Source organism: Phenylobacterium immobile (ATCC 35973) (assembly GCF_001375595.1).
Taxonomy (GTDB): domain Bacteria; phylum Pseudomonadota; class Alphaproteobacteria; order Caulobacterales; family Caulobacteraceae; genus Phenylobacterium; species Phenylobacterium immobile.
The window spans coordinates 1-43,536 of the sequence record NZ_CVJQ01000004.1 but is presented as its reverse complement, the minus strand read 5'-3'; the positions used below and the strand labels follow the sequence as shown (position 1 = coordinate 43,536).

The following is a 43,536-nucleotide window of genomic DNA, read 5'->3' as shown; positions in this document are numbered from 1 at the left end:
GGCGTGCTCGGTCCCGCCGCGTGCCGCGGCTCCTACGGGTCCGCCCCTGACGGGCGCCTTCAGGCGCCGCCGGCCGCTCGACGGCGCGTCCCGCCTGGCCTGTGTCCAGGCTCCTTGCAGCCTTCATTTTGATCGGCGCGGCCGAGCGACTGGCGGTCGCGTTATAGCTTGGGCGACCACTTGGCGATTTCGGCCAGAATCTCGTCGAAGGCTGGTTGGCCGCGGAAATAGAGCGCGCTCGACGCGGCGTAGGCCTTCTGCAGCGTGGCGCGGGTCTCGGGGTCGCTCAGTACGAAGGCTTCGTTCTCGGCGATGACCGGATTGTCGGCCTTCGGGAACCGCTTGGCCTTGTGGTCGAGATAGTTTTGCGTGCCGACAAACGCCTGCACGCTCGGATCCTGGAGCAGCGAATAGACGTCGTAGTAGTGGCGCATGAAGTTGGGTGGGAACGCGCCGGTATCCTGCTGCTGGCGGAACTTGGTGGAGATCGCCTGCAGCTTTTCGACCAGCGTATGGCCCGGGTGATAGCAGGCGACGCCCAGGGCGCGGTTGTCGATGATCTCGACCTGGCTGGCGGCGAAGTCATAGGCCCACGAGCTGATATCGCGGGCTTCGTTGGGCGCGACATCGTCGAAGCCGACTTCCAGCAGCACGCCGTCTTTCAGGCCTTCGACCGATCCATTGATGCTGGCGTAGGTCAGGCGAATGCCGGCGCTGCGATATTGGCGAGGGTCATCAAACGGCGTGTCGCGCTCGACCGAGGTGATGCCGTCGATGACGATGGTCTGCGCCAGCCGATCATAGAAGTCCTTGCGGCCTTGGACGTGAGCCGCCTTGTCGTGGTTGCGGCCGATCATCACCGGCGGATCGGCCGGCGGCTCGATGCGGATGTCGATGTCTTCCGAGAAACGACTGATCAGTCCGTAGCCCTTGGAGAGCGATGTGCCGCCCTTCAGCTCGAAGGTCAGGCCCAGCTGCTGCAGGCCGTAGAGGCTCTGCATGATCCAATAGTCCTTCTCGACCAAGGCGGGCGCAATGCCCTGCGCCTGAGCGACGATCCGGATCAGATCGGCAAACTGACGATGGTTGTGCAGGAAATCACGCGGCATCCTGGGTTCCAACCTCGGCCAGGGCGCGGGCGAAGAACTTCTTGGCCCGCTCGGAGCCGTAGGACTGGGCGGCCTTTTTCACGCGCGCCCGGTCACTGGCGGCCAGCCGCGCCTTGACGCGCTCGAGCACGTCTTCGGCGCTTTCGCCGAGCTGATCCAGGTTGTTGACCAGGTCGACCATCAGAAACTCAGCCGTGAGCTTCTTCGGGAAGGCGGGCTTCATCCGAAAATCGTAGGTGCGGCCGCCGAGCGCGAATTTGCCGTGGCGCTTGTGGTTATAGACCACGGTCTTGTTGTGCAGCTGGGTCGTGCCGACCCCAAGGGCATTGTAGGCGTTGGGCGACGCCAGCAGGAACGGGCCGCCCTTGAGGAAGGTCGACACCAGGGTATCGTCCTCAGGCGGGGCCTTCCCGAAGGCGGTTTGTTTAGGCGCATAGTAGAGGCCGCCAGCCAGCTTGGTCAGCACGCCGGCCTGCACCGCCTCCTTGAGGTGACGATCGACCGCCGTCGACCATTGGGCCAGGTCCGCCCGGCGATAGGTCTGCCCCGGGCGGAGCTTGGCCTTGAACTGGTCGAACTTGCTCATGGCTCCAACTTAGGCCTCCGCAGTCAGTTTGCAAGGAATGTCATTAAGAATCCATGCAAAGCGGAGCGCCTGGGTGGGCCAACGCGAGGGGAGGGGGCTCTCTTGGCGCCTCCAGCCCTTTGGCGTTTAATTACCGCATGATCCAGTCGACAACTCGTCTTAACCGGGGCGCGCGCCTTCGGCGCCCCCGGCCCGTGTGGGTCTATGGCGTGATTGTTCTGGCTGGCATTGTCATGGTCGGCTTGGGACTGCTGATCTTCAAACACTAGGGTGCATTGGGGAAAGCCTTCCCCTGCGGCCGAGCCCGAAGTCTCGGCCGACCCCTTCTGCGGGGACACCCCGCAACACCCCGGAAACGGAGAGCGGCCGGCGGGCGTGCTCGGTCCCGCCGCGTGCCGCGGCTCCTACGGGTCCGCCCCTGACGGGCGCCTTCAGGCGCCGCCGGCCGCTCGACGGCGCGTCCCGCCGTGGCCTGCGNGCTTTGGCACATCACCGCCGATCACCGGAAAACGTTCAGCCACGTCTTCTACTTCGCCCCGACCGACCCCAACACGGTGCGCTGGAATCCGCTGTTCGAGGTGCGCAAGGGACCGATGGAGATCGCCGACATCCAGAACGTGGTCGGCATCCTGGTCGACCCGCTGGGCCGCAAGGCGGGGGACCTGAACTTCTGGGACCAGAGCGCCACTGACTTCTTCACGGCGGTGAGGCGCCGGTGACCTTCTACCTGATCACACCCCAGGCCCATGCCGACCGACTGGCCTTCCTGGTGCGGGTGTTCATCCGCCAGAGCGTGAACAGCCTGATGGAGCATGAGCACTATGACAGCCGGCGGCGGCGCAAGCGCCATCGGCTGCTGCTGCTGCTCGACGAGTTTCCGAAGCTCGGCAGCCTGCCGTTCCTGGAGAACGCGATGGGGGAGATGGCCGGCTACGGGATCACCGCCCACCTGGTCTGCCAGAGCTTCAACGACGTGTTCTCCAAGTACGGTGACAAAACACCGTTATTCGACAACATGCACATCACCGCGACGTTCGCGACGTCGGAGCCGACGAGCATCGAGAAGGTCACGCGCCGCGCCGGCAAGGCGCTGGAGATGCGGGAGAGCTACAGCGACCCGCGCAGCCTGTTCGGGCGGGCGCACCGGTCGACCTCGCAGTCGGAGCAGCAGCGCTACATCCTGTCGGAGGAGGACGTGCGGGGCCTGGACGACCGCAAGCAGTTCCTGTTCGTCAACAACACCAAACCGATCCTGGCCGACAAGATCCGCTACTACGAAGAGCCGTTCTTCAAGGCGCGCACCGGCGACTACTTCCACGGCGTGCCGGCCGCGTATGAGCAGCGGCCCGGGGCCGCGGACCTGCCGGGGCCCGCCAGCATTGATTGGCGGGGCGTCAGGGCCGTCTGCGCGTCGCCTGAGCCCTTCGCCGGCGTCCGCGTGCCCAAGCCCCGCTACAGCGGCGCTGAGGGGCCTGCAGAGGCCCCAGGCGCGCCCGAGGCGGTGCTGGCCGCCGACTACCTGACCATGGCCCCTGTCGCGGCTCTACGGGCCGATGACGACGATGGCAGCCTTTGACCCCTCCGTTTGCGTGAGCCCACCATGACCGAACGCCATCCTGATGTTCTCGACCGCAAGGTCGCCGCCCTGCGCCAAGCCATGGGGCCGGTGATCGCGCAGGCCTTGGCCGACCGCCTGGTAGTCGAGGTGATGGTCAATCCGGACGGCAAGATCTGGATCGACCGCATCGGGGAGGGCCGCTCGTGGACGGGGCAGCTGCTAGCGGCGGCCGACGCCGACCGGATCCTACGACTGCTCGCCGACCATGCGGGCGAGGTGGTCACCCGCGACCGGCCCCGGGTGAGCGCAACCCTGCCGGAGACCGGGGAGCGGTTCCAGGGCGCCTTCATGCCGGTCGTGGCGCGACCGGCCTTTGCGATCCGCAAGCGGCCTGAGGTGGTGTTCACCCTGGACGACTATGTCGAGGGCGGCATGATGAGCGCCGCCCAGGCCGAGATCATCCGGGCCGCGGCTGAGGCGCGCGAGAACCTGCTGATCGTCGGTGGCACGGGGTCGGGCAAGACCACGCTGGCCAACGCCATCCTGGCGGAGCCGGCTTTCGCCGCGGACCGGGTGGTGTTGATCGAGGATACGGCCGAGCTGCAATGCTCGGCGGCCGACCAGATCCAGATGCTGACCAAGCGCACCGAGCCTGCGGTGACCCGGTCCGGCTGAATGCGTCTGGGGTGACGCTCGGCGAGGTGCAGCGTGCGGCCGGCGACGCCGCCGTGATCGCCAGCGGCGGCTTCGTCGATAACCCGAACCAAAGATTGGCCGTTCGACACCTGTCGCCGGTCGAGACCGCCGCTGACCTCTCGCGCACGGTGATCAAGCTGTCGAACAACGCGCCCGTGCGGCTTGGAGACGTGGCGACCGTCACCGAGGGCTTCGCCGCCCCTATCGGCAGCGCCATCATCAACGACGGACCGGGCCTGCTCCTGATCGTCGAGAAGCAGCAGGGCGGCAATACGCTCGACGTCAGCAAGGGTGTCGAGGCTGCCTTGGCCGAGCTGAAGCCGGGCCTGACCGGTGTAGAAGTCGATCCGACCATTTTCCGCCCAGCCACATTCATCGAGCGCTCGCTCGGCAATCTGACCAACGCCATGTGGCTGGGCTGCGCCCTCGTAGCGCTGGTGCTGATCGTCTTCACCCGCGACTGGCGCGCGGCGACCATCAGCCTGACCGCCATTCCCCTGTCCCTCCTGGGCGCCGCCCTAGCCCTCTCCTGGATGGGCGCCAGCATCAACACCATGGTCATCGCCGGTCTGGTCATCGCGCTCGGCGAGATCGTCGACGACGCCATCATCGACGTGGAGAACATCGGCCGGCGCCTGCGGCTGAACCGCCAGTCGGACACGCCACGGCCGGCGCTGGAGGTGGTGCTCGCCGCCTCGCTGGAGGTGCGCAGCGCCGTGGTCTTCGCCAGCCTGATCGTGATGCTGGTCTTCCTGCCGGTCTTCTTCCTCAGCGGTGTCGCCGGCAGCTTCTTCCGGCCCCTTGCCATCGCCTACATCCTCTCCATCGCCGCATCGCTTCTGGTGGCGCTGACGGTGACCCCGGCCCTGTGCCTGATGCTCCTGCCCAAGGCGCCGCTCGCGCCGCGGGAGCCGGGCTTGGTCCGCTACCTTAAAGGCCGCTACGCCGCCGTCCTGCCCCGCATCGTCGGCCGCCCCAACCTCGCCATGGGGATCGTCGCCGTCGGCTTGGTCGTCGCCGGGGTCGGCTACCTTTCAGCCAAGAGCCAGTTCCTTCCCAACTTCCGCGAGACCGACTTCCTGATGCATTTCGTCGAGAAGCCGGGGGCGTCGGTCGAGGCGATGGAGCGGATCACCATCCTGGCCTCCAAGGAGTTGCGCGCCATTCCCGGCGTGCGCAATTTCGGCTCGCACATCGGCCGCGCCGAGCAGGGCGACGAGGTCTATGGCCCAAACTTCACCGAGCTCTGGATCAGCCTCGACGAGAAGGCCGACTATGACGCCAGTGTGAAAAAGATCCAGGAGGCCATCGACGGCTATCCCGGCCTGACCCGCGACGTGCTGACCTATCTGCGCGAGCGGATCAAGGAGGTGCTGACCGGCGCCGGCGCCACCATCGTCGTCCGCATCTACGGCCCCGAGCTCGACGGCCTGCGCTCCACCGCCGCCCAGGTCGAGGCCGCGATCAGAGACGTGCCGGGCGTGGCCGATCTCAAAGTCGAGCAGCAGGTCCTGGCGCCGCAAATCCAGATCGCGCCCAGGCCCGACGCCTTGGCTGCCTACGGCCTGACACCCGGCGAAGTGCGCCGCGCCGCCGCCACCTTGATCGCCGGGGCCAAGGTCGGAGAAATCTACCGCAACCAGATGAGCTTCGACGTCACAGTCTGGGGCGAACCCTCGGTGAGGAGCGATCTGCACGCCATCCAGAATCTGCTCATTTCCAGCGCGTCAGGGGCTCAGGTGCGTCTGTCCGATGTCGCCGACGTTCGTATCGCTCCGGCCGCCAACGAGATTCGCCGCGAGAACGGCTCCCGCCGGATCGATGTGACCATGAACATCAAGGGCTCCAACCTCTCGGATGTCGCCCGCGCGGTTGAGCAGCGGGTAACCGGGCTGCAGTTCGAGCGAGGCTACCACCCTGAATTTCTCGGCGAATACGCCGCGCTGCAGGCCTCCCAGCGTCAGCTCCTGGCCCTCGGCGGCCTCTGCCTGATAGGCATCCTGCTTCTCGTCTGGCTCGAGTTCCGCTCCCTTAGAATTACCGCCCTCGTGGCCGTCAGCTTGCCCTTCGCCCTCCTCGGCGGGGTGATCGCCGTCCTGCTGTCCGGCGGCACCATGTCGCTCGGCTCACTCGTCGGCTTCGTCACGGTCATCGGCATTTCGGCCCGCAACGGCATCATGCTGCTCAGCCACTACCAGCACCTGGAAGATCGGGAAGGCGAGGCATTCGGTCCCGGCCTGATCCTACGCGGGGCGGAGGAGCGATTGGTCCCGATCTTGATGACCGCCTCGTGCGCCGCTTTGGCCCTCCTGCCTCTGGTCGTGCGCGGGGACGCGCCCGGCCACGAGATCGAGCATCCGATGGCCCTGGTTATTTTGGGGGGACTGGTCAGCTCCACTGCCCTGAACCTCCTCCTGATGCCCGCCCTCTATGCCCGGTTCGGTAAGGCCCGCCCCGCTGCGGCGCGCGGCGCCCCCGAAGGAGCCCCCGCATGAGACTGACCTTCGCCGGCTCCGCCTTGCTGCTGTTCCTGACCGGCTGCGCTAGTGTTCCGTCGATCCCGTCACCCGTAGCGCCGTCGACCGCGGTTGGGGCATTCGCCGGAGCAAGGCTGGAAGGCGTGACTGGCTCTGCTCTGCCTGCGAACTGGTGGCGCCTGTTCGAAGACCCGGTGCTCGACGGCCATGTGCAACGCGCACTCGCAGCAAACGCCGACCTTCGCGTCGCCATCGCCAATCTGGAGATCGCCCGCGCCCAGGCCCGCCAGGCCGAAGCTAGCCGCCTGCCGCAGACCGTCGTGGAAAGCGGCGCCGGGCCTGACCGAGCCGACCAGCAACCCTCGACCTCCAGCCTCCCCAAGACCAGCTACGAACTCGGCGCCACCGTCGCCTATGAGATCGACCTGTTCGGACGTTTGCGCTCCGCCGCCTTGGCCGCCGGAGCCGACGCCGAAGCTGTGCAGGCGGCGTTGGAGAGCGCCCGCGTCGCGGTCGTGGCTGACACAGTCGCCGCCTATGTCGACCTCTGCGCCGCAAACGCCAATGCCGCCCTGGCCGCCCGCCAGGTCGCAGCCCAGCAGAAGAGCCTCGACCTCGTCGCCGACCAGTTAGCCGCAGGCGAGGTCTCGCCGCTGGAGGTGTCTCAGGCCCGGCTGCTGCGCGAGCAGGTGGCGGCCACCGCCGCGCCTTTTGAGGCCGACCGCAAGCGCGCGCTGTTCCGCCTCGCCGTGCTGCAAGGCCGTCCCGCCGCTGAAGCCGAGACCTTCCCCGCTGGATGCGCCGCCGCTCCCCGCATCGGCCTGCCGCTGCCCGTTGGTGACGGCGCCGCCCTGATCGCGCGCCGCCCAGATATCCGCGAAGCCGACCGCCGCCTGGCCGCCGCCGGCGCGCGTGTGGGTGTGGCCACCGCCGACCTCTATCCTCGTATCCAGCTCGGCGGCTCGGCAGGGTTGATCGCGGGCGGCTTCGACGGCTTCCTGACGCCATTGATCACCTGGGCCTTCCCCAATCAGGGTCCGGCCCGCGCCCGCCTGGCCGCCGCCAAGGGAAGCGCCGAGGCCGCCCTGGCCAACTGGGACCGGGTGATGCTGCGCGCTCTTGGCGAGGTCGAGACGGCTTTAGCTGACTATCAGGCGGAAGGCTCAAGGCGCGCGAGTTTGACCCTGGCCCTGGCCGAGGCCGAGCAGGTGCTGAAGCGAGCCAATGCACGGCAGAGGCTCGGGGCCGATAACTACCTCCTGGTGCTCGACGCCGAACGCTCGCGCAATACCGCGGCAAGCCAGCTTGTCCTGTCGGAAGCCCGCATCGCGCAGACACAGGTTGCGATCTTCCGCGCGCTCGGCGGTGGCTGGGAGGCTCAGCCGGTCGTCGCGATCGCTCGGGAGGACGGGGGCCGCGTCGTCGGTCTAAACTGACCCTAATGAAAGTCCTCGTCGCCGAAGATGACCCTGAGACTGCCGACTATGTGCGGCAGGGCCTTGCGCAGGAGGGCCATGTCGTCACCGTCGTGGGCTCGGGCGCTGACGCCTTATTCCGCGCGACCCATGAACCGTTCGACGCCCTCGTGTTGGACCGCATGCTGCCAGGTCTCGACGGCCTGAAGGTGCTGAAGATGCTGCGCGCCGGCGGCATCCATACTCCCGCTATCCTCCTCACCGCCATGAGCAAGATCGCCGATCGAGTCGAGGGCTTGGAGAGCGGAGCTGACGACTACCTCGTCAAGCCCTTCGCCTTCTCGGAACTAAACGCCCGTCTGAATGTGGTGGTCCGCAGGCCGGCAACGACGCAGGTCGAGCAATGCATTAAAGTTGGCGACATCGAACTTGATCTTCAAAGACGCATTGTTCGACGTGATGGGCGCAGGATTGAGCTGCAGCCGCGCGAGATATTGATGCTCGAGCAGCTGCTACGAAATCCGCACCGCGTCATGACAAAGACCATGCTGCTGGAGCGCGTATGGGATTTCGACTTTGATCCTCAGACGAACATTGTAGAAACCCACATCAGCCGTCTGCGCGCCAAGCTGAACGCCGGCTTTGACCAAGACGCCATCCAGACAATCCGCGGCGCCGGCTACATGATCCGAAGCGAATGAGGCTGCCCCTACCGAGGACCACCTTCGGTCTTGTCGCTTTGGTCAGCCTTAGCCTCGCGGCCGCCGCATTGCTGCTCGGGCGCTTTGTCCACTACGTCGCGCATGAGGCGCTGGAGGTTCAGCTCGACCGCCGCATCGACGGGGAAACCCGCAGCCTAATCGGAGCCTTCGATCAGGGTGGGCGGCCGGCCCTTGTCGTCGCCGTGACGGCGCGGGAGAACAGTAGCGGTGCGTCGGACATGGGCTACCTTCTGGTCGATCACGCCAATCGGCGGCTCGCCGGTAGGCTGCGCTCCGAGGTGCCAAGTCCCGGTTGGCGCGAGTTCCTGCCGATCGGTGACGAAGCGCATGAGGTCGCCCAGGCGCTGACCACCAGGCTGACCGACGGCTCAACGCTGGTCGTCGCCGCCAATCGCACGCCAATCCAGGAGATCGACGCCGCCATCAGCCGCATGCTGTTCGTCATTGTCGGCATAATGATGGTGATCGGTATTGGTGGAGCATGGGGGCTCGGCGCAGTGGTGCGCCGCCGACTCAACCGGATCAACGCCACGGCCCAGGCCATCATCGCGGGGGACCACACCAGTCGGGTCCCGCACGGCGTCACCGACGGCGAGTTCGACCGCCTAGCCCAGAACCTGAACCGGATGCTGGACCGGAACGCCGAGCTTTTGGAAAACCTCCGCCAGGTCTCTAGCGATATCGCCCACGATCTGCGGACGCCGCTAGCGCGACAGCAACAGGTCCTTGAGAGCGCGTTGGCAGGTGCGCACGATCCCATCGAATACCGAAGGGCGATCGAAACCGCCGCCGGCAACGGTCGGGAGATTTTAGACCTCTTCGCGGCTCTTCTGCGCATCTCCGAGATCGAGACGTTGGATATCCGATCCACGTTTGTGGATGTTGACCTCTCCGAGGTGATCGAGCGGGTCACAGACGCTTTCCGACCGGACGTGGAAGTCGCCGAGCACAGACTTGAGATCGACATCAGCCCGGATGTGCGGGTTTATGGCGATGCCAGACTTCTCGCCCAGCTTCTCGTCAATCTCATCGAGAACGGCGTCCGTCACACGTCACGTGGGACGACGATCCTGGTCCGGCTGAAGCCAACCGAGGACAACGTCATTCTGCTGGTTGCGGATAACGGCCCTGGCATACCTTCTGAAGACCGCGACAAAGTCCTGCGCCGCTTCGCCCGCCTAGAGCACAGCCGGACTACGCCCGGATATGGGCTAGGTCTCAGCATGGTCGCTGCGATTGCCCGAGCGCATTTTGCGAGTCTAAAGCTATCTTCCGCCGAGCCTGGATTGGCGGTTGAAGTAGAGTTATCCCGAAGCGCGGTCGATATGCAGCCCGCCCGACCATGAGTAGGCTCGTGCTGTCGATTGTGAGCGCCTTGGCTTGCTATCCCAATTTCTGCTGCGAAAGCGATGCTTGGCGCTAGTGGCTGACGGGATTTGTCGGGCGTCGCCCCGCGCGTTGCGGCAGAGCCCAGATCAAGATGATGATGAGAACGGCCAGTACGGCTGAAGCTAGGGGGCGGCTCATCGCGAGCCCGCCTTGCTGGTGCGACTTGTCGAGGAAGTCGCCCACGGCGGCGCCGAGTGGGCGGGTGAGGATGAAGGCCGCCCAGAAGAGCACGATCCGGCTTACCGTCGTCCAGTAATAGAGCGCCACGACCGCTGCCAGCATCGCAGCGAAAATCATCGCTGCGCCGGCATAGCCAATCCCGCCGGTGTCCGCCGTCCAGTCGCCTAAGGCCGTGCCCAGGGTCTGCGACAGCGTGATCGTGATCCAGTAAAAGGTCTCGGCCTTCGGGGTCTGGATGTGGTCCGTGTCGACCTTGCCCAGCGTCAACCGCCAGGCGGCGAGGGAGCCGAGAACACAGGTCAGCAGCAAGAGCGATCCGCCTGGATATCCGATGCCGAGCGACCGCGTGGCGAAATCCGCCATCGTGGTTCCCGCGGTCGTCGAGGCGATGATCGTGGCCCAGTAAAGGATGGGGTGGAACCGCCGCGTCCGGATTTGGGCGATCACCAAGACGACCAGGAGGGTGAGGAAGATGGCTGTTGCGACGAGATAGCCCAGGTTGAAGGTCATGCTAGCGGTGTCGCCGCCTGTCTCCCCCAGGGTCGTCGCCAGGATCTTGATCACCCAGAAACTGAGGGTGACGGCGGGCACCTTGCTGAGCGCCGCGACAAGGTCTGGGTCGCTCGTGAGGGGTTTTGTGTTCGGCATGGACGCTGACCCTTGGTCCGGGCCGGAGAAGCGGGACGCGCCATTCGTAGCACTGACCTGGATCTAACGCGCCGCCTTCCTGAGGCGCGGTCCCTAGACGCATTGAAATCCATGCATCCGCGGAGCACTGCCAGGGGAGGAAGGCCTTCCCCTGCCGCCGAGCCTTGCCTCTCAGCTGACCCCTTCACGCGGGGGATACCCTGCAACGCCCCGGAAACGGAGAGCGGCCGGCGGGCGTGCTCGGTCCCGCCGCGTGCCGCGGCTCCTACGGGTCCGCCCCTGACGGGCGCCTTCAGGCGCCGCCGGCCGCTCGACGGCGCGTCCCGCCTGGCCTGTGTCCAGGCTCCTTGCAGCCTTCATTTTGATCGGCGCGGCCGAGCGACTGGCGGTCGCGTTATAGCTTGGGCGACCACTTGGCGATTTCGGCCAGAATCTCGTCGAAGGCTGGTTGGCCGCGGAAATAGAGCGCGCTCGACGCGGCGTAGGCCTTCTGCAGCGTGGCGCGGGTCTCGGGGTCGCTCAGTACGAAGGCTTCGTTCTCGGCGATGACCGGATTGTCGGCCTTCGGGAACCGCTTGGCCTTGTGGTCGAGATAGTTTTGCGTGCCGACAAACGCCTGCACGCTCGGATCCTGGAGCAGCGAATAGACGTCGTAGTAGTGGCGCATGAAGTTGGGTGGGAACGCGCCGGTATCCTGCTGCTGGCGGAACTTGGTGGAGATCGCCTGCAGCTTTTCGACCAGCGTATGGCCCGGGTGATAGCAGGCGACGCCCAGGGCGCGGTTGTCGATGATCTCGACCTGGCTGGCGGCGAAGTCATAGGCCCACGAGCTGATATCGCGGGCTTCGTTGGGCGCGACATCGTCGAAGCCGACTTCCAGCAGCACGCCGTCTTTCAGGCCTTCGACCGATCCATTGATGCTGGCGTAGGTCAGGCGAATGCCGGCGCTGCGATATTGGCGAGGGTCATCAAACGGCGTGTCGCGCTCGACCGAGGTGATGCCGTCGATGACGATGGTCTGCGCCAGCCGATCATAGAAGTCCTTGCGGCCTTGGACGTGAGCCGCCTTGTCGTGGTTGCGGCCGATCATCACCGGCGGATCGGCCGGCGGCTCGATGCGGATGTCGATGTCTTCCGAGAAACGACTGATCAGTCCGTAGCCCTTGGAGAGCGATGTGCCGCCCTTCAGCTCGAAGGTCAGGCCCAGCTGCTGCAGGCCGTAGAGGCTCTGCATGATCCAATAGTCCTTCTCGACCAAGGCGGGCGCAATGCCCTGCGCCTGAGCGACGATCCGGATCAGATCGGCAAACTGACGATGGTTGTGCAGGAAATCACGCGGCATCCTGGGTTCCAACCTCGGCCAGGGCGCGGGCGAAGAACTTCTTGGCCCGCTCGGAGCCGTAGGACTGGGCGGCCTTTTTCACGCGCGCCCGGTCACTGGCGGCCAGCCGCGCCTTGACGCGCTCGAGCACGTCTTCGGCGCTTTCGCCGAGCTGATCCAGGTTGTTGACCAGGTCGACCATCAGAAACTCAGCCGTGAGCTTCTTCGGGAAGGCGGGCTTCATCCGAAAATCGTAGGTGCGGCCGCCGAGCGCGAATTTGCCGTGGCGCTTGTGGTTATAGACCACGGTCTTGTTGTGCAGCTGGGTCGTGCCGACCCCAAGGGCATTGTAGGCGTTGGGCGACGCCAGCAGGAACGGGCCGCCCTTGAGGAAGGTCGACACCAGGGTATCGTCCTCAGGCGGGGCCTTCCCGAAGGCGGTTTGTTTAGGCGCATAGTAGAGGCCGCCAGCCAGCTTGGTCAGCACGCCGGCCTGCACCGCCTCCTTGAGGTGACGATCGACCGCCGTCGACCATTGGGCCAGGTCCGCCCGGCGATAGGTCTGCCCCGGGCGGAGCTTGGCCTTGAACTGGTCGAACTTGCTCATGGCTCCAACTTAGGCCTCCGCAGTCAGTTTGCAAGGAATGTCATTAAGAATCCATGCAAAGCGGAGCGCCTGGGTGGGCCAACGCGAGGGGAGGGGGCTCTCTTGGCGCCTCCAGCCCTTTGGCGTTTAATTACCGCATGATCCAGTCGACAACTCGTCTTAACCGGGGCGCGCGCCTTCGGCGCCCCCGGCCCGTGTGGGTCTATGGCGTGATTGTTCTGGCTGGCATTGTCATGGTCGGCTTGGGACTGCTGATCTTCAAACACTAGGGTGCATTGGGGAAAGCCTTCCCCTGCGGCCGAGCCCGAAGTCTCGGCCGACCCCTTCTGCGGGGACACCCCGCAACACCCCGGAAACGGAGAGCGGCCGGCGGGCGTGCTCGGTCCCGCCGCGTGCCGCGGCTCCTACGGGTCCGCCCCTGACGGGCGCCTTCAGGCGCCGCCGGCCGCTCGACGGCGCGTCCCGCCGTGGCCTGCGGCCAGGCTCCTTGCGGCCTTCACTCTATCTAGGCGCGGTCTCGCCCAGATCATACGGCTGGCGACTCTATTCAGCGTATCGATCGAGGCGATGGCGCACCTCAGCGGCCGGCAGCCGGCAACGGGGATGAGACGAGAGCGCGGTCAGGCCGGCGTGTAGTCTTGGCCGCGGCACATGCGATCCCGTTTCGAGCTGGTCACAAATCCAAAGGACGCCATGAAAGGCCACGTGGCACTCCGCCGCGAGACGCCGAAGGCCGCCATCGCCAGTTAGCAAGGGCCACTGTCGGCCCTCTGCGATGGCGAACGCGAAGGTGTCGGGTGTGGAAAGCTCCTTCCTGTCACGACGGACCGTCGTGGCGCGCGTCAATTCGACCGAAGTCAGCTCTTCGACCCGCAAACCGAGCGCAATGAGGCGATCGCCTAGGGCGCCGGCGAGTTCACGGCGGAATAGGAGATCGGGCACCGCAAATTCAAAGGGGAGGCGAAAGAGGTCGTCCAGCAGCGTTCCCCGCTCCAGGTCGATGATGACCGAGGTGTCGGAAACCAGGACCGCCATTGGACTATGCCGCCACCTGATCGAGACGGGCGTCCAGTTCGCGCGATGAGATGCCTAGGAGTTCGGCGGCGCGCGCTTCACCAATGACCCCTTCGGCCAGCGCGCGGTAGCACAGGCGCTCGAACCGTCTGGGCTCCTCTAGCTCCGGCTTCATCCTGCCGGGCTCTTCGAATGGGTAGGCCCTCCAGCCTCGTTCCGCGAAGACGCGAAACAACTTCGCAAAGGCCGCCTGGTTGATGATGCCCAAATCTTTGCACCGATAGGTAAGCGCCTGCAGGCTGACGCCGAACCGTTCCTTGAGCGCGACGAGCTCGCCTAAGCTTAGCGACGATCGGCTGGCGCCGACCTCCGCGCGCAACACATCTGCCGGTACCAGAAACGCACCCGCGAATCTGTGCGCGGCCTTCTCCTCATCGAGGCCAGCGGCCACGCTCAGGACCATGTGGCCAAGCTCGTGCGCGAGGTTGAAGCGTTTCCTCTCCGACCAACTGCTGCGCTTTATTACGATGACGCGGGCCGCGTCTCGGCCTCGCCGCCGGACCTTGGCCGCTAGGCCGTCGATGTCATCGAGCTCAAGTGACATCACCTTCACGCCGCGTTCCTCAAGAAGTTCCGCGAGCTGGGGGATAGGGTCATTGCCGAGGCCCCAATCGTCGCGCACCGAGCGGGCGGCGTCCTCGGCGTCCCGCAGGTCCCCGACAGGGTGCGGCGCGCTGCGAGGCTGCTCCCAGTCGACGCTGCGCAGATGCAGCAGGTCTTCGATCGCCAAGTAGCGTTCGAGCATGTGAATCGTGCGGGCTTCGAGCGTTGCTTCTTCACGCGCCGAGGATCCGGCTTTCTTCCGGAAGTCCACGCCCTCCAGGGCGATCTCATCCTCCGAAAGAAGATAGTCTTCGGTCACGCCAAGCGAGTCGGCGAGGGCCATGAGGGCGCGCGAGCCAGGCATATCCTCATTGCGCTCATACTTGCCAATGGCCTGGGCAGACACCACCCCGCCCATCACCTCTGCCAGGCCGCGGAGGGACAGCCCGGCCGCAGCGCGCGCAACCTTTATCCTGTGTCCAATCATCGTCCACCTCCTGCACCATGCCGGTTTACATATGGCGTATGTAGTGTGTTTTTTGTAAACCGATACCCTTGAAATCGGCCCTTGGGGCTCCATATGAGCCTAAGCCCGATAATAAGGCGACATTTTGTAAACCACGCGATCGACCGATTGTCGGCAACGGAAAGGGGGCGCCAGGTGGCGTTGAGCAACACTGAACTGCGCTATTATGACGGCAACGTGCTGCGCCTGCCGGCCGACAAGCGCAAAGAATACCACGCCCAGGTCGACCGCCTGATCACCGAGTTGTGCAAGCGCGTCCGTGACAAGACCGAGATCAAGATCACTAAGGTGGTCAAGGCCGGGTCGTTCGCGAAATACACCATTCTGCGCAAGACCGCGGTCGACCCGGTCGATGTCGATGTGGTGTTCTACATCTCGGGCCGTGACATCAATCACGAGACCCTCATCCGGACCGACGCGGTGACAGGTGCGGAAACGCGGCTGCTTCGCGTCCAGGTGCGCACCGCCCGGGCCCTGATGGGCGCCGAGGCGGCTTTGTCGGACACCAATCCAGACGCGCGGGTGTTCGCGGTGAACAGCAAGTCCGGCCGCGCCGCCCTGGTCATCCAGGGCCTGACCACCACGAATGACGACGACCGCCTGGTCCCGGCGGTGCGGCTGATCCGGCCCGAAAAGCGCAGCGTCGCGCCGTTGAAGGCCTATGAGGAGTCGGCCTGGGAGGGGGTGGACGAAGCGGCCTGGCGCTCGGCTTGGGACGCCGAGCTGGCGGCGGCCGACCCGTGGGTCACCCGCGAACTCGTGCTGGTGACCGGGCTCCTGCTGCCGATCTGGAGCAGCCTGCCGGACAAACGCACGTCCGTGCGACGGCTCAAGGCTCCGGATGGGCGCCGTTGGCTGGGCCGCCTGCTGGACCCGGCGCAGGTCACTCCTCTGAAGATCGCCTTGGGCCTGACCGACACCGCGAGCGCTGTCGGCGACGGCGTCTCGGCCGCCCGCCTGGTTTTGGCAGAAGGCGCTTCCGTCGCCTTGAGCGGCGGGCTCTGGTTGCGCCGGGCCAAGGTGATGGATCGCCAGCGGTTGGAGATCGTCGGCGCGGCAGCGCAGCGCGCCAGCTTCGTGGCGCTGGGCTGCTTCGTCGAGATCATCGCCTACACCCCGCGAGTCTTCGTGCCGATCGACCGACCGGACGTGCTGAGCGCCATCCTCGAGCGTTGGCCGCCCCAGACCATCCTGCCCGCCGCGGCTTGACGGACCGCAGGCGTTGAACGGGAGCCGCCGGTGATCAGCCGGCGGCTCCTTTTGCGTCGGCGGCCTGGCCGGCAAAGGGTTGGAGGAAGGGACGGAGCGGGCAAGCGCTCCGGGATTGGCCCGGGGGCGGACCCGAGGTTCCTATGTCCAACCCGCTCGACGACCTGATCCTAGACATCATCGCCCGCATCGAGGCGGGCGTGCCGCCGTGGCGCCAAGCCTGGATGGCCAGCGCCGATCCGAGGTTGCCCTTGCGGGCGAACGGCGAGCCCTTCAGCGGCAGTAACGCTTGGCTCCTTGCCTTTTCAGGCGCGGTGCGCGGCTATCGCTCGCCCTACTGGTTCACCTTCCGACAGGCCCTGGCCATCGATGCGCCGGTCGCCAAGGGCGAGAAGGCCTCGCCGGCGATCCTCTACAAGACCCGGGTGCTGGGCGAGCCGACCGACGGGCCGGACGGGGGTGTGGCGGACGAGGCCGGCGACCCCCGCGTCCTGCGCTATCTGAAGACCTATAGCGTCTTCAACGCCGAGCAGCTGACCGACTGTCCCCGCGCCTTCCTCGACATCGCCGATCCTGACCCTGCCGCCCGCGCCGCCACGCGCAACGCCGTGTTGGATGCAATCCCAGCGCGGGTTGAGTTTGGGGGCGGCGCCGCCTGCTATGTACCGGCCCTGGACCTGATCCGTCTGCCCCACCCGGACGCCTTCAACACACCCGACGACTTCCTGGCGACCAAGGCGCACGAGCAACTGCACTGGTCGGGCGCGGCCCATCGACTGGACCGCACCTTCGGCAAGCGCTTTGGCGATGAGGCCTACGCCTTCGAGGAGCTGGTCGCCGAGATCTGGCCACAGCCTATTTCCTGCGGCGCAGCGGCCTCTCCTACATCCTTCTCGATGCGGAGCCCGCGCCCGGCGGCGCTTGGCGCCATGGCTGGCCGTCTCTGCGGCTCTTTTCACCAGCCCAATGGAGCTCGCTCCCTGGCTGGCCTATGCCGCCCTGCAGAGAGATCTATCCCAGCCGTGAGGAGGTGATCGCCTACCTCGCCGCCTACGAGCGCCGCTATGAGTTTCCTGTCGAGAGACCCCGGCGGGTGACGGCGGTCACCAAGGCCGACGATGGACTCCTCGTGCGGACTGACCACAAAACCTGGCGCACTCGCGCAGTGATCAGCGCAACCGGCACTTGGAACGCCCCTTTCCTGCCGGCCTATCCTGGCCAGGCCGGGTTCGAGGGCCTTCAACTGCACTCGGCGCACTACGCCGGGCCGCAGCCGTTCACGGGAAAGCGCGTCCTGGTCGTCGGCGGCGGCAATAGCGGCGCGCAGGTTCTGGCCGAAGTGTCGGAAGTCGCCGACGCCACCTGGGTGACGCCGCGCGATCCGATCTTTCTGGCGGACGACGTGGACGGCCGGGTCCTGTTCGAGCGCGCGACTGCGCGATGGGAGGCTAAGGAAGGCGTTGGCCCCGAGGCGCCGCCGCCAGGCGGACTTGGCGACATTGTCATGGTTGAACCGGTTAAGGCCGCCCGGACGCGCGGCGTCCTGCACGCAGTGCGCCCCTTCGTGCGCTTCACGGCAAAGGGCGTGGTGTGGCCTGATGGCAGCGAAGAGGCCGTCGATGCCGTGATCTGGTGCACGGGGTTCGGACCGGCCCTTGAGCACCTGCGCCCACTTGGGGTCCTGACGGCCGAGTCCAAGGCGGCGGTCAACGGCACGCGATCAGTCGTCGAGCCCCGCCTTTGGCTCGTCGGCTATGGCGAATGGACTGGGTTCGCTTCAGCGACGCTCGTGGGCGTGATGCGAGGGGCTCGACAAACCGCGCGGGAAGTCGAAGCGGCCTTGGCCGCCCAACAACTCAGTGCGCGGTCCACCTGAGCACCTTCGTGTCATATCCGAGCTCTCCGGCGCGAGCCTGTAGTTTTTCACGTGTGGCCAGCTGTGGATTTGCCTCCCGAGTCAGGATCCACAGATAGCGACCGGAAGGTTCGCCCACGATCGACCAGCTATAATCGTCCGCATGATCGAGCACCCAATAGTCGCCAAAGAAGGGTCCGAAAAACGAGACCTTTAGCTTGGCGTCCTGGGAATCTCGCACCACCTTCGCCCGGCCTTTAGCGACCTTGAGGGGACCGCCTACGGCGCCTTGGCGGCAGCTGTTTACAACCTCTATCGTTCGGTTGGGCAAGGCGCGATAGGCGGCCGTAACCGCTTCGCAGTTTCGCTCGAAGCGGTTTTCATAGCGGGCGGTTTCGTACCAAAGCCCAACGTAGCGCTTTAAATCGACGGATTTGGTCGGTTCGGGGACCGCGCGATTGCCGACGGGCCCCGCCGGCAATGTCGCGCAGGCGGCTAAACTCGCAGCGGCGAGGCAGAACGCGAAGACTACAACAACGGTGCGAACGGGCTTCATAGCGGGTTGCGGGCTACTCCGTGGTGGTCCCATCGAAGTGTTCCTCAGCAGCTTCGGCATCGGCCTTGCTAGCGTGGACAACTCCATCCTTATGATCGGGCGGCCCATAGAGGGTGTAGAGCTTGAGCGCCTTATCCCCGGTGTTGACGACGTTATGCTTGGCGCCGGCAGGCACGAGAATGGCGTCATCACTCTTAATCTTGGTGCGCTCTCCGTCGATCCAGACCTCCCCCTTGCCTTTCTCAACCCGGAAGAACTGATCGTGGTCAGCGTGGATCTCCTCCCCGATCTCCTCACCAGGCCTCAACGCCATCAACACGAGCTGCAGATGCTTGCCTGTATAAAGCACGCGCCTGAAGTCCTTGTTGTCCTCGGTAAGATCTTCGATGTCTTCGACAAAGCCCTTCATAGGTTTTCTCCTGGCGTCTGCGATCGACTCTACACATGGGGGCGGCCTAGGCCTTGCGCTACGTCAAGGGGTGAATGGCTGCGCTTGGAGTAGACTCGCACGGCGTGAAACGGCGACGCGGCGCCTGAGTCCTTTGGCTCTTAAGACCTCGCCACCGTCCGGGCCCGCCCACAAGGGACGCTTCGCTCAAAGCCCTTGTGGGCGGCCCCAGCCGTCGGCGCGGGGCGGTCGTCGAGCCGACGGGCTCAGCACCCCACCCCACAAGGATTTCACGCCATGCACTCCACAGCTTCTCCGCTCACCGGCCACCTGACTCATTTCGAAGCCCAGGCCTTGGCCTTGGATGATCCCCGCCCTCATCCGCCGGAAGACGCCCTGCTCCAGCTTGGCCACGCGGTCTTGACCGAAGCGCTCGACGTCATCAGCGACACCGCCCTCGAGGACTTCCAGGCCATCATCTGCGAGACCCTGATCGGGGCGTTTCACTCCGCCGCCCAACGCATCGAACGGGAGGCGGATCGGGCCAGGGACGAGCTCAACCGGTTGAGCCGGGACTTCGACGGCTCCGAGATCGCTGACACCGAGATGCAGGACGCCACCCGAAAAGCCCACGCCGCCGATGTCGCCTGCCTGGCCTTGGAGTTCGTGCGAGACGCGGCTGCTGCGAGCTACACCACGGCGACCGGGGAAGTGTGGTCCCCCTGGAAGGGGCATGTGAAGGCCTCGCGCGTGACCGCCGCCCAGATCGAGGCGCGCGACGCCCTGCGGACCGCCAAGGCTCGCAAGCACGCCGCGACCGACCCTGGCGCCACCATCGTCGCGTTCCGCGCCGCGCCGCAAGCCGACACCGAGGATGACGCCCATCGCATCTTCGATGCGCTGAACTGGGCCCAGGCCCAATGGCCGGACATGGCGTTGGCCACGACAGGGGCCAAGGGCGGGGAGAAGATCGCCATCAAGTGGGCCAAGCAGAAGGCGGTCACCCTGGTGCTGGCCAAGGCCGACTTCGACAAGAACGGCCGCGCCGCCCCCTTCCGGGCCAATGACGAATTGATCGCCCTCGAACCGGTCTGCGTCCTGACCCTGGCGAACACCCTGAACGGCGCGCGCGGGTCGTCGCTGCAGCCCTTCGGACCCGCCCTCAATCTCGGTCAAAAGGCCGCTGAACGAGGCATCCGCCACCTTCCAGTGAAGACACGCGGGTGACCCCGCAGGGCGTGGCCGCGGGCGCGGTCACGCCCATTTGTCTGTTGGCGGTCTGTGGACAGGCGCGATGCCCCCTTGCCGGGGTACAAATGTTCTACTTATGTTCTCGACCTCGCCGCCTGCCCCCGTGTCGGCAGGCTTTCGAGGTCTCATGCGTCCTGTTGTCATCGGTCTTCCCCTTCCCCTCCCCCTCGTGGGCTTTCGCATTTGCTGCGGATTTCCAAGTCCCGCCGACGACTGGATCGAAGACGCCATCGATGTCAGCCGCCTGGTGGTCACCAACCCCGCCGCCACCTTTCTGTGGCGGGCGTCCGGGGACTGCATGACGCCGACGATCCTGGACGGCGACTACCTGGTCTGCGACCGCTCGCTGGCCCCGGTTTCCGGCGATGTGGTGGTCGCCGTCGTCGATGGCGAACCGACGGTCAAGCGCCTCGCCTATGTCGCCGGCCGGCCGACGCTCAGCCATGACAATCCACGATCCCCGCCGTTTGCGCCCGATCCGCATAGCGAGATCAGCATCTGGGGCGTGGTCGCCTGGTCCCTGCGCGCCCATCGGCCGACTCGATGAGGCCGGTGATCGCGCTGAGCGACGGCAATTGCTTCTACGTCTCGTGCGAGCGGGTCTTCGATCCGCGCCTGGAAGGACGACCGACCGTGGTGCTGTCGTCCAATGACGGCAACATCATCGCCCGCAGCCCCGAAGCCAAGGCAATCGGCCTGAAGATGGGCGATCCCTATTTCAAGGTCCGCGAGCTTTGCGCCCGCGAGCGGGTCGCCGCCCTGTCCTCGAACTATGTGCTCTATGGCGACATGAGCCGGCGCGTGAACGCCGTCTATGAGCGGTTCGCGCCCGAGGTTGTCGTCTACAGCATCGATGAGAGCTTCCTCGATTTCAGCGGTCTCGCCGATCCTATCGGCCACGCCCGCGCCTTGCGCGCGACGGTCCGCCAGTGGACCGGGATTCCGACGTGTGTCGGGCTTGGTCCCACCAAGACCCTGGCCAAGGTGGCTAACCACCTGGCCAAGCGCACGCCGGCGCTGGACGGCGTTTGCGATCTGAGCGACCCGCAGGCGCGCGCCGCGGCCCTGGACGATCTGCCCGTTGGGGACGTGTGGGGCGTGGGCCCGGCCTATGCCGCGCGGCTGACAGCCATGGGGGTGACCACGGCCGGCCAACTGCGGGACCTCGATCCGCGTCAGGCCCGCGCCGTGCTCAGCGTCGTCGGCGAGCGCCTCGTGCTGGAGCTGCGCGCCAAGACCTGTCTGTCGTGGGACGAGGTTCCGGCGGGCCGCAAGGGGTGCGCGGTGACCCGAAGCTTTGGCCGGCCGATCACGGACTTAGGCGACTTGCTGCAGGCGGTCGCGAGCTTCGCCAGCCGGGTGGGTGAGAAGTTGCGCCGCAATGGCGTTGTCGCCCCGCGGCTGTCGGTGTTCATGCACACCAATCCCTTTGGCGCGGGGCCGCATCACAGCGCCAGTGGCGCCGTCACGGGGTGACTACACGAAAGTGACGTATCTGCACGCTAAGGGCGAACAAATCCGGTACGATGCCAGCAGATGCTATTCGCAGGCTTTCCTGCCCCTTTTATGTGGTGCCGCCCTACGGGCGCCGATATGGGAGGGCGGCAATCCGATTGACCAACGATCGAGGTAGAACCCTGCTCGCCAAATATGTGAGCTGGTTGCCCATCCCCGGTATGGCGAAGGATTGCCGATAAACCAGAGCGTGGACTGCATGGGCCGCGCACCGGTCAACGTCCATCAAACCCAACCTCCCCCACTTCAAATCGCTGAGGGCAGCCATGTCTGTGTCGATTCCACCGGGTGCAAAAGATCCAACACTCACTCCCGTCCCGGCAAGCTCCACGGAAAGCGCTCGCATGAGGGTGCTCACATAGGCTTTCGACGCGCCGTAGACCGCTTGGAAGGGCACGGATGTTTCGCCCGCCAGGCTCGACACGGCGATTACTGAGGATTCAAACGGCTGCTCCCTGAAAATCGCAATCAGGCGAGCCAGCAAATCCGTGAAACCGAGTATGTTTGTTTCAATTACCTCGGCATAAGTGTCGGCACGGCCTGCATCAAATGAACCAACGCTCGTCATTCCGGCAACCAACAAAGCGGCTGTTACTTGCAATTCTGCAACCTTAGCCGCGATTTTCTCCCTGCCCTCGATTTCACGTTGATCAGCCACTATAATCTCGCACGGCACATTGAACCGCTCGTCAATTTCGGTCTGTAGCTCCCGCAAGTTGTCGAGCCTTCGTCCAACAATCAGGGGCTTGGCCTGGTACGATGCCGCCAAGCGGAGGGCGGACGCTCTGCCCAAACCGGTCGAAGCCCCTGTGACCAGCACCCACGAGTTCTTGATCGCCAGCGGTTTCACGCGTTTTCCAGAGCCTTGTATAGGGCGGTTTTGCCGATCTTGAGCCGGGCCGCCGCCTCACGAACAGTGAGGCCCGCTGCGATATGCGCCCGCGCTTTACGTAGTTTGTCGGGGGTAACGACAGGCCGGCGACCACCCTTGTTGCCCCGCTCGCGTGCGGCCTTGAGGCCGGCATGAGTGCGTTCACGGATCAGGTCACGCTCGAATTGGGCCAGCGAGCCGAAGATGTTGAACACCAGCATGCCGCCCGAAGTGGTGGTGTCGATATTCTCGGTGAGTGAGCGGAACCCGATGCCGCGCGCCGCAAGCTCGCCGACCTTCTCGATCAGGTGGCTCATCGAGCGGCCGAGGCGGTCGAGTTTCCAGACCACCAGCGTGTCGCCGGGGCGCAAATAGGCGAGCGCTTCGGTTAGGCCAGGCCGATCGGCTTTTGCCCCGGATGCGTGATCGTCGAATATACGGTCGCACCCGGCAGTGTTCAGCGCGTCAAGCTGGAGCGACAGCTTCTGGTCTGCGGTCGAGACGCGCGCATAGCCGATCAGCGCCACATGATGCCCGATCCTGTCCGTTTTCCCGTCATTATGCGATCTTGTCCGAATCGCCGTTACAGGTCCAGAGTTAACGGACATATTCCTGTTGGCCGCCAGAGGACCGTCTGACGGACACGCAAAGCGAAGGAGATGATGCTTGGCGAGACGGCGACTGGTGAGCCTGGAAATCTGGGCGAGGCATTATGGCGCGCCGCTCGATGAGCGCGAGATCGCGCGTCATTATACGCTGACCAGCGACGACCTGGAAATTGTCGGCCGCCGTCGCGGCGATGCCACCCGGCTCGGCTATGCGATGCTCATGCTATATATGAGATGGCCTGGCCGTGCGCTGGAAGCGGGCGAAGTCCCGCCCGCTCCTGTGCTCGCCTATGTGGCGCAGCAACTCGGCGTCGCGCCGGCAGCCTTCGCGGATTATGCCCATCGGGACCAGACCCGTCGCGAGCATCTCGTCGAAATCCGACGATCGCACGGGTTCAGGATTTTTGACCGCAACGCTTTCCGTGAAGTTGTCGCCTTCTCGGTCCCAATCGCGCAGACCATCATACACCCCGGCCAGATGGCAGACGTCATCGTCGATGAACTCCGGCGCCTGCAGATCCTCCTGCCTTCTCCGTCGATTCTCGAAGCGGTGCTGCGGCGGGCGCGCCTGCAAGCCGAACAGCTTACCTATGAAGTGCTCACGAATGGCCTGCTGCCTGACACCCTTCAGGGCCTGGACGATTTGCTGGCCCGACGACCGGGGCAGGTCGCGACATGGCTATCCTGGATGCGCAATGCGCCACAATCGCCGGCAGCGCGCAACATCCTGCGCCTGATCGAACGGCTCGCCTATATCCGCGCGCTGGGCCTCGATCGCGCCCGTGCCGACATGATCCCGGCTTTGACTTTTGACAGGCTGGCGGACGAAGGCAGCCGCATCACACCCCAGCACCTTGGCGAACTCAATGCCCTGCGCCGCCATGCGACGCTGGCGGCAACCGGCATCCGGCTTGAGGAAAGCCTGACCGACGCCACCCTGACGATGTTCGACAAGCTGTTGGGCAGCATGGCGCGCCGCGCCGAGAACCGGACCCGCGACAAAGCCCTCAAGACGGTGCGCGAGTTGCAAGGCCACCTCCGGACGCTCACGGGGTCTTGCCGCCTCCTCATCGACGCGCGCAGCAAGGGCGTGGATTCTCTGGCGCAGATCGAGGCGCTGGACTGGCAGCACTTCGCCGTGGCCGTCGAGCAGGCCGAAGTGCTCGGGCGACCGGAAACCGTCGATCGCACCGCCGAATTGATCGAGCGGCATCGGACGGTGAAGCTCTTTGTCGGCGCTTTTCTCAACGCCTTCGAGTTTCGCGGCGCCGGCGCGGTTCAGGGGCTCCTGTCAGCGCTGGCCATCATCGCGGAGCTATATCGGACCGGCAAACGGCGCTTGCCTGATCGCGTGCCGCTACGCTTTGTGCCGCCCGCATGGCGCCCGTTCGTCCTGCGGGATGGCATCGTTGATCGTGCCGCTTATGAACTATGCGCCTTGTCGCAACTACGCGAGCGGTTGCGAGCCGGGGATATATGGGTCGCGGGAAGCCGGCAGTTTCGCGATTTCGACAGCTATCTCATACCGCCGGCGACCTTTGCGGCGCTGCGCGAGAAGGGGCCGTTGCCGCTCGCCATCGAAACGGATTTCGAGCGCCATATCGAGGAACGGCGCACCAGGCTCGACACGGCGATCGAGCAGGTAACGGTCCTTGCACGGCAAGGGGAGCTGCCCCAGGTTAAGCTTGACGAAAACGGTCTCATCATCTCGCCGCTGAAGGCGGCAACACCGCCCGCCACCGAGATTGCCCGTCGCGCCGCCTATGATCGACTGCCGCGCGTGAAGATCACCGATCTTCTGCTGGAGGTCGATGCCTGGACCGGGTTCAGCGAATGCTTCATCCATCGTCGTTCGGGCCGGGAAGCCGACGATCGCAATGCGCTGCTCACGGTCATCCTCGCCGATGGCATCAATCTCGGCCTCACACGCATGGCGGAAACCTGCCGGGGCGCAAGTCTGCGTCAGCTCGCCCATCTTCACGACTGGCACATCAGCGAAGCCGCCTATGGCGAAGCGTTGGGAAGGCTGATCGACGCCCATCGCGCCATGCCGCTCGCCGCGCTGTGGGGAGACGGCACCACTTCGTCGAGCGACGGACAGCAATTTCATGCCGGGGGCCGTGGGGCCGCGATCGGCGACATCAACGCGCGCAGCGGCAACGAACCAGGCGTTGCCTTCTACACCCATGTCTCGGATCGATATGACCCCTTCGCAAGTCGGGTGATCGCGGCGACCGCTGGCGAAGCGCCCTATGTGCTGGATGGCTTGCTGTATCACCAGACCGGCCTGACGATCGAGGAGCACTACACCGATACGGGCGGGGCATCGGACCATGTGTTCGGCCTCATGCCCTTCTTCGGCTACCGCTTCGCGCCGCGCCTGCGCGACATCAAGGAGCGTCGTTTACACCTCCTTCCCGGCCAAGAATCCGGCCCCTTGCTTGCCGGCATGACGGCCGAACCGATCGCATTGGGTCATGTCGCGGCGCATTGGGACGAACTGCTGCGGTTCGCCACGTCGATCCGCACCGGCACCGTCACTGCTTCGGCAATGCTGCGCCGCTTGTCCGCCTATCCGCGACAGAACGGACTGGCCCTCGCACTACGCGAGCTGGGCCGCCTCGAACGCTCCATTTTCATGCTCGACTGGCTGCGCGACATCGACCTGCGCCGGCGCACCCAGGCGGGCCTCAACAAAGGCGAAGCCCGCAACGCGCTCGCCCGCGCGCTCTTCTTCAACCAGCTCGGCGAACTGCGCGATCGTCGGTTCGAGAACCAGACCTATCGCGCCTCCGGCCTCAACCTGCTCGTCGCCGCCATCATCTTGTGGAACACTCGCTATCTCGAAATGGCGCTGGCGGACATCGGCACAGCCGACGAAATCGCACGCCACATCGCGCCATTGGGCTGGGAGCATATCTCGCTGACCGGTGACTATAGCTGGAATGTTGAAGATCAACCCGATCCGGACGCCTTGCGACCGCTGCGCGCCGTCAACTCCCTACTTGCCGCGTGACGTTCGCTATCCGTTCGCCCTTTCCGTGCAGATACGTCACTTTCGTGTAGTCACCCCGTCACCTTCCTGGAAGCCACGGCCGACAGCACCGAGCTCGTCGCCGGCGCGCGGCAGGCGGCGCGCCAGGCCTGGCGGGACGGGTATCGCTACAGCAAGGCCGGCGTCCTCTGCGAGGGCCTGGTTCCCGCAGGTCAGGTGCAGGCAACCCTGCTGGCGCCGACGGATCCGGCGCGATCAGAGCGGCTGATGGCGGCGCTGGACGCGTCGAACCGCCGGTTTGGGCGTGGCAGCGTGGTGATCGGGGCGACCACGGGCCGGACGCGCTGGACGCAGAAAGCCGAGTGGCGGACGCCGCGCTATACGACGCGCCTGGACGAGGTGCCTGTCGCCCGGGCCTAGGGCGGACGGGGGCAAGGATGCCTTTCTAGCGCCGGGATCTATCCCGGATACGCGCTCGAGCCTTCGGCGGCTTCCGGCGCCGGGTCGGCGCCGGGATCGCCCTCTTCGGCGGCATGGGCCTGCACGAGCAAGGCGCGTTCGGCGATAGCGGCGGCGAAGGCCTCGGCGCCCTGGCCGCCGGCCGGCATGGCCGCCACCTCGGCGGCCGCTTGCTGCGTCTCGGCCGCGATGCGGCCCGCCAGCTGTTGCACGCGGCGCAGGGTGGCTGGCCCGGCCAGGCCTGCGGCCTCAGCCATGCGGCGCCAGTGGCGGCCGTAGATATGCCGGCCGCGCTGCTGGCCGCCGATGTCCTGGGCGTGGTTGAGGGTGATGTTGGGCCAGGTCAGGCCCGTCATCAGGTCATAGAGCGGCGCAAGCACGCTGCGTCGCGGTTGCAAGAGCACCGAGTAGTTCTTGGCGTGGGAATCGACGTTGCCGATGGCGATGTTGAAGATCACCGCATCGAGCAGCTGGTTGATTTCGCGCGCCGTCATGTGCTCGCGCACAAGGCCAAACATGTCGGCGGTCGATGGACCCCTCACCCCTGAATGGTTGTGCTGATACTTGGCGGCCGGCGGCTTGCCCAAGGCCTGGCAGAAGTCCTCCTGGTGCAGGCGCCGAACGCCGGCGTCCGAAGCCGCGCGGTCATAGCGTTCGACGAGCAGGTAGGATCTGGCCCCGGCGCGCCCGGTTGTTACCGGTGCGACCGCCAGGCCACAGCGGCGGGCGAGCACCATGCACAGGGCTTCGTTCTGGACGCTGCCGGGCAGGCGCGGGTTGTCGGGCTTGAGAATGTGGGTCGAGGCCGCGCCATTGACCGGAATGGCCAGGCCATCATCGACCATCGCCAGGGGCAACTTCTCCTGGGCGCCGGCAAGGCTCATCGACACGCCCTCTTCGCCAACGAGGAAGGGCCGCGCCGGCAGCTCCTCGATGATCCGCTCCAGGGCGTCGGCGGGCAAAGGCGTCAAGGCCGGCGCATCGCCGCGCCGCGGCTCGCCCGTGGTGAGCGCGCCCGCCAGGTCACGGCCGAGATTGGCGATCAGACCGAGGATGTCTTCCTGGGCGATGCCAAGGGCGCGCGTGACCACGCGCAACGGCTCACCTTCGGGCAGCAGGTTCATCAACCAGGGCACGGTGACCTGCGGCCCATGCCTGGGTTCGGCCATGGGCATGGTCAGGGAGATCGGGAAGCTGTCGCGCCCGCTGGTCCAGGCCGTCTCGTACTGTAGCCAAGGACCGTCCGGGCCGGCCTCGATCTGGGCGACAAGCTGGTCGGCGGCATAGATGGGCAGGCCCATGGCGCGTGCCTCCGTTAGAATTCAGCCGAGTCCGTAAGGTGCATGCCAGCGGCCTTGGCGGCGGCGAGCGCCTTTCCCAGTTGAGCCGTGGCCTTGCCGGCTTCGAGCTCGACGATGAAGCGCTCGCCCACGCCGATCGACAGGGCGAGTTCACGTTGGGTGAGCCCTAACGCCTTGCGCGCTCGCGTGAGGGTGGTCCCGAAGTCTTTTGCCGTGGCGATCATTTCAATCTTCCCGAGCGGGATGATATTCGCAATTTTGGGCGGCGCGCAAGGCAAATCTTCCCGAGCGGGAAGCTGGAAGCTTCGTGCCAACATTCTGAGCGGGCAGATCCCGTTCGTGCCGGCCTTCCCGCTCGGGAAGAAACGAGCGTTTAGAGCTCACAAATCTTCGAATACTTCCCGAGCGGGAAGAACCATGGGCCCGAGACTGCCTAGTCGCCCCACTGTCTCGCCTCGGCGAGCAGGACGGTCAGCGCTTCCGTCGTCTCGCGGCGATCAAACCATACTCCGCCGAGCGAAAGGGTCTCTGGGGCGCCGTCGCGCGCCAAGCGGCCGATTGTCAGATCGGTAGAGCCACGCGCCAGGGCCTCGGCAGCCTCCAACATGCAAGCCTTGCATAGCTCAGGATCGGTATGGGGATCGAGCGACTGGAGTCTCGCAACCAAGGTCTGAATATCGCTCATCGCTGCACGCCTGTTCTCAACGCTCGGAGGCGAAGGTCGGTTTGCGCTTCGTAAAAGTCTGACGTTGGCCGCCGCCAGGGGTGTCGGTGTTCCCAGACGCTTCATCGACAGTCGTCTCCCAGATCGGCGCCGCCGAAGCGGGCTCGTCCGCGATCCAGCTCACGACCCTAGGGCGGGCCGGTTAGGGGCCAAGGCGACCTCGCCAAGGCGAGGCGGGGCCGACGGACCCTCACGGCCTTCGCTGCGCTGCAGGCCGGTTTCCATCGGCCCCGACCCTGTCCCCTGCCCTATTCCCCGCCCTTCCCGGTCGCGAGATCGCGGGAACGAGCCCGCCGATCCGGCAGCAAAGCGGGAGACGACAATGACGACGATGGCGATGGCGCAAGCGGTTTTCCAACACGCCCACGACTTCTATGACACCGGCAGCTGGTACGTGGTCGCCGAGTGCTGGGACGTCTTGGCGATCGCCGAGGAGCTGGACCGTCAGGAAGAGCGCAGCGCCACGCCGTTCGAGCTTGAGGCCGCGGCCATCGCCCACTTCCACACCCTGCTGCACGACAATCTAAAGACCCGCCNATGCGCTACCCGGCGCAGGCCCGGGCGCTGGCCGTCGAGCGCGTCAATCGATCCCTGGGCCAGACCATCGGCCGCGGCATCCTTCCGGGTCGGTGAGGTCCGCATGAGCACATCTCAACGCCTCGCACTGGTGCTGCCGATCGCGCTCCTGGCGATCGTGCTGGGCCTAAGTTGGGCGACCCAGCAGGCGGCGCATGGCCTGCACTATGCCGCCGCCTTGGGGTCGGGTTGGGCCGATGTCGGTCCCGTGCGCCTCTATCGGCCGTGGGCCTTCGTGGAGTGGTATCTGGCCCTGCAGCCGCGCTATCCGCGGCTGTTCGACGGGGCGGGCCTGGGGGGCCTCGCCGTCGCCCTGGCGCCGATCCTTTTGGTGGCGCTGGCGACGCGCGGTTCGGCGCGAGCGCCCAAGGCTTTTGGTCGCGACGCCTGGGCGGATCTGGCGGACGTCGCGCGCGCCAAACTCTTCGGGCAAGGCGGGCAGATCCGGGGCCGTGTGCTGGGGCGGTTCAAGGGCCGCTACCTGACCTATGGCGGCCCGGAGCACGCGATCATCGTCGGCGCCTCGCGGAGCGGGAAGGGGGCCGGCCATGTCGTCCCGACACTGGTGGCCTGGCCGGAGAGCGCCTTCGTCTATGACCGCAAGGGCGAGCTTTGGCACATCACCGCCGATCACCGGAAAACGTTCAGCCACGTCTTCTACTTCGCCCCGACCGACCCCAACACGGTGCGCTGGAATCCGCTGTTCGAGGTGCGCAAGGGACCGATGGAGATCGCCGACATCCAGAACGTGGTCGGCATCCTGGNCTCGCCCACGCCGATCGACAGGGCGAGTTCACGTTGGGTGAGCCCTAACGCCTTGCGCGCTCGCGTGAGGGTGGTCCCGAAGTCTTTTGCCGTGGCGATCATTTCAATCTTCCCGAGCGGGATGATATTCGCAATTTTGGGCGGCGCGCAAGGCAAATCTTCCCGAGCGGGAAGCTGGAAGCTTCGTGCCAACATTCTGAGCGGGCAGATCCCGTTCGTGCCGGCCTTCCCGCTCGGGAAGAAACGAGCGTTTAGAGCTCACAAATCTTCGAATACTTCCCGAGCGGGAAGAACCATGGGCCCGAGACTGCCTAGTCGCCCCACTGTCTCGCCTCGGCGAGCAGGACGGTCAGCGCTTCCGTCGTCTCGCGGCGATCAAACCATACTCCGCCGAGCGAAAGGGTCTCTGGGGCGCCGTCGCGCGCCAAGCGGCCGATTGTCAGATCGGTAGAGCCACGCGCCAGGGCCTCGGCAGCCTCCAACATGCAAGCCTTGCATAGCTCAGGATCGGTATGGGGATCGAGCGACTGGAGTCTCGCAACCAAGGTCTGAATATCGCTCATCGCTGCACGCCTGTTCTCAACGCTCGGAGGCGAAGGTCGGTTTGCGCTTCGTAAAAGTCTGACGTTGGCCGCCGCCAGGGGTGTCGGTGTTCCCAGACGCTTCATCGACAGTCGTCTCCCAGATCGGCGCCGCCGAAGCGGGCTCGTCCGCGATCCAGCTCACGACCCTAGGGCGGGCCGGTTAGGGGCCAAGGCGACCTCGCCAAGGCGAGGCGGGGCCGACGGACCCTCACGGCCTTCGCTGCGCTGCAGGCCGGTTTCCATCGGCCCCGACCCTGTCCCCTGCCCTATTCCCCGCCCTTCCCGGTCGCGAGATCGCGGGAACGAGCCCGCCGATCCGGCAGCAAAGCGGGAGACGACAATGACGACGATGGCGATGGCGCAAGCGGTTTTCCAACACGCCCACGACTTCTATGACACCGGCAGCTGGTACGTGGTCGCCGAGTGCTGGGACGTCTTGGCGATCGCCGAGGAGCTGGACCGTCAGGAAGAGCGCAGCGCCACGCCGTTCGAGCTTGAGGCCGCGGCCATCGCCCACTTCCACACCCTGCTGCACGACAATCTAAAGACCCGCCATTGACGGCGGCCACGCGGCGCTCCGGCGCCGCGTGGTTGTTTGCAATCATCCATTTCCTTACGTACTGGTCGACTATATATGACCATAGAGGATAGAGATGGTTGATCATGTCCAACCGAACTGAACTCGCCGCCGTCGCGCGCCGGCGCCTGGACCAACGGTTTGCCGCCCTTGACCTGGCGGCCCTGTCACCGCGCCCGCCGCGCGGCTGGGTGCGCGCCATCCGCGACGCCCTTGGCCTGACTGTCCGGCAGTTCGGCGCGCGCCTGGGCAAGAGCCATTCGACCGTGGTCGCGCTCGAGCAGGGCGAGGTCGCGGGCACCCTGACCCTTGCCGGGCTGCAGAAGGCCGCCGAGGCGCTGGACTGCACCCTGCACTACGTCCTCGTGCCGAACCGGCCGCTCGCCGCGATGGTCCGTGACCGGGCGCGCGCCGTCGCCGAAGCGCGGCTCGCCCCTATCGACCACACCATGCGTCTGGAAAACCAGGGCCTCAGCGATGCTGACCTTGCGGCCGAACTGGATCGATTGACCGAAGACTATGCGCGTCGCGGCGGGCGGCGGCTTTGGGACGCGCTTTGAGTGTCGGCGTGGCCGGCAGCACCGATCCGGCTAGTCGTTACCCTGGGGCCGGCGTTGCGTAGGCATCCAAGCGCGCCTGAGCCTCTTCGGGGGACAACACGGGGCCTAGGCCCGCACCCTGGCTGATTTCGGCGGGCGACTTTGCAACCAGCTTTACGATCCCCGGCGGACGGTCGGCTTGGTTCGCAGGATCTGGCGGGTTGTGTTCGGTCACACGGACACGATAGCGCCAGATCCCTGAACTGTCGCCTGGCTCAATGGGCCCAGCATGGGCCGAACGCCTGGGGCCAAGACCCCCCTGCCCTCCTCGTGGATTCCCTGACCGCAGCGCCGTCTGGACCACGGAGGTGTACGCCGGCAGCGACGCCTTGGCCTTCGTGACTGGGAGACATGCTTGGCGCGTGAGGCCGGTTCACCGTTGAGGCCGGTCACCAATACCCCGAGCAAACGTCCGGCGGGCTGCGGTCCCCCGCGATCAATCCCACGAACCTAGGCCGGGCGGATCCGTGTCAAAGCCGACCTCGCGCGCGAGGCGCGGGGTTGCGGACCCTCCGGCCTTCCGCCGCTGCGCTCTGTGCAGGCCGGTTTCCACACCCCGCGGGCTTTGGCCCGGCCCCTTTGCCCGGCCCTGCAGGTCGCGTGATCGCGGCAGGGACCGCGAGCCGCCGGGGCTCTTCCCGGCGGTCGATTGGAGAAACGTGATGCTCAACAAGGTTCAACTCATCGGCTTCACCGGCGCCGACGCTGAAATCCGCACCGTCTCGGGCGGCAAGAAGGTCGCCACGCTGCGGGTCGCCACCAACCGCTACACCAAAAAGGACGGCGATCGGAAGGACTACACCACCTGGCACCAAGTGGAGGTCTGGAACCAAGGCACGGTCGGCTGGCTGGAAGGCCGTCCTCTTCCCAAGGGCTCCAAGGTGTTCGTCGAAGGCGAGATCCGCCACGACCGCTACACCGACCAGAGCGGCCAGGAGCGCTTCTTCTCCAAGGTGGTGGTGGCTACCCCGCAGCACGAGCTGAAGTCGCTGGATCGCCAGGAGACGGCCGACGAGGACTAGCCTTCGGCAGGGCCCGTCCGGTCGCCGGGCGGGCCCGCAAGGCTCGGTAGGTTGTGCGCTGCCCAGCTCGGCAGACGCGCTTGTTGCCAATTGGCAACTTGGGCGCTGCGGGGCCCTTCGGTGGCCCAGCGAGCAGGTTCCATTCAACGCATGTTGACGACCTGTAGGGCCAGCCGAACGCGCCGGTCCGCCGGCAAATCCGTACTGGTGAAGGACCTCGGACACCCGGGGAATCCGGAGGCCAAAGACCCATAAAGGCAGGGCTGTGGGAGGTGAGCAAATGGGCTTGTTGCCAATTGGCAACTTCGGCTCTCGACGGTCTCTGAGAGCCGCCTCCCCTACCCTTCCCCCTCACAAATGAGCATGGTGGCGCCCAAGATGTCCAAGCGCGCGATTCGACAACAGGAGTTCGATCTCTTCATCCCTCGGATGAGCAGCCTGCCGCTGAAAGACCAGCGGGAGGTGATGGAGCGGCCGTTCTTCTCATTGAGCAAACGCAAGCGGCTGAAGCCCATCGAATACACCAGTCCCGACGGTGAGGTCTGGGTGCATGTCAGCGCCAATCCGGCCTTCGGCATCGCCACCATCTGGGACGCCGACATTCTCATCTGGGCGACCTCGCGGATCAACCAGATGCGCGAGCAGGGCGTCAACGACCTGCCGCGCACCCTGCACACCACCAGCTATGACCTGTTGAAGGCGATCAAGCGCGACACCGGGGGCAAGGGCTACAAGGAGCTGCAGGCGGCGCTGCAGCGTCTCGAAGCCACCACCATCCAGACCTCGATCCGCGGCTCGAGGCGCAACACCAAGGCGCAGTTCGGCTGGCTCGACGAGTGGGTGCTCGAATCGGATCCGGTCACCGGCGCGCCCAAGGGGCTCAGCCTGACCCTGTCCAACTGGGTCTATGAGGGTGTGATCAAGGATCGTTCCCTGCTCACCCTGCATCCGGACTACTTCGCACTGGCCGGCGGGGTCGAGCGGGCCATCTATCGCATCGCCCGCAAGCACGCCGGCGACCAGCCCGGTGGCTGGACCTGTCGGGTGAGTGTGCTGCACGACAAGACCGGAAGCGAGAGCCCGTTGAAACAGTTTAACTACCTGCTCAAGCGGATCGTCACCGCCAACGATCTGCCGGAATACGACCTCAGCTTCGTCAATACCGCCGACAATTCCCAGGCCATCCATTTCGTGCGGCGCGACGCCGCCGAGCGCGCCGCCATAAAGGCCGATCTCGAGCGACTCGCCGCCGATTCGGCCCGTCGTGAGCGCGAGGACGCTCGGGCCTTGCAGGTCGATGCGATGTTTGAAAAGCGTAGGGTTCCGCCCTCGGGGGATCGGTGACCTTTTCCACGGGGGATCGATGACCGTATTGCCGGGGGATCGGTGACCCTCCCCTCGGGGTTTCGGTGACCGACCGATTTGAGAACCCCTTGTGGCGACTGGCTTTTCCGACTTGGTTGCGGCGCCTAACTCTGTCTAACCTTATCCCTAAGATATCTTCTAACGGGGGGTGGCGGACAGGCTGGCTTGCCGTCGCCTTGAACCAAGAGGGTTCAGGCTCGGCGCGCTGTTAACCCTTTCTTCATTGTATCCGACCGAAAACTTGGCAAATTCCAGACATGATGTCGGATATTTGCAAAGGAGGCGGACCATGGCGAAGCAAGCCCTAGCTGAAAGCACCGCTTCCGGCCCCGTCCTGCTTGCCGCCATGTCGGCGCTCAGCGACCGGGCGCACGACGTCATCACCCGCCTTCGCGCCACGGTGTTTGCGCCGGGAGAGCAGAAGATCGTCGACCTGCGGTTCACGGTCACCAAGGCGGCCGAGATGGTCGGGCGGACTTCAGAAGCCATTCGGCAGGCCGAAGCCGACGGACGCCTCCCCGCCCCTCGCCTGAGCGCGACCGGCCGCCGGGAAGGCTACAGCCTGTCCGAGGTCAATCACATGCGCGACGTCTTCGGCACACGCCCCCGGCGTGGGCCCGACGATCCGCCCATCGTCCTGGCGGTGCAGAACTTCAAAGGCGGGGTCGGCAAGAGCACGCTGACCTGCCACATCGCCCAGTTTCTGGCTCTGAAGGGCTACCGGGTGGCGGTGATCGACTGCGACAGCCAGGCGAGCACCACGACGATCTTCGGCTTCAACCCGGACATCGACATCGACGACGAGGAGACCCTCCTCCCCTTTTTCCGCCACGGCGGCGAACCGGACCTGAAGTATGCCCTGCGGTCTACCGCCTGGCCGGGCATCGATCTGGTGCCTGCGAACCTTGGGTTATACCAAGCCGAATACGAGGCCGCGGCACGGCTTCGCGGCAATCCGGACGCACTCGACCGTCTGCGTCGCGGCGTGGAAAGTATGGCCGGGGACTACGACGTGGTCCTACTGGATCCGCCGCCAGCGCTGGGCATGCTTTCGCTGGCCGTGCTGCGCGCCGCCAATGCGCTGCTGATCCCGACGCCGCCCTCGACCGTCGACTTCGCCTCGACGGCGCACTTCCTTCGGATGATCGTCGAGACGCTTGAGGTGATGCAGAACCATCTGGGCGCCCGCGGCTATCATTTCCTTCGCGTCGTCGCCACCAAGGTCGATGAGGGCAAGAGCGCCCACACGCAGATCCGGGACATGATGGAAGCGGTGTTCGGCGCCGACATGCTGTCGGCCTCGCTGCTCGACTCAGCCGAAATCGACAACGCCAACGTCCAGCTGCGCACTGTCTATGAGCTGAGCGGTCCGACGACCAAGACCTATGAGCGCTGCCGCAACAATCTGGATCGCCTGAACGGCGAGATCGAACTGCTTATTCGCAAAGCCTGGCCGAGCCATCGGTCGGAGCTTCGTCGGCTTGGACTAGGGTAGGGGAGGGCGGTCATGGCATCCACAACAGGCAAGAACCGCTCGATCCTCGCGGGCTTGGTGGCACCGGTCACTGAAACCCCGACCGTTGAACGCGGCGCGCCCGCAACGGAGCGTCTGAGCACCCGCCTGACCGGGCTGGCGCGGGTGACGTCCGGGGACGTCAAGGAAAAGACCCTCAAGCTCGTTGATCCGGCCCGTTGCCGGATGTGGAGCCGGCACAATCGACGCTACGATTTGCTCAACGAGGCCTCCTGCGCCGATCTGCTGGAGAGCCTGCGTGCCCAGGGCGAGCAGGAATTTCCCGCGATCGTGCGGCGGGTCGACGACGACCCGGCCTTCGAATACGAGGTCATCAGCGGCGCGCGGCGGCATTGGTCGGTCAGCTACCTGCGCAATATTGAGCATCGCGAGATCCGCTATCTGATCGAGGAGCGCGAGCTCACCGACGAGCAGGCCTTCCGCCTGGCCGACGTCGAGAACCGGTCGCGTAAGGACATCAGCGACTATGAGCGCGCGCTCGACTATCGACACGCCGTCGAGACCTTCTACGGCGGCGTCGCCCAACGGATGGCCGAACGTCTTGAAGTCCCAAGGGCGTGGCTGTCGCGCTTTCTAGACCTCGGCAAGCTCCCGACCGACGTCGTGGAAGCCTTCGGGGATATCCGCCTCCTGCGTGAGAACCACGCGCGCGAAATCAAGCCTCTGCTCGCCGACGACGACTCGCGACCAAAGGTGATGGCCGAAGCGAAGCGGCTGGCCGCTCAACAGGCGGCCTGCAGGGCGGCGGGTAAGGCGATGCTGGAGCCTCCTAAGGTCATCAGCGCCCTAAAGGCGGTCGCAAGCCGCAAGCCGGCCGCCAAGGCGGCCAGTCGCGCCACTGTCGTTTCCAGCGACAGCGGCGCAGCCCTCTTCACCCTGGTCCGCAAGGGTTCGAAGAAGGTGGTGCTGGAACTGGCGCTCGATGCCGACGCAAGCAATGCGGATTTCCAGTCAGCCTTCCAGCGCGAGCTGCAAAGGCTGCGTCCGAAGGCCTGAAGTTGCCAATTGGCAACAAGGTGATTTCGGCGCGATTCCGAGCCCTCAAGACGCAAGTTGCCAATTGGCAACTTCGGAGATCCATCGGGGTATCAGTGACCGCCTCGGCCTGAAATTGCACCGTCGCAATTTTGCCCGTTGGGCCCTCAGTTCTGTCGTGGTCGCCACACAGGCAGCGCGTCGGTGCGTAAGCGGGGAGGGGCCTGCCGGGCCGGTATGGACGCTGACGCCAGAAGCGTTAGCGGCCCATAGCCAGTGGGATGACGGTAAGCAGCCGATTGATCTCCGTCTCCAATTTGCCGGAGATCGGCAGGTGAGCGCGCTCCTGGCCCCAGACCTGGTGGAACCGGTCGACAGCCTCCGTCGTCGTGTCCTTTGCCAAGGCTTCGGGGATGCCGGCCTTGGCGGCCATATAGATCAGCTCGCCAAGGGTCAGTTCGGCGACTTTCTTCGTCCGGGCGAACTTCAACGCCGCGTTCTCATCAGGAAGGTAGAGGGTCGTCGATAGGAAGTCGTAGCCCGGGGCCAGCTTGGGCGTGCGTCCATCCGGATAGATCAGCGACCAGTTCTTCAGGTGCATGTCGGCGTTGCCGATCAGGGCGTTGAACACCAGACGGCGGATGAACTCGCTCACCCCGGCCTCGCCCGTTTCCAACCAGAGCACCTTGGCGATGTTGCGGTAGGAGCCCTTGTCGTACTTCTCCGCCGGATAGACGCCGAAGACCTGGGCGAAGTCCTCGATGTGGACCGGGGGTCCTTTGAGGGGGCGGTCGAAGCGGCGGATGGCGAAGGCATCCTCCTCGAATTTGCCGAGGCCCTCGGGCAGACCCTCGATTTGGTCTAGCGGCAAGAGCTCGACGTCGGGGATATCCATGCCCATGGCGCGCGCCAGGCGCATCATTGAAAATTCATTGGCCGCCACGGCGGGAAACCGCATCGACGGCAGCTTTACGATCCAGTCGCCGCCGCGGCCGCTCGCCGGAATCGTCAGACCGCCCTGAGCCTTTTGGACAGCCGAGAATTTCAGCTGCACGCCGGCCAGCGAGAAGCGCAAGGCCGCTTCCTGTGTCCCGGCGCCGCTATCGACCGGCTGGTCGTCTTCGGCTGCGTCGCCGTCGTCGATTTCGCCGCTGCCCCTCGGCCGCACGGTGATGGCGCCGGGCAGGTCCAGGCCCAGGGTCTCCAACAACGGATATTCCCGCATCGGCTTCACGCCGGCGCGCTTGGCGAGGTAGTCGCGCAGCGGGCCTTCAGGCAGGAGGTTGGAAAAGAACGGCATGAGCCGTGTCTGGGTCGGCCTGTGGTCCCTCAGCAGGCCGCCGCGATCCCCCTTGAACGACAGGCTAAGCGTCGGCCGGTCTAGGTCCTCGGCGTAGGCGTCGCCGAAAGCAAAGATCGACTGATCCCCGCCAAGTGCAGTGATCAGGCCGATCCTTCGGTCGCCGAGCAGAACTTCCAATGCATCCGCCGCCATCGTCAGTCCTCATCATCCAGGCTGTAGGCCGGCCGTTCGCCTGCCGGGGCATGCACCAGCATGTTTCTCAAGTCCTTGAGCCTTTGCGCCGCGTCGCGGATCGGCTGAGCGTGGCTCGGGCGCTCGGCGGGTGGATAGGTCAGGAAGCCATGCAGCAGGATCTGCACGCTCTTGAGATCGCCGATCAGGGCCCGCGCGCGCAGGGCAGGCGTCAGCGGCTGAAGATCACGCAGGCTCGACAGCAACGAGGCGATGTCTTCGCGATCGGGCGCCATGGCATGGGCCTGCTCGGCAGCGCGCAGCAGTTCAGCCATGAGGTTTTGGGACGCGCGCTCGTCAGACCGCGCCTCGGTCGATCGCACGGTCGCCTCAACCGCCGTTAAGGCCGACTTCGGGATGAGCTGCAGTTCGAGCTCGAGGGCACGGGCCAGTTCGATCAGGGTGGACACCTGAGGATCCACGTCAGCGTTTTCGATGCGGGAGATCTGCGCCTGGGGCATGTGGGTGCGCGCGCTGAGTTCGCGCTGGCTCCAGCCTTTTGCCTGCCGGGCCTGGCGCACGACGTCACCTAAGGCGGACAAGGCCGGGCTCCTTGATTGCTTATTCTGCATCAACGCACCTATAGGATATTGAATGCGATATCATTGGGGTGAGGGTTTGTCGAGCGGGTGATGTCTTAACCTACATCGATGACCCATTCTGATATGCCAACCGATATCAGACTGACCCTCCCGGCGGCTATGGGCGGGTCGTGGGTTCGCTGTCCTGTCGCTCGGGGTCGATCTCGGCAAGGGTCCGGTTGAAGAACTTCTTGGTCCGCTCGGAACCGTAGGACTGCGAGGCCTTCTTTACCCGTGCTCGGTCAGTGGCCACCAGGCGCGCCTTGACGCGCTTCAGCATGTCTTCGGCGTCCTCGCCCAGTTGATCGAGGTTGTTAACCAGGTCCACCAGCAGAAACTCAAGTGAGAGCGTCTTCGGGAAGGCGGGCTTCATCCGAAACTCGTAGCTGCGGCTGCCGAGCGCGAACGTGCCGTGGCGCTTGTGGTTATAGACCACGGTCATGTTGTGCAGCTGGGTCGTGCCGACCCCTAGCGAATTGTAGGCGTTGGGTGAGGCCAACAGGAACGGTGCGCCCTTGAGGAAGGTCGACACCAGGATCGCGTCCTCCGGCGGCGCCGCCCCAAACGCGGTCAGTTTGGGCGCGTAGTAGAGGCCGCCAGACAGCTTGGCCAGCACGCCGGCCTGCACGGCCTCCTTCAGGTGACGATCAACCGCCGTCGACCATTGGGCCAGGTCCGCCCGCCGATAGGTTTGCCCGGGCGTAAGCTTGGCTTTGAACTGCTCGAACTTGGTCATAGCCCCGATCCCGGCCTTCGATCCTCTTTGCATGAAATCTCGTTGAAAATCCATGCAAGAGCCCGTTGGCCGCTGGAGGGCTTTGGGCGGCGGACCATAGGCTGGAGATGACCGGGGTTGCCCATGGGCAACTTGCCATGGCCAAGCGGCTACAATGACCGGAAGGTGTGGTGCGCGGCGATCCCAAGCCCACAATCGCCGGGCATGAGCCACATCGTGGCCGCAAGCCCTGCCGAGCCTTCGGCTCGTTTTGGCTGCGCCGGTCCCATCTGATGTTTCTCACTCCTACAGCCCCGCGTTGGACGCCGTTGGCCTGCGTCCTGGGCGGCGGGGCCGCGCTCATCAGCGCACTGTCGATGGCCACGGCCGGGGGCGCTCGTCCGCTGCTGTTGTGGAACCGAACGGCCAGTGAGCCGGAGGGGCTCTATCTGCGGCAGGCCGAGCCGGTGAGGGTCGGCGCGCTGGTCGCCTTTCCCGCGCCAGCGGCCGCTTTTCCCTACGCGGACGGGCATATGAACTACCTGCGCCGGGTGCCGGTTTTGAAGTCCGTCGCCGCCGTGTCCGGCGACCAAGTCTGCACGGTCGACGGCCGGTTAGTGATCAATGGACAGGTGCGCGCCCCGATTCTGAACACGGACCGGCGCGGCGCTGTCTTGCCGCGTTGGAACGGCTGCCGCCGGCTCCACGACGGCGAAGTGTTCGTCTTCTCCGACCGCATCCCCAACAGCTTGGACAGCCGATACTTCGGCCCGGTGAACCGCGCCGAAATCGTCGGCGTGTTCCGGCCGGTGACCCTGTCGCTTTCCCACACTGGAGACCGTTGATGGACCCTGCTGCCCTGGCGGGATTGTGCCTGCTGCTCGCGCGCGGCCAGAGCGCCCAACCTTTGCCCGCGGGCGTCAATTGCCCGCCTCCCGCGCCCCCCTCGGCGGTGATGGCGCCGCCTTTGACGCGGAGCGGTCTTGCTCCCCTCGTGGCCGGCTCGGACGCGCGCGAAGCGATTACCCGGGTCGCCTTCGCCGAGGCCGGTAATCAGGGCGACAGCGGCCTGGCCGCCGTCGTCTACACGATCCTCAACCGGGTCCAGGATGGGCGATGGGGCGGCACGGTCGAGGCCGTGGTCAATGCCCGAGGCCAGTTCGAGCCGGTGATGCGGGTCGGCGGCGACTGGCGTCGCCTGCCGGCCTCCACAGTCGCGCAGCGGGCGCGGATCGAGACCATTATCAATCTCGCTCTTGAGGGTCGCCTACCTGATCTCACCAACGGGGCGCGCTTCTTCCAGAACCCGCAAATCGTGGCGGACCGGGCGACCCGCGGCGAGGTCTCCGAGGGCCTCGTAAACTTCGGTGGGACAGGGCCTTCCGCCGTGATCGGCGCCCATAGCTTCTACGTGGATGTGCGCTCGACCGGGGGGAGGGGGCCGCGCTCCGCCAAACCCTCTTCCGCCCCTCGTGGAACTTCGCCCGAAGTGGCCTGGCAGGCCGCCGGCGGGGCCATCTTCGTCGGCGACAATCGTGCCGCGCAGGACGCCGGCTCGGCTTCCGGTCTAGCTCCGGAAGGGGCAGGGCAGGGGGCTATGCGCGCGACAAAAGTCGCCGATCCGGGCCGCTCGATCTTTGTGGTCGGCCCGGGCCTGGCGGCCGGAGCAGAGCCATGATCAGGCCGCACGCCAAGCTTGGTCGAGATCGGCATAATCAGGGTCGACTTCGCTCGGCAGCAGGCCGTCGCCCTCTTCCCGAGCGAGGGCGGATTCGGCCATCAGGTCGAAGTCCGGCAGAGGCTCGCCGGCGGCCTGCAGAGCCGATTGCGCGTCCTCATCCAGGTCGCCGCCCGGGCGCAAGGGCAGAGGCACATTGCCTAGGAGTTCGCGCACGGTCAGGCGATCGCGCACCCGCTCAACACGCCGGTCGAGGATGTCGACCAGGCGCGCCAGAAGCTCGTCGTCGCCCGCGAAATGCGCGTCTCCGGCTTCGGCCAGCAGGGCGCCGCCAATGATGATTTTGCCGCGTGTTTCGCGTCTGCGCTTGTTGATCGACCACAGGGCTTCAAGGCGTTCGACGCGCGCTTTCAGCACGTGGAAACGCTTGGCGTCATCCTCGATATCTTCAAGCGGGGTGACGTGCCGCTGCTTATGGATTCCGTCCTGGCCCGCCTCTCGCAGCGCCGACTCCAGCTCCGCCAGCCGCTCGAGGAGGGCGGCTTCTTCATCGGTCCGTTTTGCCCGTTCGCGGTCGCTTGACCGGGCCGCCCAGAGCTCGCGTTTGCGGGCGAGCTGGGCGGGGGAGCGGGGCTTGTACTTTGACGGACGAGCGTTCCGTCGGCGCTTGTCGACCTTGGCCATGGTGCGGCCTTTCAATAGTGAAAAAGCACGAAACGGCGTAATGCTTCCACAAAAGTGCGACCTGGTCTACGGCGGCGAAAATTCAAATTCGGTCCAAGGGCGCAGTTACCGGTTGGATGTGCTGCGCCCACCAACCGTGCGGTCAGGCCTCGCCCGACACCCTCAAGGCCCTTTCTCGCATCGATCGATGCGAAGCCTTGAGCCAAGGGCGCAGCCCTTAGCGATCCCGGCAGGGGCCCAGGTGACGGCGCAGCCAGGGGAGGGCGCATGGCCCAGTACCGACTAGAGGTTCAAACCATTCAGAGGTCGGCCGGGCGCTCCGCCGTGGCGGCCGCTGCCTATCGCTCCGGCGACCGGCTCATCGACGAGCGCCTGGCGATGGAGTTCGACTTCGGAGCGAAGGGCGACATCGAGTTCACGGCGATCATGGCGCCGGCCGATGCGCCGGCGGCTTTCGGCGACCGGCAAACCCTTTGGAACGCCGCCGAGGACGCCGAGAATCGCAAGGACGCCGTGCCCGCCAGGGAGCTGTTGGTTTCGCTGCCGCATGAGCTGGATTTTGCCCAGCGGCGGGCCCTGGTTGAGGCCTTCGTCTCCGAGCAGTTGGTGGCGCGCGGAATGATCGCCGACGTGGCGATGCACCGTCCCGGCAAGGAAGGTGATGAGCGCAATTTCCACGCCCATATCCTGGTGACCACGAGGGAGCTTAATGCCGACGGATTTGGTCGAAAGTCGGAGAGTTGGCGGTCGCCTCAAGCTGTCCGTGAGTGGCGCGCCGCCTGGGCGGAAGTCCAGAACGAACACCTGCGCCGGCACCTTGGTCCGGACGCGCCGCAGGTCTCGCACCTGTCGCTCTCGGAGCAGGGTTCGGATCGCGAACCAGGGGTGCATCTGGGGCCGACGGCGAGCGCGCTGGAACGCAAGGACATCGTCTCGGAACGCGGTCAACAGAACCGCGACACCAACGCCCACAACGCCAAGCGCAAGGAGCTTCGGACCGACTTCCAGGCGACCGCCGACCGGCTGGTGAGAGAGGCGCCGGTGATCGCGGTCCCGGTGGCGAAACTAACGACCGAGGCTGAGCAGATGCGCGCGCGGATGGTCACTGAGCGGGACCGGTGGGCCGAAGAACGCGCGGCGCTCACCCTGCCCAAGATCGACAGCGCGCGGGGTCTGGAGCGCGAACTTCTACAGCCGGCCCGCGCCGACCTGGCGGCCGCGAAACTTCAGCTTCGGCAGACCGAACAGCGGGTCACAAAGGTGCGGCAGAAACGGCTCGCCCTGGTGCAGTGGATCCGCAATCCGGCGCGGATGATCTGGGCCAAACACGCCGAGCTGAACGCCATCGCTAGGGCGCGCAGGGAGATGAAGCGGGCCGAGGTCGCGATACAGGTTCGGGCAGCGTGGATCGCCTCACCCGCCGGCCAGACCTACGTCGCCAGCCGGCGCGGCCCACAGCTGGAACGTGCCGGCGACGTGGCCCGCCAGCGGCGCACGCTGGAGCGCAAGATCAAGCGGATCGACAAGCGTATCGAGGGCGCCACTCGCGCCTACAACGACCTGAGGGTTGCTCAGGCGCTCGGCCAAAAAGAGCTGCAGGTTCCGTCCCGCCTGCCGGACGAAACCCGGTTCATCCGCGAGGTCGGCGGCCCCGCACGCGCCGCCTTGATGCGCTACCCGGCGCAGGCCCGGGCGCTGGCCGTCGAGCGCGTCAATCGATCCCTGGGCCAGACCATCGGCCGCGGCATCCTTCCGGGTCGGTGA

Annotated in this window: 42 protein-coding genes and 2 pseudogenes; 26 read left to right on the top strand and 18 right to left on the bottom strand. The window is 65.7% G+C overall.

Going from position 1 to position 43,536, the window contains the following annotated elements:
• Nucleotides 1-161: 161 nt before the first annotated feature.
• Nucleotides 162-1,109 carry a nucleotidyl transferase AbiEii/AbiGii toxin family protein gene (locus BN1313_RS16070; RefSeq protein WP_091743308.1) on the bottom strand — a complete coding sequence of 316 codons (948 nt, stop codon included), beginning with the start codon at nt 1,107-1,109 and terminating at the stop codon, nt 162-164.
• Nucleotides 1,099-1,695: a hypothetical protein gene (locus BN1313_RS16065; RefSeq protein ID WP_176696072.1), complete on the bottom strand. Its 597-nt coding sequence runs from the start codon at nt 1,693-1,695 to the stop codon at nt 1,099-1,101. Before BN1313_RS16065 ends, BN1313_RS16070 begins: the two co-directional genes overlap by 11 nt.
• A 467-nt stretch (nt 1,696-2,162) precedes the next feature.
• Between BN1313_RS16065 and BN1313_RS16940 the strand changes: the two genes are divergently transcribed.
• Genes BN1313_RS16940 through BN1313_RS16035 form a run of 7 tightly spaced genes read left to right on the top strand, consistent with a single transcriptional unit; the run spans nt 2,163 to nt 9,909 of the window.
• Nucleotides 2,163-2,414, top strand: a complete 252-nt coding sequence (locus BN1313_RS16940) for a type IV secretory system conjugative DNA transfer family protein (RefSeq protein ID WP_245620264.1) — start codon at nt 2,163-2,165, stop codon at nt 2,412-2,414.
• Entirely contained in the window at nt 2,411-3,271 is an 861-nt protein-coding gene (locus tag BN1313_RS16060) for a type IV secretory system conjugative DNA transfer family protein (protein WP_245620263.1), read from the top strand. The genes BN1313_RS16940 and BN1313_RS16060 overlap by 4 nt, the downstream gene beginning before the upstream one ends.
• 24 nt (nt 3,272-3,295) lie before the next feature.
• Complete coding sequence (locus tag BN1313_RS16055) at nt 3,296-3,928, top strand: ATPase, T2SS/T4P/T4SS family (RefSeq protein ID WP_245620262.1); 633 nt, start codon at nt 3,296-3,298, stop codon at nt 3,926-3,928.
• Nucleotides 3,929-3,939: 11 nt separating this feature from the next.
• On the top strand, nt 3,940-6,444 hold the full coding sequence (locus BN1313_RS16050) for an efflux RND transporter permease subunit (RefSeq protein WP_245620261.1): 2,505 nt from the start codon (nt 3,940-3,942) through the stop codon (nt 6,442-6,444).
• A complete protein-coding gene (locus BN1313_RS16045) occupies nt 6,441-7,862 on the top strand; it encodes an efflux transporter outer membrane subunit (RefSeq protein WP_091743312.1) in 1,422 nt (473 codons plus the stop codon). The genes BN1313_RS16050 and BN1313_RS16045 overlap by 4 nt, the downstream gene beginning before the upstream one ends.
• A 5-nt stretch (nt 7,863-7,867) precedes the next feature.
• The gene (locus tag BN1313_RS16040) at nt 7,868-8,542 is read left to right on the top strand and encodes a response regulator transcription factor (protein WP_091743311.1); all 675 of its coding nucleotides are present in this window, start codon (nt 7,868-7,870) and stop codon (nt 8,540-8,542) included.
• Complete coding sequence (locus tag BN1313_RS16035) at nt 8,539-9,909, top strand: sensor histidine kinase (RefSeq protein ID WP_091743310.1); 1,371 nt, start codon at nt 8,539-8,541, stop codon at nt 9,907-9,909. The genes BN1313_RS16040 and BN1313_RS16035 overlap by 4 nt, the downstream gene beginning before the upstream one ends.
• A gap of 73 nt (nt 9,910-9,982) precedes the next feature.
• Here BN1313_RS16035 and BN1313_RS16030 read toward each other — a convergent pair whose 3' ends face one another.
• The 5 genes from BN1313_RS16030 to BN1313_RS16010 form a co-directional block, all read right to left on the bottom strand.
• A complete protein-coding gene (locus BN1313_RS16030) occupies nt 9,983-10,780 on the bottom strand; it encodes a COG4705 family protein (RefSeq protein ID WP_091743309.1) in 798 nt (265 codons plus the stop codon).
• Nucleotides 10,781-11,174: 394 nt separating this feature from the next.
• Nucleotides 11,175-12,122, bottom strand: a complete 948-nt coding sequence (locus BN1313_RS16025) for a nucleotidyl transferase AbiEii/AbiGii toxin family protein (protein ID WP_091743308.1) — start codon at nt 12,120-12,122, stop codon at nt 11,175-11,177.
• Complete coding sequence (locus BN1313_RS16020; protein WP_176696072.1) at nt 12,112-12,708, bottom strand: hypothetical protein; 597 nt, start codon at nt 12,706-12,708, stop codon at nt 12,112-12,114. Before BN1313_RS16020 ends, BN1313_RS16025 begins: the two co-directional genes overlap by 11 nt.
• Nucleotides 12,709-13,251: 543 nt before the next feature.
• Complete coding sequence (locus BN1313_RS16015; RefSeq protein ID WP_091743307.1) at nt 13,252-13,743, bottom strand: PIN domain-containing protein; 492 nt, start codon at nt 13,741-13,743, stop codon at nt 13,252-13,254.
• Nucleotides 13,744-13,747: 4 nt separating this feature from the next.
• Complete coding sequence (locus BN1313_RS16010; RefSeq protein WP_091743306.1) at nt 13,748-14,812, bottom strand: helix-turn-helix domain-containing protein; 1,065 nt, start codon at nt 14,810-14,812, stop codon at nt 13,748-13,750.
• A 174-nt stretch (nt 14,813-14,986) separates the two neighbouring features.
• On the opposite strand from BN1313_RS16010, the gene BN1313_RS16775 reads away from it, so the two are divergent.
• From BN1313_RS16775 to BN1313_RS15995, 3 genes and pseudogenes are all read left to right on the top strand, one after another.
• Nucleotides 14,987-16,060 carry a nucleotidyltransferase family protein gene (locus BN1313_RS16775; RefSeq protein ID WP_218054409.1) on the top strand — a complete coding sequence of 358 codons (1,074 nt, stop codon included), beginning with the start codon at nt 14,987-14,989 and terminating at the stop codon, nt 16,058-16,060.
• 143 nt (nt 16,061-16,203) lie between these two features.
• Nucleotides 16,204-16,896: pseudogene (locus tag BN1313_RS16000) on the top strand (ArdC-like ssDNA-binding domain-containing protein); the annotation flags it as partial.
• Between the two features lie 8 nt (nt 16,897-16,904).
• A complete protein-coding gene (locus tag BN1313_RS15995; RefSeq protein ID WP_091743305.1) occupies nt 16,905-17,936 on the top strand; it encodes an ArsO family NAD(P)H-dependent flavin-containing monooxygenase in 1,032 nt (343 codons plus the stop codon).
• On the opposite strand, the gene BN1313_RS15990 is transcribed toward BN1313_RS15995, so the two are convergent.
• Together BN1313_RS15990 and BN1313_RS15985 are read right to left on the bottom strand one after the other, a co-directional pair.
• A complete protein-coding gene (locus BN1313_RS15990; protein WP_091743304.1) occupies nt 17,917-18,471 on the bottom strand; it encodes a lipocalin family protein in 555 nt (184 codons plus the stop codon). The genes BN1313_RS15995 and BN1313_RS15990 overlap by 20 nt on opposite strands.
• A 13-nt stretch (nt 18,472-18,484) precedes the next feature.
• A complete protein-coding gene (locus BN1313_RS15985) occupies nt 18,485-18,880 on the bottom strand; it encodes a cupin domain-containing protein (protein ID WP_091743303.1) in 396 nt (131 codons plus the stop codon).
• Nucleotides 18,881-19,156: 276 nt separating this feature from the next.
• Between BN1313_RS15985 and BN1313_RS15980 the strand changes: the two genes are divergently transcribed.
• From BN1313_RS15980 to BN1313_RS15970, 3 genes are all read left to right on the top strand, one after another.
• Complete coding sequence (locus tag BN1313_RS15980; RefSeq protein ID WP_091743302.1) at nt 19,157-20,086, top strand: DUF2493 domain-containing protein; 930 nt, start codon at nt 19,157-19,159, stop codon at nt 20,084-20,086.
• Between the two features lie 151 nt (nt 20,087-20,237).
• Nucleotides 20,238-20,657 (top strand): LexA family protein, encoded by a 420-nt coding sequence (locus tag BN1313_RS15975; protein WP_091743319.1) that lies wholly within the window; start codon nt 20,238-20,240, stop codon nt 20,655-20,657.
• Complete coding sequence (locus BN1313_RS15970) at nt 20,654-21,586, top strand: Y-family DNA polymerase (protein WP_091743301.1); 933 nt, start codon at nt 20,654-20,656, stop codon at nt 21,584-21,586. Before BN1313_RS15975 ends, BN1313_RS15970 begins: the two co-directional genes overlap by 4 nt.
• A 103-nt stretch (nt 21,587-21,689) precedes the next feature.
• Here BN1313_RS15970 and BN1313_RS15965 read toward each other — a convergent pair whose 3' ends face one another.
• Nucleotides 21,690-22,475 (bottom strand): SDR family NAD(P)-dependent oxidoreductase, encoded by a 786-nt coding sequence (locus BN1313_RS15965; protein ID WP_004213209.1) that lies wholly within the window; start codon nt 22,473-22,475, stop codon nt 21,690-21,692.
• Nucleotides 22,472-23,023, bottom strand: a complete 552-nt coding sequence (locus BN1313_RS15960) for a recombinase family protein (protein WP_004213210.1) — start codon at nt 23,021-23,023, stop codon at nt 22,472-22,474. Before BN1313_RS15960 ends, BN1313_RS15965 begins: the two co-directional genes overlap by 4 nt.
• A gap of 139 nt (nt 23,024-23,162) precedes the next feature.
• Between BN1313_RS15960 and BN1313_RS15955 the strand changes: the two genes are divergently transcribed.
• The 3 genes and pseudogenes from BN1313_RS15955 to BN1313_RS15950 all read left to right on the top strand — a co-directional run bounded on the left by BN1313_RS15955 (nt 23,163) and on the right by BN1313_RS15950 (nt 26,519).
• Nucleotides 23,163-26,120, top strand: coding sequence for a Tn3 family transposase (locus BN1313_RS15955; RefSeq protein ID WP_091743300.1), 2,958 nt, complete (start codon nt 23,163-23,165; stop codon nt 26,118-26,120).
• Between the two features lie 30 nt (nt 26,121-26,150).
• A pseudogene (locus tag BN1313_RS17050) lies at nt 26,151-26,318 on the top strand (DinB/UmuC family translesion DNA polymerase); the annotation flags it as partial.
• Nucleotides 26,319-26,366: 48 nt separating this feature from the next.
• Nucleotides 26,367-26,519, top strand: coding sequence for a DUF4113 domain-containing protein (locus tag BN1313_RS15950; protein WP_342666790.1), 153 nt, complete (start codon nt 26,367-26,369; stop codon nt 26,517-26,519).
• Nucleotides 26,520-26,557: 38 nt separating this feature from the next.
• Here BN1313_RS15950 and BN1313_RS15945 read toward each other — a convergent pair whose 3' ends face one another.
• The 3 genes from BN1313_RS15945 to BN1313_RS15935 form a co-directional block, all read right to left on the bottom strand.
• A complete protein-coding gene (locus tag BN1313_RS15945) occupies nt 26,558-27,859 on the bottom strand; it encodes a type II toxin-antitoxin system HipA family toxin (protein ID WP_091743298.1) in 1,302 nt (433 codons plus the stop codon).
• Between the two features lie 14 nt (nt 27,860-27,873).
• Nucleotides 27,874-28,083: a helix-turn-helix domain-containing protein gene (locus BN1313_RS15940; protein WP_091743297.1), complete on the bottom strand. Its 210-nt coding sequence runs from the start codon at nt 28,081-28,083 to the stop codon at nt 27,874-27,876.
• 209 nt (nt 28,084-28,292) lie between these two features.
• Entirely contained in the window at nt 28,293-28,544 is a 252-nt protein-coding gene (locus BN1313_RS15935; protein ID WP_091743296.1) for a hypothetical protein, read from the bottom strand.
• A gap of 361 nt (nt 28,545-28,905) precedes the next feature.
• Between BN1313_RS15935 and BN1313_RS15930 the strand changes: the two genes are divergently transcribed.
• The 7 genes from BN1313_RS15930 (at nt 28,906) to BN1313_RS15900 (ending at nt 36,601) form a co-directional block, all read left to right on the top strand.
• Entirely contained in the window at nt 28,906-30,375 is a 1,470-nt protein-coding gene (locus BN1313_RS15930; RefSeq protein ID WP_245620260.1) for a type IV secretory system conjugative DNA transfer family protein, read from the top strand.
• A gap of 473 nt (nt 30,376-30,848) precedes the next feature.
• Nucleotides 30,849-31,067, top strand: a complete 219-nt coding sequence (locus BN1313_RS15925; RefSeq protein WP_091743295.1) for a hypothetical protein — start codon at nt 30,849-30,851, stop codon at nt 31,065-31,067.
• Between the two features lie 104 nt (nt 31,068-31,171).
• Nucleotides 31,172-31,645, top strand: coding sequence for a mobile mystery protein A (locus BN1313_RS15920; RefSeq protein WP_091743317.1), 474 nt, complete (start codon nt 31,172-31,174; stop codon nt 31,643-31,645).
• Nucleotides 31,646-32,346: 701 nt separating this feature from the next.
• Nucleotides 32,347-32,706: a single-stranded DNA-binding protein gene (locus BN1313_RS15915; RefSeq protein ID WP_091743294.1), complete on the top strand. Its 360-nt coding sequence runs from the start codon at nt 32,347-32,349 to the stop codon at nt 32,704-32,706.
• A gap of 378 nt (nt 32,707-33,084) precedes the next feature.
• Nucleotides 33,085-34,050, top strand: a complete 966-nt coding sequence (locus tag BN1313_RS15910) for a replication initiator protein A (protein ID WP_091743316.1) — start codon at nt 33,085-33,087, stop codon at nt 34,048-34,050.
• 310 nt (nt 34,051-34,360) lie between these two features.
• The gene (locus tag BN1313_RS15905) at nt 34,361-35,566 is read left to right on the top strand and encodes an AAA family ATPase (protein ID WP_091743293.1); all 1,206 of its coding nucleotides are present in this window, start codon (nt 34,361-34,363) and stop codon (nt 35,564-35,566) included.
• A gap of 12 nt (nt 35,567-35,578) precedes the next feature.
• Nucleotides 35,579-36,601 carry a ParB/RepB/Spo0J family partition protein gene (locus BN1313_RS15900; RefSeq protein ID WP_091743292.1) on the top strand — a complete coding sequence of 341 codons (1,023 nt, stop codon included), beginning with the start codon at nt 35,579-35,581 and terminating at the stop codon, nt 36,599-36,601.
• Nucleotides 36,602-36,839: 238 nt separating this feature from the next.
• Here the strand turns inward: BN1313_RS15900 and BN1313_RS15895 are convergent, their stop codons facing one another.
• The 3 genes from BN1313_RS15895 to BN1313_RS15885 form a co-directional block, all read right to left on the bottom strand.
• Nucleotides 36,840-38,075, bottom strand: coding sequence for a type II toxin-antitoxin system HipA family toxin (locus BN1313_RS15895; RefSeq protein ID WP_091743291.1), 1,236 nt, complete (start codon nt 38,073-38,075; stop codon nt 36,840-36,842).
• A gap of 2 nt (nt 38,076-38,077) precedes the next feature.
• On the bottom strand, nt 38,078-38,656 hold the full coding sequence (locus tag BN1313_RS15890; protein ID WP_176696071.1) for a helix-turn-helix domain-containing protein: 579 nt from the start codon (nt 38,654-38,656) through the stop codon (nt 38,078-38,080).
• Nucleotides 38,657-38,813: 157 nt separating this feature from the next.
• Nucleotides 38,814-39,431 (bottom strand): hypothetical protein, encoded by a 618-nt coding sequence (locus tag BN1313_RS15885; protein WP_091743289.1) that lies wholly within the window; start codon nt 39,429-39,431, stop codon nt 38,814-38,816.
• A gap of 272 nt (nt 39,432-39,703) precedes the next feature.
• On the opposite strand from BN1313_RS15885, the gene BN1313_RS15880 reads away from it, so the two are divergent.
• Entirely contained in the window at nt 39,704-40,255 is a 552-nt protein-coding gene (locus BN1313_RS15880) for a S26 family signal peptidase (protein WP_091743315.1), read from the top strand.
• Nucleotides 40,255-41,088, top strand: coding sequence for a cell wall hydrolase (locus BN1313_RS15875; protein ID WP_091743288.1), 834 nt, complete (start codon nt 40,255-40,257; stop codon nt 41,086-41,088). Before BN1313_RS15880 ends, BN1313_RS15875 begins: the two co-directional genes overlap by 1 nt.
• On the opposite strand, the gene BN1313_RS15870 is transcribed toward BN1313_RS15875, so the two are convergent.
• Nucleotides 41,089-41,772 (bottom strand): hypothetical protein, encoded by a 684-nt coding sequence (locus tag BN1313_RS15870; RefSeq protein WP_091743314.1) that lies wholly within the window; start codon nt 41,770-41,772, stop codon nt 41,089-41,091.
• Nucleotides 41,773-42,039: 267 nt separating this feature from the next.
• Between BN1313_RS15870 and mobQ the strand changes: the two genes are divergently transcribed.
• Nucleotides 42,040-43,536, top strand: a complete 1,497-nt coding sequence (gene mobQ, locus BN1313_RS15865) for a MobQ family relaxase (RefSeq protein ID WP_091743287.1) — start codon at nt 42,040-42,042, stop codon at nt 43,534-43,536.

What these genes read in the sequence shown, in the direction of transcription:
- BN1313_RS15880 (WP_091743315.1), top strand. Translation starts at nt 39,704, where the DNA reads ATGTTTCTCACTCCTACAGCCCCGCGTTGGACGCCGTTGGCCTGCGTC.
- BN1313_RS16030 (WP_091743309.1), bottom strand. Translation starts at nt 10,780, where the DNA reads ATGCCGAACACAAAACCCCTCACGAGCGACCCAGACCTTGTCGCGGCG.
- BN1313_RS16040 (WP_091743311.1), top strand. Translation starts at nt 7,868, where the DNA reads ATGAAAGTCCTCGTCGCCGAAGATGACCCTGAGACTGCCGACTATGTG.
- BN1313_RS15895 (WP_091743291.1), bottom strand. Translation starts at nt 38,075, where the DNA reads ATGGCGGCGGATGCATTGGAAGTTCTGCTCGGCGACCGAAGGATCGGC.
- BN1313_RS15870 (WP_091743314.1), bottom strand. Translation starts at nt 41,772, where the DNA reads ATGGCCAAGGTCGACAAGCGCCGACGGAACGCTCGTCCGTCAAAGTAC.
- BN1313_RS16025 (WP_091743308.1), bottom strand. Translation starts at nt 12,122, where the DNA reads ATGCCGCGTGATTTCCTGCACAACCATCGTCAGTTTGCCGATCTGATC.
- mobQ (WP_091743287.1), top strand. Translation starts at nt 42,040, where the DNA reads ATGGCCCAGTACCGACTAGAGGTTCAAACCATTCAGAGGTCGGCCGGG.
- BN1313_RS16020 (WP_176696072.1), bottom strand. Translation starts at nt 12,708, where the DNA reads ATGAGCAAGTTCGACCAGTTCAAGGCCAAGCTCCGCCCGGGGCAGACC.
- BN1313_RS16010 (WP_091743306.1), bottom strand. Translation starts at nt 14,812, where the DNA reads ATGATTGGACACAGGATAAAGGTTGCGCGCGCTGCGGCCGGGCTGTCC.
- BN1313_RS15905 (WP_091743293.1), top strand. Translation starts at nt 34,361, where the DNA reads ATGGCGAAGCAAGCCCTAGCTGAAAGCACCGCTTCCGGCCCCGTCCTG.
- BN1313_RS15935 (WP_091743296.1), bottom strand. Translation starts at nt 28,544, where the DNA reads ATGAGCGATATTCAGACCTTGGTTGCGAGACTCCAGTCGCTCGATCCC.
- BN1313_RS16070 (WP_091743308.1), bottom strand. Translation starts at nt 1,109, where the DNA reads ATGCCGCGTGATTTCCTGCACAACCATCGTCAGTTTGCCGATCTGATC.
- BN1313_RS15925 (WP_091743295.1), top strand. Translation starts at nt 30,849, where the DNA reads ATGACGACGATGGCGATGGCGCAAGCGGTTTTCCAACACGCCCACGAC.
- BN1313_RS15980 (WP_091743302.1), top strand. Translation starts at nt 19,157, where the DNA reads ATGCACTCCACAGCTTCTCCGCTCACCGGCCACCTGACTCATTTCGAA.
- BN1313_RS15885 (WP_091743289.1), bottom strand. Translation starts at nt 39,431, where the DNA reads ATGACCAAGTTCGAGCAGTTCAAAGCCAAGCTTACGCCCGGGCAAACC.
- BN1313_RS15900 (WP_091743292.1), top strand. Translation starts at nt 35,579, where the DNA reads ATGGCATCCACAACAGGCAAGAACCGCTCGATCCTCGCGGGCTTGGTG.
- BN1313_RS15920 (WP_091743317.1), top strand. Translation starts at nt 31,172, where the DNA reads ATGTCCAACCGAACTGAACTCGCCGCCGTCGCGCGCCGGCGCCTGGAC.
- BN1313_RS15990 (WP_091743304.1), bottom strand. Translation starts at nt 18,471, where the DNA reads ATGAAGCCCGTTCGCACCGTTGTTGTAGTCTTCGCGTTCTGCCTCGCC.
- BN1313_RS16035 (WP_091743310.1), top strand. Translation starts at nt 8,539, where the DNA reads ATGAGGCTGCCCCTACCGAGGACCACCTTCGGTCTTGTCGCTTTGGTC.
- BN1313_RS15940 (WP_091743297.1), bottom strand. Translation starts at nt 28,083, where the DNA reads ATGATCGCCACGGCAAAAGACTTCGGGACCACCCTCACGCGAGCGCGC.
- BN1313_RS15975 (WP_091743319.1), top strand. Translation starts at nt 20,238, where the DNA reads ATGCGTCCTGTTGTCATCGGTCTTCCCCTTCCCCTCCCCCTCGTGGGC.
- BN1313_RS15875 (WP_091743288.1), top strand. Translation starts at nt 40,255, where the DNA reads ATGGACCCTGCTGCCCTGGCGGGATTGTGCCTGCTGCTCGCGCGCGGC.
- BN1313_RS16015 (WP_091743307.1), bottom strand. Translation starts at nt 13,743, where the DNA reads ATGGCGGTCCTGGTTTCCGACACCTCGGTCATCATCGACCTGGAGCGG.
- BN1313_RS15970 (WP_091743301.1), top strand. Translation starts at nt 20,654, where the DNA reads ATGAGGCCGGTGATCGCGCTGAGCGACGGCAATTGCTTCTACGTCTCG.
- BN1313_RS16055 (WP_245620262.1), top strand. Translation starts at nt 3,296, where the DNA reads ATGACCGAACGCCATCCTGATGTTCTCGACCGCAAGGTCGCCGCCCTG.
- BN1313_RS15945 (WP_091743298.1), bottom strand. Translation starts at nt 27,859, where the DNA reads ATGGGCCTGCCCATCTATGCCGCCGACCAGCTTGTCGCCCAGATCGAG.
- BN1313_RS15915 (WP_091743294.1), top strand. Translation starts at nt 32,347, where the DNA reads ATGCTCAACAAGGTTCAACTCATCGGCTTCACCGGCGCCGACGCTGAA.
- BN1313_RS15910 (WP_091743316.1), top strand. Translation starts at nt 33,085, where the DNA reads ATGTCCAAGCGCGCGATTCGACAACAGGAGTTCGATCTCTTCATCCCT.
- BN1313_RS15950 (WP_342666790.1), top strand. Translation starts at nt 26,367, where the DNA reads ATGGCGGCGCTGGACGCGTCGAACCGCCGGTTTGGGCGTGGCAGCGTG.
- BN1313_RS16065 (WP_176696072.1), bottom strand. Translation starts at nt 1,695, where the DNA reads ATGAGCAAGTTCGACCAGTTCAAGGCCAAGCTCCGCCCGGGGCAGACC.
- BN1313_RS15985 (WP_091743303.1), bottom strand. Translation starts at nt 18,880, where the DNA reads ATGAAGGGCTTTGTCGAAGACATCGAAGATCTTACCGAGGACAACAAG.
- BN1313_RS16045 (WP_091743312.1), top strand. Translation starts at nt 6,441, where the DNA reads ATGAGACTGACCTTCGCCGGCTCCGCCTTGCTGCTGTTCCTGACCGGC.